Raw genomic sequence first — 56411 nt, forward strand, 5'->3', positions numbered from 1 at the left:
CAACACCTCGCGCCCCGCCGCGGCGTCGACCGGGACGACCTGAACGTCTGGCAGCAGGCGAGCGACGAGCACGCGATCGTCCAGGCGCTCAAGGGCCTCTACCCGGCCAAGTGGATCGGCTCCGGCGCCAGCAAGGGTGGGATGACGCAGGTCTGCCACGAGCGCTTCTACCCCGGTGACCTGGACGCGGTCGTCGCGTACGTCGCCCCGAACGACGCCGACCACCGCGACGACAGCGTCTACGAGAAGCTCTTCCAGACCGTCGGCACGCCCGATTGCCGGGCCGCCCTGAACGCCGTACGGCGCGAAATGCTGGTGCGGCGGGACGCCGTGCTGCCGCGCTTCGAGGCCACGTCCGAGGAGCAGGGCCTCGCCCTCGAGTACCTCGGATCGGCCGACCGCGCCTTCGAGTTCTCGGTGCTCGACCAGGTGTGGAACTTCTGGCAGAGCGGTACGCACACCGACTGCCCGGCCGTCCCCGGCGCCCGGAAGGCGACCGACGACGAACTCTACACGTGGTCGCTGGACCACGGCCTGAGCATCTGCTCGGACCAGGGCGACGGCGCCGAGGACAGCGGCCCGCACTGCCGGCAGGCGGCGGCCCAGCTGGGCTGGGCCGACCCGAAGTCCAAGCACCTGCGCGACGTCCGCGCGTATCCGGACAGCTACCAGCCCGACTCGGTGCTGCCCGCAGACATGCGCACCTCGTACAACGGCCGCACCACCAAGGACGTCGACCGCTGGGTGTCCACCCGGAGCGAGCGGATGATGTTCGTGTACGGGCAGAGCGACCCGTGGAGCGCCGAGCGGCTCAAGTCCGGCAAGCACGACTCGCACCTCTACGTCGCGCCGGACACCAACCACGGCGCGCTCATCCCCAAGCTGACGCCCGCCGAGCGGGCGCGGGCCGAGGCCACCGTCAAGCGGTGGCGGGCCAGTAGCAGCCGGATCCTTCGAGGGGCGCCGGACCGGGCCGGGACTTTCGGCCCGGTCCGGCACCGCCCCCGTCACCGGCCGAGCGCCGCCCGCATCATCTTCTGGGCGACCGGGGCCGCCGTGCCGTTGCCGCTGACCTCCGAGCGCTCCGCGCCCGAGTCCTCCACGACGACCGCGACCGCCACCTCCTTGCCGGCCGTCCCGTCCTTCGCGTACGACGTGAACCAGGCGTACGGCGTCTTGCTGTTGTCGACGCCGTGCTGCGCGGTGCCCGTCTTGCCGCCCACCTCGGCGCCGCCGATCCGCGCGTTCGTGCCCGTGCCGTCCTCGACGACCGTGACCATCGCGCTCCGCAGCTGCTCGGCGGTGGAGGACGAGACGACCCGCTCGCCGCCCGCGTCCCCGAAGTCCTCCAGGGTGTCGCCGTCCGCGTCCGTCACCTCGGAGACCATGTGCGGTGACGCGAGCTCACCGCCGTTGGCGAGGGCCGCCGAGACCATGGCCATCTGGAGCGGGGTGGCCGTCACGTCGAACTGGCCGATGCCCGTCAGCGCCGTCTGCGCCTCGTCGATGCCGGACGGGTACACGCTCTCCGACGCCCGGACCGGCACGTCCAGCTTCTCGGTGTTGAAGCCGAACTTCTCCGCCATCGCCTTCACCTCGTCCTGGCCGAGGTCGACGGCCAGCTTCGCGAAGACGTTGTTGCAGGAGTACCTGAGCGCGGTGCGCAGCGTGGCGTCCTCGCAGGGCGCGGACGCGTTCTCGTTCGGGAGGACCGTCCGCGTGCCGGGCAGCGTGTACGGGTCCGGGCTGTCCGTCCGCTCGTCGACCGACCCGTACCGCCCGTTCTCCAGCGCCGCCGCGGCGACCACCAGCTTGAACGTCGAGCCCGGCGGCAACGGCTGCCGCAGCGCCCGGTTGACCATCGGCTTGTCCTCGTCGCCGGTCAGCCGCTGCCAGGCGTCGCCGTCCGCGGTACCGCTGATCTCCGACGGATCGTACGAAGGCGTGGAGACCATGCCCAGGATCCGCCCGGTCCGCGGGTCCACCGCGACGGCCGCGCCCTTCTTGTCGCCCAGCGCCTCGTACGCCGCCTTCTGCACGGCGGGGTCGATGGTCGTCACGACGTCACCGGGGTCGCTCCGCTTGCGGGTGAGGAGGTCGGCCGGGTTCTTCAGGCGGGGGTCGCTCCCGTCGAGGACGTCGCTGTAGATGCCTTCGAGCTGGGTGGCTCCGTACGCCTGTGAGCTGTAACCGGTGACGGCCGCGTAGAGCTCGCCGTCCGTGTAGCTCCGTTCGTACGCGAGGTCGCCTCCCTCCGTCTCCTTCGATCCGGTGACCGGCGAGCCGGCCACGATGATGTTCCCGAGCGGCTGCGCGTACTGCGCGATGACGTTCCGCCGGTTGTGCTTGTCGTCCGCGAGGGCCTGGCCCTGGTACGCCTGCACCCAGGTGACGCGCACCAGCAGGGCGAGCACCATCAGCAGGCAGAAGACCGAGGCGTGCCTGATCGTTTTGTTCATCCCGTACGGAGACGAACGGAACAGACGGTCACGTTCCCCGGTGGGGTGTTTCTCAGGGAATCCTCATCCGGGCCGCCCGGCGGCTCAGCGCGGTGTGATGAAGCCCGACTCGTACGCCGCGATCACCGCCTGCGTCCGGTCGCGCGCGCCCGTCTTCGCCAGCACGGCCGCCACATGGCTCTTCGCCGTCGCCGGGCCGACCCGCAGCCGCCCCGCGATCTCCGCGTTCGTCAGGCCCGTCGCCATCAGCCGCAGCACCTCCGCCTCGCGCTCGGTCAGCCGCGCCGCCCAGGGCGGCGCGGCGGGCTGCCGCCTGGCGTGTTCGGCGGCCAGCGTGCGCACGGCGGACGGGAAGAGGAGCGAGTCGCTGCGGGCGACCAGCCGGACCGCCTGGACCAGGTCCTCGGCGGCGGCGCGCTTGAGCAGGAACCCCGCGGCGCCGGCGCGCAGCGCGTCGTACACGTACGAGTCGTTCTCGAAGGTGGTGACGACGACGATGCGCGGTGGCGCGTCCATCGTGGCGAGGATCTGCTCGGTGGCGCGGATGCCGTCGATGTCCGGCATCCGCACGTCCATCAGCGCCACGTCGGGCCGCGTCCCACGCACCACCGACACGGCCTCGGCGCCCGTCGCCGCCTCACCGACGACCTCCAGGTCCGGCTCGGCGTCGAGGATGACGCGCAGGGCGGTGCGGACCATGCGCTCGTCGTCGGCGAGCACGAGCCTGACCGGCGCGTTCATCGGTTCCCTCCCGCGCCGCCGACGGGCAGGCGGGCCGTGAGCCGCCACACGTCGCCGTGCGGGCCCGCCTCGGCGTGGCCGCCGAGCAGAGCGGCCCGTTCGGCCGTGCCGGGCAGGCCCCGGCCGCCGCCGGGCCGTACCACCGGGGCCCTGCCGGGCAGCGGGTTCTCCATCACGATCTCCAACTCCTCGCCGCGCAGGGCGATCCGTAGCGACACCGGGGCGGCGCCGCCGTGCCGAAGGGCGTTGCTCAGCCCTTCCTGGACGATGCGGTACGCCTCGCGGGAGACCGGTTCGGGGACCCGGGCGACCGGATCGCCGTCCTGCGTGTACGCGACCTTCACACCGCTGTGGGCCAGCAGGTCGCCCAGGACGTCCAGCGTGGGCCCCGGCAGGTCGCCGCCGACGTCCTCCCCCTGGCGCAACAGGCCGAGGACGGCGTCCAGTTCGCCCACCGTGCGCCGCGTGGTCTCCTCGATCGCCGTCAGCGCCTCCCGTACGAACTCCACATCGCTGTCCAGCACCCTGCGCGCCGCGCCCGCCTGGAGCGTGACCGCGCTCAGCGCGTGCCCCACCGAGTCGTGCAGCTCGCGGGCCAGCCGGTTGCGTACGGCGAGATCCGCGGCCCGCCGCTCCGCCGCCGCGAGCCGGTCGGCCGGTGTCGGCCCGAGCAGCACCGGGGCGCAGCGGGCCAGCAGCTCACCGGCCAGCGCCGCGCACGCCGCCAGGGCCACCAGCGTCGCGGCCCCGGCGACCGGGGCGAGCGCCAGAGCCCAGGTGCGGCCGAGGACTTCGGGCAGCCCGGCGGGGACGCCGCGCAGCGAGGTGAGCAGCGGCAGGACGATCAGCGCGCCCGCGAACGGCGGCACCGCCAGCGACATGCCGCTGATGATGCCGCCGAGCCCGAGGTGCAGCGTGAACCAGCCCGCGGTCCGCACCCGCTCCGGCCCGGGCCGGGCGGGTCCGTCGGCCAGTCGCTCCCGGGGCACCCCGCACAACGCCCGTACGGCGCCTGCCGACAGGGGCCTCACCAGGGGGAAGAACGCGGTGAGGGCGGCTATCGGCAGCGCGATGCCGAAGGCGGCGAACTGCAGGGACGCCGAGGTGAAGACGTTCTCGTTGCCGATGAACGGGCCGACGAGGACGCTGCCGAGGAGGAAGTACGGCATCGACAGCGCGCCACCGAGGATCAGATGGATCCACCGCAGCCGGGCCCGTGCCCCGAACAGGTGTCTCACGCGTGGCGCCCGCGCCGTCGCAGGAAGGAGGCGCCCGTGGCGAGGACGAGCAGGCCGGCGATCATCTGGCCAGCGTAGGTCAGCAGCATCAGCGCGGTGGCCTGTTCGGCTCCGTCCGTCACGGGCAGCGCCGAGGCGACGAGCAGCCAGCCGCCCCAGCAGCCGAGCGCGCCCGAGCCGGTCCAGGCGAGTGCCAGTGCTGTCCGCAGGGCCAGGCTCCGGCCGCGGCGCAGGGCGAGCGCCAGTACGGCGGCGGCGGTGACGGCCGCGAACAGGACGTAGGTCCCTTCGAGGAGGTAGAAGTCCGGCGTACGCCCATCGGCCCGGGCCTCGCTGAGACCCGTGGCCGAGCCCGCGGCCCACATCAGGTGCGGGACGCCGGCGAGCGCCGCGAGTACGGACGCGATCACGCCGGCCGCCCTCAGCCGGGGGCCGGCGGCGGAGTCCGGCAGGTCCCGGACCGTGCCCTGCCACAGACGGCCCCAGCGCTCGCGGGCGTACAGCGCGAAGAGAGTGCCCAGCGCGAGGCCCTGGACGATGAAGCCGGTGTAGACGACGTCGAAGACCCAGGCGTCCAGGAACGGTTCGCCGCCGCCCGGCGCGCTCCGCGTATCCGTGAACGCCCTCGCCAGCAGCTGGAGCGGGAACCCGGTCACGATCGGCGTCAGCAGCCCGGTCGCCGCCCACATGGGCAGGGCGAGCAGCCAGGCGGGGACGCGCCGGCCCCACTCCTGGGTGAGCAGCAGGGCCAGTACGACGACGCTGGCGTCCATCAGGAGCGTGACGCTGTTGGCGGCCGCCGTCGGGCCGGGGTGGTCGAGGAGCGTGCTGCCTTCGGGGATGCCGATGCCGCTGCCGGCGATCCAGGCGGTCTTGAGCACCATGTAGGGGACGCAGGAGACGACGGCGGCGGCGCGCAGCACGGCGCGCAGCCGGCCGGCGGGGGCGGGGCGAAGGCCCTGGGGCGTGAAGACGGACGCGGTTTCTGTCATGGCACCCACGCTCCCGGGCCGGCCGCCGCCCTGCCTCCCGCCCAGCGGTGATCCGCCTCCCCCGTCCGGGGGAGGGCCACCGGCCGGTGAGGGCGAGGAGGCTCGTCGCCGGCGGCTTCGCGCAGGAGCCCGGCCGGGGCCGCTCAGAGCCTCCGGGTGGCGAGCGTGAGGCGGTCCCGGGCGTCGAACAGCGCGTCCTTGACCGTCTGTTCGTGTGCCGGGGTGAGGCGGGCGACGGGCACCGAGCAGCTGATGGCGTCGCGGGCGGGGGTCCGGTAGGGGATCGCGACACCGAAGCAGCGCAGGCCCAGCGTGTTCTCCTCGCGGTCCACCGCGTAGCCCTGCTCGCGGACGAGACGCAGCTCGTCGATGAGCTTCTCGCGGTCGGTGATGGTGTGCTCGGTCAGCGCGGGCAGGGTCTCCGGCAGCAGCTTGCGGACCTGCTCGTCGGTGTGCGTGGCGAGCAGTGCCTTGCCGAGGGAGGTCGAGTGCGCGGGCAGCCGCCGCCCGACGCGGGTGAAGGGGCGCAGGTAGTGCTGGGACTGACGGGTCGCGAGGTACACGACGTTCGTACCGTCGAGGCGGGCCAGGTGGATCGTCTCCGTCGTGTCGTCGGAGAGCCGGTCGAGGGTGGGGCGGGCGGAGGCCACGACCTCGTCGCCGTCGATGTACGACGTACCGACGAGCAGGGCCCGCACGCCGATGCCGTACCGCGTGCCGGTCGCGTCCGTCTCCACCCAGCCGAGCTCGACGAGCGTGCGCAGCAGCATGTAGAGGCTGGACTTGGGGTACCCCACCGCCTCCTGGACGGCGGCGAGCGAGTGCATGCCGGGGCGGCCGGCGAAATATTCGAGCAACTCCACGGTCCGCACCGCGGATTTGACCTGCGCACCACCTGTATCGGCAGTCGACATCGCGTCTTGCCCCTCCTTGACCACACAGAACGCCCGTTATTAGAGTCCCAGCATATTCAGAATCAGGAACTCTGTTCAGAATACCGAACAGCTGGAAGGACGCCACGGTGGCAGCAACACCAGTCTGGAGTGTCGACCCCCGAACCGGGAACCCGCGCGAGCAGGTCGCGGTGGAGGCCACGGCCCAGGACGTCGACCGCGCGGTACGGGCCGCGCACGCCGCTCGCCCGGCCCTCGCCGACCGCGCGGTACGGGCCGCCCTGCTCCGTACCGCGGCCGGCCTCCTCGACGAGGCGGAGCGGCACGTCGTCGAGGCCGCCGACGCGGAGACCGCGCTCGGCCCGGTCCGGCTGACCGGCGAACTCGCCCGTACGACCGCCCAGCTCAGGGCGTTCGCGGACGTCGTCGACGAGGGCGCGTTCCTCGACATCAGGATCGACCACGAGGACGGCGCCAGGACGCCGCCCTGGCCCGACCTGCGCCGCTACAAGATCCCGCTGGGCGTCGTCGCCGTCTACGCCGCCAGCAACTTCCCGCTCGCCTTCTCGGTGCCCGGCGGCGACACCGCGAGCGCGCTCGCCGCGGGCTGCCCGGTCGTCGTCAAGGCGCACCCCGACCACCCCGCCACCTCCGAGCTCTGCGTGTCCGTGCTGCGCAGGGCGGCGGCCCAGGTGGGCCTGCCGGAAGACGTGGTGATCCTGCTCCATGGCTTCGACGCGGGCGTCGAGCTGGTCAAGCACCCGCTGGTGGCGGCCGCGGGCTTCACCGGTTCGGTGCGCGGCGGCCGGGCGCTCTTCGACGCCGCGGCGGCCCGCCCCGCCCCGATCCCCTTCCACGGCGAACTCGGCTCCCTCAACCCGGTCGTGGTCACTCCGGCGGCCGTCGAGGAGCGGGCCGAGCAGATCGGCGCCGGGCTCGCGGGCTCCCTGACGCTGGGATCGGGGCAGTTCTGCACCAAGCCCGGTTTCGTCCTGGCCCCGGCCGGTGAGGCCGGCGACCGGATGCTGAAGTCCCTGGCCGAGGCCGTCGGCGGCGCCGGTCCCGGCGTGATGCTCGACCACCGGATGCGGGACGCGTTCGTCTCCGGCGTACGGGAACGGGCCGCGCTGCCGGACACCGAGGCCCCGGTGGCCCCGGGCGAGGGCGGCGAGCACGCGGTGAGCGCGGGGTTCCTGACCGTACCGGCGCGGCGGCTGGCCGCCCAAGGCGCGCACGACCTGCTCCTGGAGGAGTGCTTCGGGCCGGTCACCGTCGTCGCGCGCTACGACGACCCCGCCGAGATCACCGCCGTGCTCTCCCGGCTGCCCGGCAACCTCACCGCCACCCTCCAGCTGTCCACGCAGGAGCTGGCGGGTGACGGGGACACCGGGCCGGGCCTGCTCGCGGAACTGACCCCGCTCGCCGGCCGCGTGCTGGTCAACGGGTGGCCGACGGGGGTCGCGGTCGCCCCCGCCCAGCACCACGGCGGCCCGTACCCGGCGACGACGTCCACGTCCACGTCGGTGGGTGCGACGGCCGTGGAGCGCTGGCTGCGGCCGGTCACCTACCAGTCGACGCCGCAGGCGCTGCTCCCGCCGGAGCTGCGCGACGACAACCCGCAGGGGCTGCCGCGGCGGGTGGACGGACGGCTGGAGTAACCGGGGCTCCGCCCCGGACACCCTGCGGGTGTGTCCTCGACCGCCCGCCGCCCGACGGGCCGGCGACTGTCCAGGAGCGGCGGTGCCGAGCCCGTCCGGCGATCGAGGACCGGGTCCCGGGGCGGATCTCGGCGGGCAGCCCGCCGAGGTCCTCACCCGGGCGCCGGAACAGGCGTGGATGAGCCGCCTCGCCGACAGCGGGAGCCACGCGTGAGCGTCGCTCGGGGGTGTCCGCCACGCATACGTGATGGACGGGGAGTCGGTGAGGCAGCAGAGTGGGGGGCATGGAGCCCCTCACTCTCACCGAAGCCGTAGGCGCCGAGTTCGCGCCGGAGACGACGTACCTCGACACCTCCACCTGCGGGCTGCTGCCCCGTCGCGGTGTCGAGGCCGTCAGGGCCGCGGCCGAGCTGAACGCGACCGGCAGCCCCGACGGCGGGAGCGGCTTCGACACCGTGGCCGCCGCCCGCGCGTCCTTCGCACGGCTCGTCAGCGTTCCCGGCGAGCGGGTCGCCCTCGGCAGTGCGGTGGCCGTCCATGTCGGGATGATCGCGGCCTCACTTCCCGCCGGAGCCGAAATCCTGTGCGCCGAGGGCGATTTCGCCTCGGTGGTGAATCCGTTCGCGGTCCGCGGGGACCTCAAGATGCGGTACGCGCCGCTGGACACCCTGGCCGAGTCGGTGCGCCCGGAGACCACCCTGGTGGCCTTCTCCGCGGTGCAGTCCGCCGACGGACGCGTCGCCGACCTGGCCGCCGTACGGGCCGCCGCCGCCGTCCACGGCGCCCGCACCCTCGTCGACGCGACCCAGGCGGCGGGCTGGCTGCCCTTCGACGCGGGGGGCTTCGACTACACCGTCACCGGTGCCTACAAGTACCTGATGGCGCCGCGCGGCGTGTCGTTCCTCACCGTCGCCGAAGAGGCGCAGGAGGCCCTCACGCCGTTCCACGCGGGGTGGATGGCCGGCGAGGACATCTGGAGCAGTACGTACGGCCCCGTCGCGGAACTCGCCCGCAGCGCCCGCCGGTTCGACGAGCCGCCGCCCTCCCTGCCGTACGTCGGCGCCGAGCAGTCCCTCGCGCTCCTGGAGGAGATCGGCGTCGAGAGCGTACGGGCCCACACCACCGCGCTCGCCGCCCGCTTCCGGGAGGGGCTCGTCTCCCTCGGCCACGCGCCGGTTCCCGCCGACTCCGTGGTCGTCGCCACGCCGGGGCTAGCCCACCGGCTCGACGCGCTGACGGAGGCGGACATCGTCGCCTCCGTGCGCGCGGGGTACCTGCGCGCGTCCTTCCACCTCTACAACACCGACGCCGATGTGGACCGGGCGCTGGACGTGCTCGCCGGCTGAAGCGCCGCCGGGGTGCTGCCCCGGGACCCGGTGCCCGGCACCGGATCCCGGACGTCGGCACTCAGGCCCCGCTCCCCGGGCCCCGCTCCCCGGACGGGGCGAAGCCGCCAGGAGCGGAGTCCGTCGCGCACGCCTGCGCCGCGGACCGCACCTCCTCGCGCGCCTGCGGGCAGCGGCCGGCCCCCACGCCGCCCAGCAGCCGCAGCAGTTCCCTGCGCCCGGGCTCGTCGAACCCGGCCGGTGTGGCCTCCTCCAGCTGCTGCCGGCTCTGCTCCACCCGTGTCCTCGGGCCGCAGCGCCGGCCGGCCGCCCCGACGAGGGCGGCCCGCCGGTCCGCGGGGCCGGGCGGCGGCGCACGGAGCCCGACGGGCGGCGAGAAGGGATACACCCGCTGTCCGGCTGTCCGGCGCCGACCGTCCGAGGCGCCGGGGCCACCCGCGACACCTGGAGCAAGCGCGAGGCGGGCGGGACCGGTTCCACCGAACCGGTCCCGCCCGCCCGTCCCGGGGGCTCGCGCCGCCCGGCCTCCCGCTTACTTCACCGGCGTGAAGTCCCTCGCCCCGATGAATTCCGGCCGCGGCACGGGCGCCGCGAACGGCTCGACCGCCGTGTTCTCCACGCTGTTGAAGACGATGAAGACATTGCTGCGCGCGTACGGCGTGATGTTGTCGCCCGAGCCGTGCATGCAGTTGCAGTCGAACCAGGTCGCCGAACCGGCCTTGCCCGTGAAGAGCCTGATGCCGTGCCGGTCCGCCATGCGCGTCAGCGCGGCGTCCGACGGCGTGCCGGCGTCCTGCATCTGCAGCGACTTCTTGTAGTTGTCCTTGGGCGTCTCGCCCGCGCAGCCCAGGAACTCCTTGTGCGACCCCGGCATGATCATCAGACCGCCGTTGGTGTCGTAGTTCTCGGTCAGCGCGATCGAGACGGACACGGTGCGCATGTTCGGCAGACCGTCCTCGGCGTGCCAGGTCTCGAAGTCCGAGTGCCAGTAGAAGCCCGAGGCCCCGAAGCCCGGCTTGACGTTGATCCGCGACTGGTGGACGTACACGTCCGAGCCGAGGATCTGGCGGGCCCGGCCGACCACCCGGGGGTCGCGCACCAGCTGCGCGAAGACCTCACTGATGCGGTGCACCTCGAAGACCGACCGTACGTCCTGGGACGTGGGCTCGATGATCGAGCGCTCGTCCGCCCGCACCTGCGGGTCGGCGACCAGCCGGTCCAGCTCGGCCCGGTAGAGCGACACCTCGTCCGGGGTGATGAGCTGGTCGACGGTGAGGAAACCGTCCCGCTCGAAACCCATGAGTTCGGCGGGCTCGATGGGTCCCGGCGCGCCGGGCGCGGACCAGACGACCGGGTCCTGGCGGGGGGTGGTCACCTCGGCGGCGCCGCGCGTCGGGTAGAGGTCGGCGCGGGGGGTCTCGGTGCGCGGGGTCAGTACGTCGGTCATGGTTCAGACCTCCTCGGTCAGCAGCGGGTAGACACCGTTCTCGTCGTGGTCCTCCCGTCCGGTGACGGGAGGGTTGAAGACGCACACGCAGCGGAAGTCGGTCTTGGGACGCATGGTGTGGCGCTCGTGGCCGTCCAGCAGGTACATCGTGCCCGGCGTGATCCAGTGGGTCTCGCCGGTCTCGTCGTTGGTGAGTTCGGCCTCGCCCTCCGTGCACAGGACGGCCTCGATGTGGTTCGCGTACCACATCGACGTCTCCGTACCCGCGTACAGCACGGTCTCGTGGAGCGAGAAGCCGACCTTCTCCTTGGCGAGCACGATGCGCTTGCTCTCCCAGGTGCCGGAAGCGGCCTTCACATGGCGGTCGGTGCCTTCAATGTCCTTGAACGATCGGACGATCACGGTGAGTCGAGCCCTTCTGTGGTACTGCGATGAAACGGTCGGGCCGTCGGGCGGCCTCGTGGTCGGGCGGCCTCGTGGTCAGGCGGTCTCGCGGACGGAGCGGGCCAGGACGCGCAACCCCTCGTCCAGTTCGTCGGGGGAGATGGTGAGCGCCGGCAGCAGCTTCACGACCTCGCTCTGGGGACCCGAGGTCTCCAGCAGCATGCCGAGCTCGAAGGCGCGGCGGCAGATCGCCGTGGCGCGCTCCTTGTCGGCGAACTCCAGTCCCCAGACCAGGCCCCGGCCCCGGAAGGAGGCCCCGGCCCCGTCGTTCTCGTCGACGATGGCCAGCAGCGCGCGCTCGACCTGCTCGCCGCGGGCGATGGTCTGCTTCTCCATCTGGCCGTCGGCCCAGTAGGCGTTGAGCGCGGCGGTGGCGGTGACGAACGCGGGGTTGTTGCCGCGGAAGGTGCCGTTGTGCTCGCCCGGCTCCCAGATGTCCAGTTCGGGCTTGAACAGGCACAGCGACATCGGCAGGCCGTAACCGCTGATGGACTTCGACAGGGTGACGATGTCCGGCGTGATGCCGGCCTCCTCGAAGGAGAAGAAGCCGCCGGTGCGGCCGCATCCCATCTGGATGTCGTCGACGATCAGCAGCATGTCCTGGCGGTGGCACAGATCCTGGAGCGCGCGCAGCCACTCGGCGCGGGCGACGTTGATGCCGCCCTCGCCCTGCACCGTCTCGACGATCACCGCGGCGGGCTTGTTGAGGCCGGACCCCTGGTCCTCCAGCAGCCGCTCGAACCACAGGAAGTCCTCGACGGTGCCGTCGAAGTAGTTGTCGAACGGCATAGGGGTGCCGTGTACGAGCGGGATGCCGGCGCCGGCCCGCTTGAACGCGTTGCCGGTGACGGCGAGCGAACCCAGCGACATGCCGTGGAAGGCGTTGGTGAAGGACACGACCGACTCGCGGCCCTTGACCTTGCGGGCCAGCTTCAGCGCGGCCTCGACGGCGTTGGTACCGGTCGGGCCCGGGAACATCACCTTGTACGGCAGGTCGCGCGGCCGCAGCACCACGTTCTGGAAGGTGTCCAGGAAGGCGCGCTTCGCGGTCGTCGCCATGTCGAGGCCGTGGGTGATGCCGTCGCGCTCGATGTAGTCGATCAGCGCCCGTTTCAGTACCGGGTTGTTGTGACCGTAGTTGAGTGACCCGGCGCCGGCGAAGAAGTCGAGGTAGGTGTGGCCGTCCTCGTCGTGGAGGTGGCTGCCCTGCGCGCGGTCGAAGACGGCCGGCCAGCCGCGGCAGTAGCTGCGTACCTCGGATTCCAGGGTCTCGAAGACGCTCAGGGCGGGAGGGGTGATGGTCACAGCGGTCTCCTGGGAGAGAAGAAGGGGAGAGAAGTCGGGAAGGGCGGATCAGGCAGCGAGAGGGCCGATGCGGTACAGCACCTCGGGCAGGTGCGTGTCCTCGGGGAACAGCCTGTCGTCGAAGAGCACTTCGCGTTCCAGGGGCGCCCCGCGGCGCTCGGCGTACGAGGTGAACAGCCGGTTGGAGGCGGTGTTGTCCGGGGTCACGGTCGTCTCGATCACCTTCACCCCCTGGTGCGTGGCGACCTTCTCGGTCAGCGCCTCCAGGAGCGCGCCGGCCAGCCCGCGGCCGCGGTGGGCGTGGTCGACGGCGACCTGCCAGACGACGAGGGTCTCGGGGCGCTCGGGGCGTACGTAGCCCGTGATGAACGCGATCGGCTCGCCCCCGGGGACGTCCCGGGCCACGACCGAAGTCGCCGCGAAGTCGCGGCACCACAGCAGATAGCTGTACGAGGAGTTGAGGTCCAGGACCTTGGAGTCGCGGGCGATGCGCCAGATCGCGGCTCCGTCCTCGACTCGCGGAGCTTCGATCTGCAGGAATTCGCTTCGGGTCCGTGCAAGGTCTTCTTGTGCGGCGGTCATGCGGATGCAATTTACCCAGCGAATTCAAAAAATGCATCGCGAGTGGGGGTTGGGTGGAAGAGGGATCTGTGTTATCGCACGGGCGCGCACTTCGCGCGAGCAGACTGCGAATCCGGGCGATTTGATGGGAAATTACCGGGCAAATCACCCATGATGTGGGGTCGATCACATCCCTGAAACCACCCGATCTTTACTTGAAACCTCCACGTTTAGGGTCGGTGCAAGCGGGCATAAGAAAACGGGAAGCTGCGCTGATAAAGGCAGCTTCCCGTTATCGGGAGTTCATTTAATTCGGGGAATCTATTCGCCGGGCCAGGTTTCCGTAACGACCTTTCGGGCAGCTTCGAAGTCGACCTGCCTTCCCGATTCGCTCAGTGCCGCGCCCAGCGCGCCGAGCGACGACTGGACCACGCCCCGTGTGGCATCGATGCCGTAGTGATTGACTCGGATCATCTCCTTGGACAGCGCACCGCCGCCCGCGATCAACGGCAGCGACGGGTCGGCGGCCAGCGCCTTCGCGACCACCTCGGACGCGTCCACCCCGGCGGGGACGCGCAGCGTCGTGGCCACCGGCGCGGCGTCGCGTGCCGCGTGGACGTACGGCTCCAGGCCGCCGCCCAGCGCGATCGCACCCGCGCGCGTGGCCGAAGCCGCGGCGCGGTGCCTGGCCATCAGCACGTCGAGACCTTCCGCCTCGATACGCTCCACGCACGCCTCCAGCGCCAGCATCTCCAGCTGCGCGGGCGCGTGCAGCAGCGCCTTGCGGCCGCCGTCGATCCACCGCTCCTTCCAGTCCAGGAGGGAGAGGTACGAACGGCGCGGAGCGGCCGGATTGGCGGCCATCCGCTCCCAGGCGCGCTCGCTCACCGACACTGCCGAGACGCCGGCCGGGCCGCCCATCGCCTTCTGCGCGCCGATCACGCACAGGTCCACGCCCCACGCGTCGGGCAGCAGCGGCTCGGCGCCCACCGAGGCGACCGCGTCGAGCATGAAGAGGGCGCCGTGGGCCCGTACGACCTCACCGATTTCCGCGACCGGGTTCGTGTTGCCGGTCGCGGCCTCCGCGTGCACCAGCGAGACGAAGTCGATCTCCGGGTGCTCGTCGAGCGCCTGCCCGATCTGCTCGGCGGTGACCGCCGTGTGGAACGGGACGGCCAGGTCGAAGACCGCCGCGCCGCAGTCGCGCAGCCAGTTCCCGAAGGTCTGCCCGTACGGCCCGGTCACCACGTTCAGCGCGGCCGAGCCGGGACGGGCGCCGCCGCGGATGCAGCCTTCGAGGGGAAGCAGCGCCTCGCCCTGCATGATGACCACGTCCTGCTCGGTGGAGAGCAGCGAGGCGACCCGGCGTTCGATGGCCGCGAAGTGCGCGGCGGTCAGCGGGGCCAGGTCCAGAAGCGGATGTGTCACGGCGGAGCTCTCTTCGGATCAGTGTTCGGTCTCTCCGGGCCGAGCGTAGTCGCCCCCTCGTAGAGTGCTGCGCATGAGTGATCACACGGTGCTGCGGGTGAGGGGACGGGTGCTCGCGGGGCCCGACGACGTACGGGACGGACTGTGGGCCGTGGACGGCAGGATCACGTACGAACGGCCCGCCGGCGTACGTGACGCGCAGGTCGTCGAGGGATGGGCGCTGCCCGGTCTGGTCGACGCGCACTGCCACGTAGGGCTCGACCGGCACGGCCCGGTCGACGAGGCCACCAGCGAGAAGCAGGCGATCACCGACCGGGAGGCGGGCACGCTGCTGATCCGCGACGCCGGGTCGCCGTCCGACACCCGCTGGATCGACGACCGCGCCGACCTCCCGAAGATCATCAGGGCGGGCCGGCACATCGCCCGTACCCGTCGCTACATCCGTGACTTCGCCCATGAGATCGAGCCCGGAGACCTCGTCGCGTACGTCGCGCGGGAGGCCCGGCGCGGCGACGGCTGGGTCAAGCTCGTCGGCGACTGGATCGACCGGGAGACCGGGGACCTGGGCGCGTGCTGGCCGCGCGGCGAGGTCGAGGCGGCCATCGCCGAGGCGCACCGGCTCGGCGCCCGGGTCACCGCGCACTGCTTCGCCGAGGACTCGCTGCGCGACCTCGTCGAGGCGGGCATCGACTGCGTCGAGCACGCCACGGGCCTGACCGAGGACACCATTCCGCTCTTCGCCGAACGCGGTGTCGCGATCGTGCCGACCCTGGTCAACATCGCGACGTTCCCGCATCTCGCGGACGGCGGTGAGGCGAAGTTCCCGCGCTGGTCGGCGCACATGCGGCAGTTGTACGAGCGCCGGTACGACACGGTGCGCGCGGCGTACGACGCGGGCGTGCCCGTCTTCGTCGGCACGGACGCGGGCGGCTCGCTGGCCCACGGCCTGGTGGCGGACGAGGTCGCCGAACTCGTGAAGGCGGGCATCCCGGCCCTGGACGCGCTGTCGGCGACGGCGTGGGGGGCGCGCGAGTGGCTCGGGCGCCCCTTGCTGGAGGAGGGTGCCCCCGCCGACCTGGTGGTGTACGACGAGGACCCGCGCGCGGACGTGCGCGTACTGGCGGCGCCGCGGCGGATCATCCTGAACGGGCGGATCGTCGGTTGACGGGAGCTGACGGGAACGGGCGCGAACGTCCGTGCCCGGAGACCCGGCGGATTCGAATGCGGGCTCGGAAGACCCCCTTTGGAGTGAACTGACTCCAGGTAGCTGACCGTTCACTCGAAGTGCGTAAGGATTCCCGTGTCTCAGCCGCCGGCGCCCGCGTGTCCCCGTGGAGTGCGCCGGGCGGCGCCGTGTCACTTGTGGGGGTTCCACCACCTTGAACAGCACCATCTTCAGCATGCCCGCACGCCGGTCCGCAGCCGCCGCGGCGGCCCTCGCGCTGACCGCGGGTCCCGCCGCCCTGCTCGCCGCCGCTCCGGCGGCGCACGCCACCGAGGGCGGCGGCGAGGGGAAGGCGAGCGCCGTCGTGCTCCGTACCGGGCTCGACGTGTCCCTGCTCAACAAGAGCGTCAATGTGCCGCTCACGACCACCCTCAACGAGGTGAACGCCCCGGCGAGCGCGGAGAAGACCGCGCTGACGGTCCGGCTGGACGGCGTGGAACAGGGCAGGCCGGTCAGCGTACTGCGCGCCGACGTGGCCACGGCGAAGGCGGCGGCCGACGCGCACAGGGCCGAGGGCTACACCAACCTCGCGCACGCCAGGGTGCATGTGCCGGGGCTGCCGCTGCTCTCGCTCATCGAGGTCGAGAAGGTCACGTCGAAGGCGCTGTGCGAGGCGGGCAGGCAGCCCGTGGCCGAGTCGAACGTGCTCGGTGCGGTGACCGTGCTCGGCAGGAAGGTCACGCTGTCGGCGGGCGGGCCGACGCGGGTCGACGTGCCTGCCGTGGGCGTGGTGACGCTCGACCTGTCGAAGACGCACACCACCTCGCGCACGGCCGCGGCCACGGCGCTCGAACTGAAGGTGTCGGTGAATCCGCTGAAGCTGAACGTCGCCGAGGTCGAGGGCACGGTAACGCTGGCGGGAGCGACGTGCGAGTCACCGAAGCCGCCCAAGGCTCCGGTGGCGGTGGAGAGTCCGGCGGAGGAGAAGCCGGCGGCGGAGAAGCCCGCGGAGAAGCCGAAGGAGGCTCCGGCCCCGGACGTGAAGCCCCAGACGGCGGCCGAGGCGAACCTCGCCGAGACCGGCGGCGACTCCACGACGCCGTACCTGGCGGGCGGCGCGGGCCTGCTGCTGGCGGCCGGCGCCGGCGCCCTGGCGGTGGCCCGCACCCGCCGCGCCCGTAACCGGGCCTGACGGCCGGGGCCTTCGCCCCTGACCTCTGACCCCTGACCCCGGGCCCCTGCCTGTCCTCTCGCCCCCGGCCCCCGCTTCCCGGGCCCCGCCCGCCGAACGGGCTGAAAGCCGCCGCACACGGCGGTGCCGAGCCCGCCCGGCGGGCGGGGGCGTGTCCGCGGGGCGTCGGGGCCGGGGCAGGGGCCGGTCGGGTCAGTGCGCGACCAGCGTCAGCGCCTGGTCCAGCGCCTGGAGGAACCGGCCGGTCGTGGCCCGGTCGCGCACCGCGAGCCGCAGCCACTGCGGCCCGAGCCCCGGGAACGTGTCCCCCCGCCGCACCGCGAAGCCCAGCCCCCGCAGGCGCAGCCGTACCTCGTCGGCCCGTTCCATCCGTACGAGGACGAAGGGGCCCTCGGCCGCCTCCACCACCCGCACCTCCTCGAACTCCGCCAGACCGGCCAGCAGATGCGTCCGGTCGGCGGCCACCTGCCGCGCCGCCCGCGTCGCCTCCGCGAGCGCTGCCGGCGCCACGCACGCCTCCGCGGCGGTCAGCGCCGGCGTCGACACCGGCCACAGCGGCTGCGCCCGCTCCAGCGCCGCGACCGTCTCCGGGTCGGCCAGGACGTATCCGATGCGCAGTCCGGCGAGGCCCCACGTCTTGGTGAGGCTGCGCAGCACCACCAGGCCGGGTACGTCCGTACGCCCCGCCAGCGCCTGCGGCTCGCCCGGCACCGCGTCCATGAACGCCTCGTCGACCACCAGCGTCCGTCCCGGACGCGCGAGCCGGGCGACGGCCTCCGCCGGGTGGAGCACGGACGTGGGGTTGGTCGGGTTGCCGATCACCACCAGGTCGGCGTCCTCGGGGACGGCCGCCGGATCCAGCCGGAAGCCGTCCTCCTCGCGCAGCAGCACCCGCCCGACCTCGTGCCCCGCGTCACGCAGCGCCGCCTCCGGCTCCGTGAACTGCGGGTGCACGACGACGGGCCGGCGCACCGCGAGCGCGCGAGCGAGCAGCACGAACGCCTCCGCGGCGCCCGCCGTCAGCAGCACCCGCTCCACCGGCAGCCCGTGCCGCCGCGCCACCGCCGCGCGCGCGGCCCGTCCGTCCGGGTAGGCCGCGAGTGTGTCCAGGGACGCGGCGACGCGGGCCTTGAGCCAGGCCGGGGGAGTGTCCGCCCGTACGTTGACCGCGAGGTCGGTCAGATCACCCCCGCGGACCTCGGCGTCCCCGTGGTGACGCAGGTCGTGAGTGGTGTCAGTGGGCGTGCGCATGGTGGTGCCCGTGCCCGTGTCCGTGGCCGTGTCCGTCGTCGTCGGGGTGGAAGTGCGGCTGCTGCGGCGCCCCCACCTTGTCCTCGAAGCCGGGCAGGGCGATGCGGTAGACGCAGGAGTCGCAGTTCATGCGCAGGTCGCCCTTGACGGCTTCCTGGTAACGCTCCATCACGAGGTCCATCAACTCCTCGGTGGGGCCGATCACATCGGCCGAACGCACCCCGGTCTCCGGGTGCGCCCCGGCCCAGTCCCGCGTCTGCTGCCGCACCCGGTCCGGCAGGATCCCGGTGAAGAGGAAGTACGGCAGGACCACGATGTGCTTGGCCCCCAGCTTCGTGCAGCGGTCGAGTCCGCTCGGCACGTCGGGCGCGGCGAGTGAGACGAACGCGGTTTCCACCCCCGCGTACCCGCGTCCCTCCCAGAACAGTCGCGCCGCCTTGTGCACCTCGGCATTGGCGTCCGGGTCGGTGGAGCCGCGCCCCACGAGCAACACGGTCACCTCGGAGCGGTCCAGGTCACCGAGCACCTCGTCGACCCGCCGCTCCAGCACGGCCAGCAGGCCCGGGTGCGGACCGAGCGGGCGGCCGTAGGTGTACGAGATCCCGGGGTGGCGCTCCTTCTCGCGGGTCAGCGCCGCCGGTATGTCGCCCTTGGCGTGCCCCGCGGAGACCAGCATCAGGGGAACGGCCGCGAAGCGCGTGACGCCCCGCTCGACCAGACCGGCGACGGCGTCGCCGAGCGGCGGCGGGGACAGCTCGATGAAACCGCCGGCGACGGGCAGTCCGGGGTGACGCCTGCCCAGTTCCTCGACGAAGTCGCGGAACGCTCCGGCTCCGGCGTCGTCGCGGGTGCCGTGGCCGGCGATGAGCAGTGCGGGCGCGGTGGTCACGCTTTCTCCTTGGTGAGGGGGGTGTAGAGCAGGGCGTTCAGCGCGGCCGCTGCGACCGCCGAACCACCCTTCTCCGAAACATTGCTGACGGCCGGCAGTCCGCTCTCGCGCAGCGCCGCCTTGGACTCGGCCGCCCCGACGAAGCCGACGGGCAGCCCGATGACGAGCGCGGGCTCGGCGTCCAGGAGCAGCAGCTCCTCCAGTGCGGTGGGCGCACAGCCGATCACCCACAGGGCGCCGGGCCCGACCTGCTCGTACGCCAGTCTGATCGCGTGGGCGCTGCGGGTCAGGTCCGGGCCCGCCTTCGCCTCCTTCAACCGGCACACGGTCTCGCGCCGGGTGATCCCCGCCGCGACCATCTCCACGTCCACGACGACCGGCGCACCGGCGTGCAGCGCGGCGTGCGCGGTCTCCAGCGTGCGCTCGTCGCAGACCAGGTCGGTGGCGTACTCCAGATCCGCCGCGGAGTGGATGACCCGCTCCACGACGGCCCGCGTCAGCGGCGCGAAGTGCGACGTGTCGAGGCGCGAGCGCAGGCGCCGGAAGGACTCCCGCTCGATGGGGTGGACGATCCTGTCCGTGGTCTTCGTGGTGTTCGTCGTCATCACGAACCCTCCGTCTGCCAGCGGTAGCCGCGCGGCGTCACCATGCGGCCCGCGATCTCGCGGGCGGCGGTGTTGCCGACGACCACGACGGTCATCATGTCGACGGTCGCCGGGTCGAGCGCGGCGAGCGTGGTGAGGCGGCTCGTGCCGTCCGGGCGCGAGGCGTTGCGTACGACACCGACGGGCGTCGTGGGTTCGCGGTGCTCCGCGAGGATCGACAGCGCCTTGGGGAGCTGCCAGTCACGGCCCCGGCTGCGGGGGTTGTAGAACGTCACGACGATGTCGGCCTCCGCCGCGGCCCGTACGCGCCGCTCGATGACCTCCCAGGGCGTGTGCAGGTCGGAGAGGCTGATCGAGACGTGGTCGTGGCCGAGCGGGGCGCCCAGGATCGCGGCGGCGGCGAGCGCCGCCGTCACCCCCGGTACGCCGACGACGTCGATGTCGTCGCTCGCCTCGGCCAGCGCGGGCGACGCCATGGCGTACACGCCCGCGTCCCCCGACCCGATCAGCGCGACCGCGTGCCCGGCGCGGGCCTCGGCGACGGCGGTACGGGCCCGCTCCTCCTCGGCGCCCAGCCCCGACTCCAGGACGCGCGTCCCCGGCCGCAGCAGGTCGCGGATCTGGTCGACGTACTGGTCGAGCCCGACGAGCACCGAGGCCCGCCGGATCTCCTCACGGGCGCGCGGCGTCAGCAGATCGCGGGCGCCGGGCCCGAGCCCGACGACCGCGAGCCGTCCGCGCGGCCGTCTGCGCACGACGGCGCAGGTGGCCATCGCCGCCCGCCCCTCGGGGGCCGACTTCCGCTTCGGTACGAGGAGTTCGCCCCCGCCGGCGAGCGCCGCGGCCTCCGCCACGGAGGGCGTCCCGACGGCGGCGAGCGGAGCCCCCGAGGGGTTCGGCACGTCGATACGGGCCAGCTCCTCGGCGGCGTACGTCTCCAGCGGCACCCCGAGCCGGGCCGCCGCCTCCACGATCCCGGCCTCGTCGGCCTTGGCGTCGACGGTCGCGAGCGCGGCGACGGACCGCACCGAGAGCCCGGCGTCCGCCAGCGTCTCCTCGACGAGCCCGGACACCTCGTCGGCGGAGGCGCCCCTGCTGGCTCCCACGCCGACCACCAGGGACGGTGGCCGCAGCACGACCTCCCGGTCCCCGATGCCGACGAGCCGGTCGGTGACGCGCAGCACGGCGGGCCCCCGCTCTTCCGCGGGCCCGGCAGCGGCCGAGGCCGCCTCCGCGAGGACGCCGGCCGCGACGGTCGCGGCCATGGCGCCGGGCAGCCCTCCCACGGGCACGGCGGCGGCAGCGGCCGCCTCGGCCATGCCCACCTCCGCCCCGGCTCCGGCGAACTCCGCGCCGTCGGCCCGCTCTGCGTCCCCGGCCCCGGTGAGCCCCGCGTCGTCGGCGCCCGGCGTCCGGCCGTCACCCGCCGCCGCGTCCGCCGGCGCCACATTCGCCGGCAGCGGCGGCAGCGGCCACACCGCGTCCGCCGCCAGCGTGACCGGTTCGCCGTCCAGGACCGCCCGGGTCACGGCGGCCGTGGCGCCCTCGACGGGCCAGCCCAGCGTGTCCAGGCCCGGCACGTCCGTGGCGTCCGTCGCCGTCGTGATCACCGGGGCGCAGCCCAGCACCCCCGACACGGCGAGCGCCAGTTCGTTCGCGCCGCCGCCGTGGCCGCCCAGGAGCGACACCGCGTGGCGCTGCGCCTCGTCGACGCAGACGACACCCGGGTCGGACGCCTTGTCCGCGAGGAGCGGGGCGACCAGCCGGACGACCGCGCCCGTCGCGAGGAAGCACACCAACTGCTCGCACTCCGCGAAGGCGCGCCCGACCGCCTCCCGCACCGGGCCGTCGTACACCTGCGTACGGCCGGGCCAGGCCGCGGCCAGCCGGTCGCGGGCCACGGCGCCTGCCGCCGTGGCGGAGATGAGGCCGATCACTGAACTGCTCCTTCACTTGCCGGTTCCGCGGGGCGGTGGCCCCACAGCAGAAAGACAGGGTTGGCGGCCGCGAGCCGGGTCACGTCCCCGGGCAGCGGCGCGAGCCGCGACGACTGCAGCAGTACGCCCTCGGGTTCGAACCCGGCGGACGCGAGCGCCGCCCGTACCGCCGGCACCCGGTCGAGCGCCGCCAGCGCGACCACGACCGTGCGCCGGGCCCGCCGCGCGCACGCCGCGACGATGGCGGGCAGCTCGCCGCCGCCGCCGCCGACGAACACCGCGTCGGGATCGGGCAGCCGGGACAGCACCGTCGGCGCCGCGCCGTGCACGGTCTGCACGTCGACCCCGTGCGCGGCGGCGTTCGCCCGGACGCGCTCCACACCGTCGGAGGTCTTCTCCACGGCCACCGCGGCCGCCCCCAGCCGCGCGCACTCCACCGCCACGGACCCCGATCCCGCCCCGACGTCCCACACCAGGTCGCCCAGGCGCGGGCCGAGCCGGGCGAGCGCCAGCGCCCGTACCTCGAACTTCGTGATCATCGAGTCGCGGTGTTCGAACGCGGCCTCGGGCAGCGCCCACCGGCCGGGCCCGCCGCCCCGCCCCGCGACCGTCCGCTGCGCCGGCGCCAGCGCCCGCGACTCGTCCAGGCACACGACGACGCTGACCGCCGCCGGCCAGTCGCGCGCCGCCGCCTCGCCGGGGGAGAGGCGCTCGACGCTCTCGCCCCCGGCGGGATCGCCGAGCGCGGACGCGACGACGAGGGTGCGCGGAATGCCGGTACGGGCCAGGGCGGCGCCCAGCTCGGCGGGCCCGGCGCCGGGCCCGGTCAGGACGGCCGTCTTGGGGTGCGCACGGCACACGTTCACGGCGGTCCGCAGCTCCCGCCCGTGCGCGCTGACGACGACCGCGTCGTCCCACGGCAGCCCGAGCCGCGCGAACGCGACCGCGACGGAGGGCGTCCCCGGGCGTACGTCCAGCGCGTCCGCCCCGAACCGCTCGGCCAGCGCCCGTACGATCCCGAAGAAACCGGGATCCCCGGAGGCCAGCACCACGACCCCGGCGTCCGCGCGGTCCGCCCGCCCGGCCAGGTGCTCCGCGACCGCGTCCAGCGCGGGCGCGAGCGGCCCGAGCACCACCCGGGTCACGCCGTCGGGCAGTCCGGCGGCGTCCAGATGGCGCCGGCCCCCGACGACGAGCCCGGCGGCGTCCAGCGCCGTACGGGCGTCGGGGGCCAGGGGCGCGCCCGTTCCCGTACCGACAACAGTGATCATGACCCGGACTTCTCCGCGCTCACTCCACTCACGTCCGCGGACTTCTGCGCAGCGCGCAGCGCCGCCCGCGCGGTGCGGTCGGCCCGCCGGAACCCGTGGAAGTGACCGGGGTGGTAGAGGTGCGAGCGCGTACCGGACGCGGAGAGCGCCGGGCCCACCAGGAAGAGCGTGTGCTTCCAGAGCTTGTGCTCCTTCACGGTCTCCTCCAGCGTGGCGACGGTGCACCGCAGCACCAACTCCTCCGGCCAGGTGACCTGGTACGCGATGACGACCGGCGTGTCCGTCGGATAGCCGCCCTCCAGCAGCTCCGCCGTCAGCTGCCCGGACCGGGCGGCCGACAGGAAGACCGCCATCGTCGTGCCGTGCCGCGCGAACTCCCGCACCTCCTCACCGGGCGGCATCGGCGTCTTGCCGCCGCCCAGACGGGTCAGGATCACGGACTGCGCGACCTCGGGGATCGTCAGCTCGCGCTGCGCGATCGCGGCGACCGCCGAGAACGACGAGACGCCCGGCACGATCTCGACGTCCAGGCCGAGTTCCGCACACCGGTCGACCTGCTCCTGCGTACCGCCCCACAGGGCGGGGTCGCCGGAGTGCACGCGGGCCACCTTCAGCCCGTCCCGCAGCGCCCGCTCGTACACCGCGACGACGTCCTCCAGGGACATCGCGGCGGAGTCGAGGATCTCGGCGCCCTCACGCGCGTGCTCCAGGATCTCGGCCTGTACGAGGCTCGCCGCCCAGATCACGACGTCGGCGTCGGCGATGGCGCGCGCGGCACGGAAGGTCAGCAGGTCGGCGGCACCGGGCCCGGCGCCGACGAAGGTCACCTTGCCGGTGGGGGCATCGGCCATGAGTGGGGGTCCTCTCGGGATTTACGGGGTTCAGGGGAGTCAGGGGGTGAAGACGGGCGCGATCACGGATGGGCGCGGCAGGGGCAGGCAATCGAGCGGCAGGAGGTCAATCGACCGGCAAGAGCGCATGACGGTGTTCGTCGCGCCCGGCGCGGGCGAGGGGCGCGTGCCCCGGGCCGGGCCGACGGCAGCGGCGGCGACGGCCGGTCACCGCCCGGCGGACGGAACCGCGACCGGCGCGGCCCTCGTCCGGCCGGTGGCGGGCCTCGCGCACCGGGCTCACAACTTGCCCCCGCGACCGCCGTCACGCCGCGCGGGCGCGATGAGCGTGGAGAGGTACGGCAGAGCCCCGTCCTCCTCCAGCTCGGCGGCGGGCCGGATCGATTCCCCGGGCAGCCCGAGCGCCGATCCCCACACCGCGTCCTCGGTACGTCCCGTCTCGCGCAGCGCGGTCGCCACCTCGCCCGCGAGCCGGCCGAACTTGTACGCCACGACCGTCCCGGGCCCCTCCAGGGCCTCCTTGAGCACGGCGGCCCCGGCGGTCACGGGAACGAGCGTCAGCGGCTCGGTCCCCTCCGTCAGCACGGCCCCGCTGCGGGCGGCCAGATCCTGCATGGCGGTGATGCCCGGCACGGTCACCACGTCGGTCCCCGGCACCAGGCCGCTGATCGTCTGCGCGAGATACGTGAACGTCGAGTAGACGTTGGGGTCACCGATCGTCGCGAACGCCACCGAGCCGTGCGCCCGCAGCAGTTCGGCGACCCGCGCCCCGGCCGCGTCCCAGGCGGCCTCGCGCCGCGACCGGTCCTCGCGCTCGTTGAGCGCGAAGACGACCCGGACGACCTTCGCCGCATCGACGTAATGCAGCACGGTCGCCTCGGCACGCCCGCGTTCGCCGCTGTCCATCACGGGAACGACCACGACAGCCGCGTCCCGCAGGGCATTGACGCCCTTCACGGTCACCAGCTCGGGATCGCCGGGCCCGACACCGACACCGGTCAGTTTCGTGCTCGTCCCGCTCGTCCCGCTCATTCCGCACACCTCTCGACGAATCTCTTGGCCATGCCCGGCTCGGCGGCCCAGTGGGTGTGCAGGTAACTCGCGTGCACACCCTGTTGTACGAACCCTTCGACCCGCCGCTCGGGCAGGTGCATCCCCCAGGCGGGGGCCGGACCCGCCGCGGGCTCGATCACCGTCCGGTGGAACTCGTGTCCCCGCAGCCGGGTCCCGACGGCGGCCAGCGAGCTCTCGGAGACCGCGACCGCCTCGCGGTACCCCAGCGTCAGCCGCTGCGACATCCGCGCCTCTCCGTCGAGAACGCCGCACATGGGCTGTCCGTCGAGGGACCGCGAGAGGTAGAGCAGCCCGGCGCACTCGGCGGCGACGGGCGCCCCGGACGAGGCCAGTCCGGCAACGGCCCTGCGCAACGGCTCGTTACCGGACAGCTCAGGTGCGTACACCTCGGGAAACCCGCCGCCGATGACGAGACCGCGCGTCCCCTCGGGCAGCCGCTCGTCCCGGAGCGGGTCGAACGGCACGACCTCGGCGCCGGCGGCGCGGAGCAGTTCGCCGTGTTCGGCGTACGAGAAGGTGAACGCGGCCCCGGACGCGACGGCGACCACCGGCCGCCCGCCCGTCGGCCGCCCGCTCGCCTGCCGCCCGCCCGCCGCGCCCGCGACCTCCTCCGCCGCGTCCCACGCGTCCACGCCGAGCTGCGGCGCGCTGCGCGCCAGGGCCAGCAACGCGTCCAGGTCACAGCCCGCCCGCACCTGCTCCGCCAGCGCCGCGACCGCGTCGACCGCCTCCGCCCGCCGCTCGGCCACCGGCACCAGACCGAGGTGGCGCGAGGGCGTCCGCACCTGCTGGGCCCGCCGCAGCGCGCCCAGCACCGGCACCCCCGACTCGTCCAGCGCCTCCCGCAGCAACTCCTCGTGCCGCGCGGACCCCACCTTGTTCAGGATCACGCCCCCGATCCGCACCTCCGGATCCCAGGACGCGAACCCGTGCACCAGCGCCGCCACCGACCGCGACTGCGACGAGGCGTCGACGACGAGCACCACCGGAGCCCGCAGCACCTTCGCGATCTGCGCGGTGGACGCCAGTTCGCCCTGCCCGGAAGCACCGTCGTACATCCCCATCACGCCCTCGACGACGGCGACGTCGCACCCGGCCGCACCGTGCGCGAAGAGCGGCGCGATCAGCTCCGTACCGCACAGGTACGCGTCGAGGTTCCGCCCCGGCCGGCCGGTGGCCAGCGCGTGGTACCCGGGGTCGATGTAGTCGGGCCCCACCTTGTGCGGCGACACGGCGAGCCCGGCCGCCGCGAAGGCGGCCATCAGCCCGGTCGCGACCGTGGTCTTCCCACTGCCCGACGACGGAGCGGCGACGACGAGACGTGCTACCACTCGATGCCCCGCTGCCCCTTCTGGCCCGCGTCCATCGGGTGCTTGACCTTCGACATGTCCGTCACCAGGTCGGCGGCCTCGACGAGCTTCTCCGGGGCGTTGCGCCCGGTGATCACGACGTGCTGGGTCCCGGGCCGGTCGCGCAGCACCTCGACCACCTCGTCGGTGTCCACCCAGCCCCAGTGCATCGGGTACGCGAACTCGTCGAGCACGTAGAGCTTGTACGTCTCGGCGGCCAGGTCCCGCTTGACCTGCTCCCACCCCTCGCGCGCCGCCGCCTCGTTGTCGAGCTGCGCGTCGCGCTGGACCCAGGACCAGCCCTCGCCCATCTTGTGCCAGGCGACGGACCCGCCCTCGCCACTGGCGCCCAGCACCTTCAGCGCGTTCTCCTCGCCGACCTTCCACTTCGCCGACTTGACGAACTGGAACACCCCGATCGGCCACCCCTGGTTCCAGGCGCGCAGCGCCAGCCCGAAGGCGGCGGTCGACTTGCCCTTGCCCACCCCCGTGTGCACGACGACGAGCGGCCGGTTGCGCCGCTGGCGCGTGGTGAGACCGTCGTCCGGCACGACGCTCGGCTGTCCCTGTGGCATCAGGCTGCCCTCCTGCTGTTCGTTCCCTGTACGTTCTTGACGAGCCCGGCGATGCTGTCGGCCCGCAGTTCGTCGAGCGTGACGGCCGTGCCGCCCAGATCCCGCGCCAGCTCACCGGCCAGCCCGAGCCGCACCGGCCCGGACTCGCAGTCGACGACCACCGAGGCGACGCCCTCCACCTCGTGCAGCCGGGCCGCGCGCGCCGCCAGAGCCAGCGGCTCGGGGCCGCCCGTCGCCCGTCCGTCGGTCACGACCACCAGCAGCGGACGCCGCGAGGGATCCCGCAACCGCTCCACCCGCAGCACGTCGTGTGCCTTCAGCAGCCCCGCGGACAGCGGCGTACGCCCACCGGTCGGCAGCGTCTCCAGCCGGACGGCGGCCGCGTCGACGGACGAGGTGGGCGGAAGCACCAGCTCCGCGTCCTTCCCCCGGAACGTCACCATCCCGACCTTGTCCCGCCGCTGGTAGGCGTCGAGCAGCAGCGACAGCACGGCGCCCTTCACCGCGCTCATCCGCTGCCGGGCCGCCATCGACCCGGAGGCGTCCACGACGAACAGCACGAGGTTCCCCTCGCGCCCCTCCCGCGTCGCCTGCCGCAGATCGTCCCGCCGTACGACCAGCCCGCGCCCACTGCGCCCGCGCGCCCGCTGGTGCGGCGCGGCGGCCTGCACGGTCGCCGCCAGGTGCAGTTTGGTGAGCGCCCCTTGCGGCCGCCGGGCCCCGGTCGTACGACCGTGCTCGGTGCGCGCACGGGACCGGCGCCCGGCCGCCCCCTCGCCCAGCCCCGGCACGCTCAGCGTCTTCGTACGGAACGGCTCCCCGGCCCGCGCGGCCGCCTGCTCGCCGCCGGACCCGGCAGGAGCCGGCTGCCCCTCGCCGGCCTCCGGCTCGGCCTCACCGGGCTGGCCCTGGTCCGGCGCGTCGGACGAATTGTCGCCGTCGCCGTCGCCGTCGCCGTCGCCGTCGCCGTCGCCCTGAGGCGGCTGCCCGCCCCCGCCGGGCCCGTCCGGATCCGGATCGTCGTCGTCCGGCCCGCTGTTCTGCTCCAGCGTGTCGTCGAGCTTGTCCTCGTCCAGACCCGGCGCGTCGAAGGGATTGCGCCGCCGCCGGTGCGGCAGCGCGAGCAGCGCGGCCTGCCGTACGTCCTCGGCGAGCACGTCGGTGCGCCCCGCCCAGGCCGCCAGCGCGGTCGCCGTACGGGCCATCACGATGTCCGCCCGCATCCCGTCGACCTCGAAGGCCGCACAGGTGGCGGCGATCTGCCGCAACGCGCCGTCACCGAGCCGCACTTCGGGCAGCAGCGCCCGCGCGGCCACGATCCGGGCGCGCAGCGCGGCCTCCTCGCCGGCCCACCGCGCGGCGAAGGCGGCGGGATCGTCGTCGTACGCGAGCCTGCGCCGTACGACCTCCACCCGCTGATCGGTCTCCCGGGAGGCGGACACCTCCACGGTCAGCCCGAACCGGTCCAGCAACTGCGGCCGCAGTTCGCCCTCTTCGGGGTTCATGGTCCCGACGAGCAGGAAGCGCGCGGCGTGCCGTACGGACACCCCTTCCCGCTCGACGTACGACGCGCCCATGGCGGCGGCGTCCAGCAGCAGGTCGACCAAGTGGTCGTGCAGCAGGTTCACTTCATCGACGTACAGGATCCCGCGATGGGCGTCGGCGAGCAGGCCCGGCTCGAACGCCTTCACGCCCTCGGCCAGCGCCCGCTCGATGTCGAGCGCGCCGACCAGCCGGTCCTCGGAGGCGCCGACGGGCAGCTCGACCGTCCGCGCCGGGCGCGACACACCGCCCCCCGCCTCGTGCGGCCCGTCCGGGCACGCCGGGTCGGGGGACCCGGGGTCGCAGGAGAACCTGCACCCGGCGACCACGGCCACCTCCGGCATCAGCGCCGCCAGGGCGCGCACGGCGGTCGACTTGGCGGTGCCCTTCTCGCCGCGCACGAGCACACCGCCGACGGCGGGCGAGACGGCGTTCAGCAGCAGGCCGAGCCGCAGGTCGTCCTGCCCGACGATCGCGGTGAAGGGGTACGGCGTACTCACGAGGAAACCTCCGCATCAAGCTGGTTCAGGGCATCGGGAACGCACTCCGGCCCGCTCACGCGTCACCTTCCAGGTCGCCTTCGAGCTCCAGGTAGGTGGCGCGCAACCGGTCCAGGGTTTCCTGGTCCGGCTCCGCCCACAGTCCCCGTTCGGCGGCCTCCAGCAACCGCTCCGTGATGCCCCTGAGCGCCCACGGGTTGGACTTCTTCATGAAGTCCCGGTTCTCCGGGTCGAAGACGTACTCGCTCGACAACTTCTCGTACATCCAGTCGTCGACCACGCCCGCGGTCGCGTCGTACCCGAAGAGGTAGTCCACCGTGGCGGCCATCTCGAAGGCCCCCTTGTAGCCGTGCCTGCGCATGGCCGCCATCCAGCGGGGGTTGACCACGCGCGCCCGGAACACCCGGTGCGTCTCCTCGCCCAGCGTCCGGGTCTTCACCTGGTCGGGGGTCGCGCTGTCGCCCACGTACGCCTCGGGCGACTCACCCGTCAGGTGCCGCACCATGGCGACCATGCCGCCGTGGTACTGGAAGTAGTCGTCCGCGTCGACCAGGTCGTGCTCGCGCGTGTCGACGTTCTTCGCGGCCACCGCGATCCGCCGGAACGCCGTCTCCATGTCGCCGCGCGCGGCCTTCCCCTCCAGGCCGCGCCCGTACGCGTATCCGCCCCACACCGCGTACACCTCGGCCAGGTCCGCGTCCGAGCGCCAGTTCCGCGCGTCGATCAGCGGCAGCAGACCGGCCCCGTACGCCCCGGGCTTGGAGCCGAAGATGCGGGCCGTCGCGCGCCGCCGGTCGCCGTGCTCGGCGGTGTCCTCGTCGGCGTGCGCGCGTACGAAGTTGCGGTCGGAGGGCTCGTCCAGCTCGGCGACGGCCCGTACCGCGTCGTCGATGAGCCCCACCACGTGCGGGAACGCGTCGCGGAAGAAGCCGGAGATCCGCACCGTCACGTCGATGCGCGGCCGCCCCAGCTCGTCCAGCGGCACGATCTCGAAGCCGGTCACGCGCCGCGACGCGTCGTCCCACACCGGACGGCAGCCCAGCAGCGCCAGGATCTCCGCGATGTCGTCGCCCTGGGTGCGCATCGCCGACGTGCCCCAGACCGTCAGGCCCACCGACTTCGGGTAGTCGCCGGTGTCCGTCAGGTACCGCGCGACCAGCGAGTCGGCGAGCGCCTGCCCGACCTCCCACGACAGCCGCGACGGGATCGCCTTCGGGTCGACGGAGTAGAAGTTGCGCCCGGTCGGCAGCACGTTGACCAGACCGCGCGTCGGCGACCCGGAAGGCCCGGCCGGCACGTAACCGCCGTCCAGCGCGTGCAGGATGTTGCCGATCTCGTCCGTCGTACGGGCCAGCCTCGGCACGACCTCGTCGCACGCGAACCGCAGCACGGCCACCGCGTCCGGCAGTTCGGTGCCCAGCACCTCGGTCACCAGGCCGGCGACCTCCGCCGCGTCCCAGCGCCGGTCCTCCATGCCCTCCGCGAGCCGCCGGCACAGCTGCTCCAGCAGGTCGATCGCGTCGGCGCCGGTCCGGGCCGGACCGTCGACCAGCGCGGTCAGCCCGTCCGCCACCTTGACCGCCGCGCCCGGCTCGCCCAGCAGCTCCTTCTCGGCCAGCCCGAAGTGCTCGGCCAGGCAGGCGCGCAGCCCCGGCAGCGCGTTGGCCTTGCCGCCCCACACCTGCGAGGCGCGCAGCACGGCCAGCACCAGGTTGACCCGGGCCTCGGCCTCCGGGCCGCCGCCCAGCACGTGCAGGCCGTCGCGGATCTGCACGTCCTTGATCTCACACAGGTAGCCGTCGATGTGCATGACGAACTCGTCGAAGTCGTCGTCGTCCGGCTGCTCGTCGAGATGCAGGTCGTGGTGGAGCTGCGCCGCCGTCACCAGCGTCCAGATCTGCGCCCGTACGGCGGGGGCCTTCGCCGGGTCGAGGTCGCTCACCAGCGCGTACTCGTCCAGCAGCTGCTCCAGCTTCGCCAGGTCGCCGTACGTGTCCGCCCGCGCCATCGGCGGCACCAGGTGGTCCACGACGGTCGCGTGCCCGCGCCGCTTGGCCTGCGTGCCCTCGCCCGGGTCGTTCACGATGAACGGGTAGACCAGCGGCAGCTCACCCAGCACCGCGTCGGGCCCGCAGCCCGCCGACAGGCCGAGGCCCTTGCCCGGCAGCCACTCCATCGTGCCGTGCTTGCCCATGTGCACGATCGCGTCCGCGCCGAAGCTGTTCTCCAGCCAGCGGTACGCCGCCATGTAGTGGTGCGACGGCGGCATGTCCGGGTCGTGGTAGATCGCGATCGGGTTCTCGCCGAAGCCGCGCGGCGGCTGGATCATCACGACGACGTTGCCGAACTGGAGCGACGCGAGCACGATCTCGTCCCCGTCGACGTACAGCTGCCCGGGCGCCTCGCCCCAGTGCTCCAGCATCCCGTCGCGCAGTTCCGGCTCCAGCTTGTCGAACCACGCCCGGTAGTCCGCGAGGGGTACGCGCGCGGGCGCCGCCGCCAGCTGCTCCTCGGTCAGCCACTCCACGTCGTGGCCACCGGCGTTGATGAGCCGGTGGATCAGCTCGTCGCCGTTGTCCGGGTGGCCCTCGACGGCGTACCCCGCGTCGCGCAGCGCGTCGAGCACCCGGATCGCGGAGGCGGGCGTGTCGAGGCCCACCGCGTTGCCGACGCGCGAGTGCTTCGTCGGGTACGCCGTGAAGACGAGCGCGAGGCGCTTGTCCTTGTTCGGCTTGTGGGACAGCCTGGCGTGGCGTACGGCGATGCCGGCGACGCGCGCGGCGCGCTCGGGATCGGCGACGTACACGGGAACGTCCCCCTCGCCCTGCTCCTTGAAGGAGAAGGGCACGGTGACGAGCCGCCCGTCGAACTCCGGGATGGCCACCTGCATCGCCGCGTCCATCGGCGACAGCGCCGCGTCCGACGCCTCCCAGGCGGCGCGCGACGACGTAAGGCACAGCCCTTGCAGGACGGGCACGTCGAGGTCGGCGAGCGCGCCGATGTCCCACGCCTCGTCGTCACCGCCGGCCGAGGCGTCGCTCGCGCGCGTGCCGCCCGCCGCGAGGACCGTCGCGACCAGCGCGTCGGCCCTGCCGAGCTCCCGGTACAGCTCGGGGTCGGCGCTGCGCAGCGAACCGCAGTACACGGGGAGGGCGTTGGCGCCCTTCGCCTCGATCTGGTCGCACAGCACGTCGACGAAGGACGTGTTCCCGGACAGCTCGTGGGCGCGGTAGAAGAGCACACCGACCGTCGGGCGCCCCTCGTCGTACGCACGCGAGCCGTCGCCGTGGACACCCCACTCGGGCATCTTCTGCGGCTCGGCGAAGCCCACGCCCGTCAGCAGCACGGTGTCGGACAGGAACCTGGCCAGCTCGACGAGGTTCCCGGGCCCGCCCTCGACGAGGTAGCGCAGCGCCTCGGCGACGACACCCGCCGGTACGGACGACTCGGCCATCAGTTCCGCGTCGGGCACGGTCTCACCGCCCAGCAGGACGGTCGGTATCCCGGACGCCTTCAGGACGGCAAGCCCGTCCTCCCAGGCGCGCTTGCCGCCGAGCAGCCGCACGACGGCGACGGAGGCGCCCTCGATCAGCGCGGGCAGTTCGGTGGCCGCGTCGATACGGGTCGGGTTGCCGATGCGGTACGGGGCGCCGGAGGCACGGGCCGCCAGCAGGTCCGTATCGGCGGTGGACAACAACAGCACGGTGCTCTCGGCGTTCTCGGCGTTCTCGGTGTGTTCAGTGCTCATGCGGGCGCTCCAGGTGCGATGAAGGGAAGTCCTGAGGGCGCGCCCGACTCGATGAGCCGCATCAGCGCGTCCGTATCCGCGTGTTCTTCGATCAGGTCGCCGAGGCGGTCGAGCTGCTCCTCGCGCAGTGCCCCGAACGAGGTGTCCGGCGCCGGCACGAAGCGACGCCCCGCGGCAGCCGCGACCTCGCGCAGGAAGGCGCGCCGGAACGCGTCGCTCTCCAGCGAGCCGTGCCAGTGGGTGCCCCAGACCGCCCCCACCCGGCAGCCGTCCAAGAAGGGAGCACCGCCCCCTACTTCCGCGACCCCGTGGTGGATCTCGTACCCCTCCACGGGCTCGCCGAGAGCCGTCCCGACCGGCCGCGCCAGTGTCTTCCCGACGGCGAACCGCACCCGGACCGGCAGCAGCCCGAGCCCGTCCACCGTTCCGGCCTTCGACTCGACGTCGTCCTCGATGCGCTCGCCCAGCAGCTGGAAGCCGCCACAGATGCCCAGCACGGGACGGCCTTCCGCCGCCCGCCGCGCCAGCGCGCCGGCCAGCCCGCGCTCGCGCAGCCACTCCAGGGCCCTCACGGTCCCGCGCGTGCCCGGCACGATCACCAGGTCGGCGTCGACGAGCTCCTCCGCCCGGTCCACGAACCGGACGACGACCCCCGGTTCCGCGGCGAGTGCGTCGACATCCGTGAAGTTCGACATCAGCGGCACGGCGCACACGGCGACCCGCAGCACGTCCTCCCCGACCGGCGGCGCGACGACCGACTCCCGCACGGCTCCCCGCAACGAGACCCGCAGCCCGTCCTCCTCGTCGATACCGAGGCCGTGCGCGAAGGGCAGCACGCCGTACGTACGCCGCCCGGTCAGCCCCTCCAGCATGTCCAGCCCGGGTTCGAGCAGCGAGACGTCACCGCGGAACTTGTTGACCAGGTAGCCCGCCACCAGCTCCTGGTCCTCCCGGCCGAGCAGCGCGGTCGTACCGAAGAAGGAAGCGAAGACCCCGCCCCGGTCGATGTCGCCGACGACGACCACCGGGAAGCGGGCGGCTCGCGCGATGCCCATGTTCACGATGTCGGTACGCCGCAGATTGATCTCGGCCGGACTGCCCGCCCCCTCGCAGATCACGGCGTCATACGTGCCCCGCAACTCGCGCAGACAGTCCGTCACGGTGCCGAGCAGCGCTTCCCGGTGCCCCCCGTGCGGCACTTTCCCGGGGGCCACGGCGCCTGATTGCTGCCGCGCCGCGGGCCCGGGCCCCCCGAAGAACCCGCGCGCGCTCATCTCGCCCACCGGCTTGCCCAGCAGCACCACCTGACTGCTGCGGTCACTGCCGGGCTTGAGCAGCACGGGGTTCATGAGCGCCGTCGGCTCCACCCGCGCCGCCTGCGCCTGCATGGCCTGCGCCCGCCCGATCTCCGCGCCTTCGCGCGTCACGAACGAGTTCAGCGACATGTTCTGCGCCTTGAACGGCGCGACCTTCACACCCTTGCGTACGAGCCACCGGCAGATCCCGGCCGTCACGACGCTCTTGCCGGCGTCGGACGTGGTCCCCGCGACGAGCAGACCGCCCCCCAGTGAACCGCTCATGCGTGTCCCTTTCCTGTGCGTGTGCCACCGCGCGCGCCGCGTCGCAGCGCACCGAGCACCAGCCGCCCTCCGACGGCCGCCGCCAGTGCGAGCGCCCCGACACGGCGCGACAGCCGCGCCGCCCGCTCGATGTCCGGTACGCCGACGGGCCGCCCGGCGGCGTTGAGCACGGGCCGGTGTTCGACCCGGCCCGCGTACGAGAGCGTTCCGCCGAGCCGCACGCCGAGCGCGCCGGCGAAGGCGGCCTCCACGGGGCCCGCGTTGGGGCTCGGGTGCTTGGCCGCGTCCGTACGCCAGGCCCGCACCGCACCGCGCGGATCGCCGCCCGCCACGACCGCGAGGGCGGCCGTCAGCCGGGCGCCGGGCCAGCCGGCCACGTCGTCGAGGCGGGCCGAGGCCCAGCCGTAGCGCAGGTATCTGGCCGATCTGTGCCCCACCATGGCGTCGAGCGTGTTGACGGCGCGGAAGGCCACGAGCCCCGGCACCCCGCCCAGGGCGCCCCACACCAGCGCGCCCACGACCGCGTCCGAGGTGTTCTCGGCGACGGACTCGACGACGGCGCGGGCGATCTGCTGTGCGTCCAGCGCCTGCGGGTCGCGCCCGCACAGGTGGGGGAGGCGTTCGCGGGCGACCTCGACGTCCCCGGCCTCCAGGGCGCTGCCCACGGCGCGCGCCTCGCGGCCCAGCGACGTACCTCCGACGACGGCCCAGGTGGCGGCGGCGGTCAGCGCGACGGCGGCGGCGGGGGAGCGGCGTACGGCACGGGAGGCCAGCACGGCGGCGCCCGCCGCGCCTCCGGCGCACACCAGGGTGTGCACCGCGCCCCACCCGCGGTGGTCACGCCACAGCAGGGACTCGACGGCACCCGCGGCCCGTCCGAACGCGGCGACCGGGTGCCCGCGGCGGGGATCACCGAGGACGAGGTCGCCGATCAGGCCGGCGGTGGCGCCGTACGCGAAGATGCGATCGGCACGCATGGCTCAGCAGGCCGATGCGCCTCGAAGCGCACGCGTCGTACGCACGGGAATGTCAGGACTGACAGGAACGACTGAACGGCAGCCGGGCATGGCGGTATGTCCTCACTCAGGGTCCGCGCCCTGGTTCGACGTGACCGGCGGTGAGAGTTCCTGGCTCCCGGGGACTTCTTCGTCTTCCCCGGTCACAGTGGCGGGACCGCGCCGGATTCGCACCGGACTTCCTCTCGTGCCGCCGTATTCGGCTCGGGCAGTCCACCACGCTCCGCGAACGTCGTCAACTTGCTGTTGACCTGCGACGGGGGAGTGTGCCGAGGCACACAGGAACCGCCCCGCCGATGGCCGGTAAAGGCCGGTGGCGGGGCGGTTCCGGGAGACTGCGGTCGTCGTGTCAGACGACGATCAGGTAGATCCCGTACGCCACGGCCGCCGCGCACAGCGCGAAGCAGGCGTAGGCGCCGGTGCGAACCATGACGGCGGAGCCGCCGCCCTGCGCGGAGGCGCTCTCCTGCTTGGAGAGGCCCACGATGCCGAGGGTGAACAGGCCCACCAGGGACACGGTGACCACGAGGCTCACGCCGAATACGGAGCCGAGAGCTGCCCAGTCGATGTTCATGCGATCTGTCCTCTGTCCTTACACCGGGGCCGGGCTGGCCGGCTCCGCGGAGCTGCCGGCCGGGGCCGGGATGGTCGTCTTGAGTTCCTCGGCGGCCAGGGAGGCGACGGCGCCGGCCGTGGGCGGCACGCTGACGGCGGCCATGGCCGTGGTGACCACACCGGCGGACTCGCCGGACTCGTCGTCGGTGACGTTGGTGTGGTCGACCGGCTTGCGGCGCGACAGGGCCCAGATGACGGCGGAGCCGCCGACGAGCAGGAAGGCCACCACGGCGATGCCCCAGGTGCCCTGCCCGGTGAGGAATTCGGCGCCCGCGGCGACCAGTCCCGCGGCCGGCAGCGTCAGACCCCAGGCGACGAACATCCGGGTGGCGGTGGACCAGCGGACCACGCCGCCCTTGCGGCCGAGGCCCGCGCCCATCACGGCACCGGAGCAGACCTGGGTGGTGGAGAGGGAGAAGCCGAGGTGCGAGGAGGCCAGGATGACGGTCGCGGCGCTGGTCTGGGCGGAGAAGCCCTGCGGCGGACGGAGGTCGGTGAGGCCCTTGCCCATGGTGCGGATGATGCGCCAGCCGCCCAGGTACGTACCGAGCGCGATGGCGACACCGGCGGAGACGATGACCCACATCGGGGGGTTCGAGCCGGGTGCGAGGACGTTGCCGGTGACCAGGGCGAGGGTGATGACACCCATGGTCTTCTGCGCGTCGTTGGTGCCGTGGGCGAGCGAGACGAGACCGGCGGAAGCGATCTGGCCGGCGCGGTAGCCCTTGGCCGTGGCCTTCTCGTCGGCCTTGCTGCCGAGCTTGTACGTCAGCTTGGTGGCCAGCAGCGCGGCGATGCCGGCGACGACCGGCGCGGCGATCGCGGGCAGCAGGACCTTGGTGACGACGACGTCGCCGTTGACGCCGGAGGCGCCGACCGACATCAGGGTGGCGCCGATGAGGCCGCCGAAGAGTGCGTGGGAGGAACTGGACGGCAGGCCGATCAGCCAGGTCAGCAGGTTCCAGAGGATCGCGCCGACCAGCGCCGCGAAGATCACTTCGGTGGTGATGCCGCTCTCGTTGACGAGCCCCCCGGAGATCGTCTTGGCGACCTCCACGGACAGGAACGCGCCGACGAGGTTCAGCACGGCGGACATGGCCACCGCCGTCTTGGGCTTGAGAGCGCCAGTCGAGATGGTGGTCGCCATCGCGTTGGCAGTGTCGTGGAAACCGTTCGTGAAGTCGAACACGAGAGCGGTGACGATCACGATCCCGAGGAGAAGCGTGATGTGTTCCATTTACCCAGGCAATCGTTTGAGGTCAGTGGCACGTGGACCGTAGGCAACCTGGGTGAACGGAAGGTGAACTGGGGCGGGCGGTGTGGTGACCCGGAACACATCGCGGCCATTCCGGTTGTGCCGGAACGGCGGAGGCCGGCGGTGACCGGCCGCAAGCGGGGGCCTCCAGCCCCTCGCGAGCCCCTTGAACCCGGCCCGGGAGCCGCCGAAGAGATCCTGGTCACTCGGCAGGCTCCCCTCCGGCTCTCCTGGCTCTCCCGGCCCTCCGGCCCGGCTGGCAGGATCTCCGCATGGCTGAGCAGCGGCAGGACGCGCGCGACGCGCGGGACGCGATCGAACGGGCATGGGACGACCTGGTGGCCACGGCCCGCAGGACAGTGCGGGAAGGGCTGGTGGTCGGCACCTCCGGAAATGTCTCCGTACGGGTCGGGGAGCTGGTCCTCGTCACCCCGAGCGGAGTCCCGTACGACCGGCTGCGGCCGGAGGACGCCGTCGTCGTCGACCTCGGCGGGAACCAGGTCCTCGGCGGCCTCGTCCCGACCAGCGAGCTCCCGATGCACCTCGCGGTCTACCGCACCACCACCGCCGGAGCCGTGGTCCACACCCATGCCGTGCACGCCACGGCCGTCTCCACCCTCGTCGCCGAGCTGCCCCTCGTGCACTACATGGCCGCGGCCCTCGGCGGCCCCGTCCGCACCGCCCCGTACGCCACGTACGGATCGCCGGAGCTGGCCGAGAACATGCTCGAAGCCCTGCGCGGCCGCTCCGGCTGCCTGCTGCGCAACCACGGCACCGTGACCTACGGGGACACCCTCGACCAGGCGTACGACCGCACCGCGCAGCTGGAGTGGATGTGCAGGCTCTGGCTCACCGCGAGCTCGGTGCCGGGGCGCGAACCGTCCCTGCTCTCCGCCGGACAGCTGCGCGAAGTACAGGAGAAGCTGAGCGGCTACGGCCAGCCCGGCTGACCCGACACGCGGCCGTCCGGCCCCGCCCACTGGCCCCGGGTCCCTCCTGTGCGGACACTGGAGCAGTGCGCCCGGCTACAGCGACGGCAGCGGCCGTCACCACACTCCTCGGCGTCGGCGCGGCAGCGGTCGCGGTCGGCCGCTACGCCGGCGACGCCGCACTCAAGGCGTCGCCCGGCAGGCCGCTGCCCCGCGACCCCCGCCTCACCGTGCACGCCACCGCGGCGGGACGGATCACCCTGACCCGCTGCCTGGCGTCGCTGCGCCCCGGCACGTACGGCATCGAGGGGCTCGGCGTCCACGCCGTCGTCGGCCCCGTCCTCGACGACGCGCCGCACACCGCGGACACCGTCGTACGCCGCCTGGAACGCGTCAGCCACGGCACGCTCGGCCCGGGCACCAGGGTGCGGCTCACCCCGCAGGTGTACGTCGGCGATCCGCGCACCGCACTCGGCCTCGACCACACCGACGTGGACGTCCCCGGCGAACTCGGCGCACTGCCCGCCTGGTTCCTGCCGGGCACCCGCGACACCTGGGTGATCACCGTGCACGGCCTCGGCACCACCCGCGCGCACCCCATGAACATCCTGCCCTTCCTGCTGGGCCAGCAGCTTCCCGTCCTCGACCTCGCCTACCGGGGCGACGCCGGTGCCCCCAGGCCGCCGGGCGGTCTCGGCCACCTCGGCGACTCCGAATGGCGCGACGTGGACTCCGCGATCCGCTACGCCGTCCGGCGCGGCGCGGAGCGCGTCATCCTGCACGGCTGGTCCACCGGCGCGGCCATGGCCGCGCACGCCGCGGTGCGCTCCCCGCTCCGAGACCGCGTCAGCGGCGTCGTACTCGACTCCCCGGTCCTCGACTGGAAGGCCACGGTGCGGGCCCTGGCGGCCGCCCGGCACACGCCGGGCGTGCTCCTTCCGCTCGCCGTCAGGGCCGTGCAGGGCAGCACGGGACTGCGCGGCGACCGCCTGCGCGAGGCGACCGGCCCCGGAGGGCTGCGCGTGCCCACACTGATCATCCACGGTCCGGACGACGCCGTGGCCCCGTGGCACTCCTCGCGGGAGCTCGCGCGGCTCCTCCCCGACCTGGCGGTGCTCCACACCGTCCCGCGCGCGCCCCACGCGGCCATGTGGAACGCCGATCCGGCCACCTACGAAGAGACCCTGCGCCGCTTCCTGACCCCTTTGATGTAGTACCTGCCCGTACGCGGCGAGGCCGAGGACCGTCGCGGCGGGAAGAGCGGGCGGGGGAAATGTTCCGGCCGGTCGGCGCCCGTGAACGCGCCTGTGAACAGGCCCATGAGCGGCGAGTTCGATTCCGTTTGGGCTTTCGGGGCGTCAGCGGCGAGACTGCTCCCCGTGACGTCCCGTACACCGCGCGACTCCAGGCTCCGACTTGTCCGCCCGCGACCCCTCGCCGCTGCCCTCCCCCTGGCTTCCCAGGGTGGATCCCAGGCCGTGACGAACCGGCGTACCCGCCCGGCCCCGAGGCCCCCCGAGGGCACCCCGCCCCCCGCGGAACTGGCCCGTCAGGCCAGGGCCGTGCTCGCCGACGCCGTACGGGTCGCACGCTGGGCCTCTCCGTCGCCGCGCGGCGGAAAGTCCCACATCGGGCCCGGCCGGGACGGTGCCCTCTCCGCCGCGGCCGCCCGACAGGCCGCGTCCGAGCTGGGACTGACGCCGGCGCAGGTCCGCGCGGGCTGGGACAGGGCCAGGCTCGCCGGTCTGATCGAACTGCACGGCGACCGCGCCCGCCCGGGCTGGCGGCTGCGCGCCTGGGACCGCGACGACGCGGCCGTCCTGCGCGGCTGGGTCGCGCTCTTCGACGCCTGGTCGATCGTCCACCCCGCCCCGGAGGGCATCACCGGCACGTCCGTCGCCGAGGTCGTGGAAGCCCTCCCCCAGGTGCTCTCCCTCCTCCAGCTCTCGGCCGGCCCCGTTCAGGTGCCGGCGCTGCTCGACCTGCTCGAACAGCGTGTCGTCGAGCTCCGAGAAGAGCGCTGCGAGGTCCCCTACGACTCCCAGCCGCTCCCCGCTCCCGCGGCCCCGGGCGCACCTCTCTCCCTCCTCCTCGACTGGGCCCTGGAGGGCCAGGCGGCCGTCGGCGCCCTGACCCTGGGCCCCGGGCTCGCCACCCTCACCGCGCTCGGCAACTGGGCGGTGTGGGTCAAGCTGGAGCAGATCTGCGTCGCGGCCCAGAGCCCCGCCGGGAACATCGAGCAGTCCGCCGAGGACATGCTGCGCGGCTGCGCACGCCTGACCCCGGGCCCCGCCCGCGCCGAGTACCGCGCCTGGCTCGCCGCCCGTACCGTCTCCAGCGCCGTCACCGAGCTCCTCGAAGCCGCCCGCGGCGAGGACGCGCTGCTGCGCGGACTCGCCTTCGACGCGCTGCGGGTGGTCGGTGCCCCGGCGGAGTCCGGCGTGCGGGCCGCGGCCGACGACGGTTCGCTGCGCCCCTACGCCCTGCTGTGGCTGGCGGAGTACGAGGGCGCCGACCCCGAGGACGTCCACGAGATTCTCACCCGCGAGGAGTCCACCTGGCTCTGGGTGGACACCGCCGCGGCCGTCGCCGACCACGGCGACGTCGAGCTGCTGGTGCGCCATCTCGACGCCGCCGTGCAGTCGACCGTGCCGGCCCTGCTCGACGAGGTCCGCGCCGTCGGCCACCCGCGGACCGTCCAGGTCCTGGTGGCCCTGGCCGCGGCCCACCCGGACCCGGCCCTCGCCAAGGCCATGCGCCGGGCGGCCTTCCAGGTGCACACGGGCGGGGTGTAGCGGGCGGAGCGAAACGGCCGGGGCGTGCCCCCGGGCCTCCGTCGCCCCGGCCGTCGGACGGCGGGAGGGCACGGAGGCCCGGGAGGGCCCGGTCGCGGGACGCAACCCGTGTCCGAAAAGTAGTTGCGCACGACCGTTAGACTGGGTCTATGGCAACTCTCCTTGTGCATTAGACGGCGTCGAAGAAATCCCTCCGCCCGTCCCTTCCGCCGTCCATACCGCCCTGGAGTTTTTCCCTTGATCACCGCCTCCGGCATCGAGCTGCGCGCCGGCGCCCGCCTGCTCATCGAGTCCGCTTCCTTCCGCATCGCCAAGGGCGACCGCATCGGCCTCGTCGGCCGCAACGGCGCGGGCAAGACCACCCTCACCAAGTGCCTCGCGGGTGAGGGCACCCCCGCCGGGGGCACCATCACCCGCTCCGGCGAGGTCGGCTACCTCCCGCAGGACCCCCGCACCGGCGACCTCGACGTCCTCGCCCGCGACCGCATCCTGTCCGCCCGCGACCTCGACTCGGTCCTGCGCAAGATGCGCGAGAACGAGGAGCGCATGTCGAACGGGCAGGGCGCCACCCGCGAAAAGGCGATGAAGAAGTACGAGCGCCTGGAGACGGAGTTCCTCACCAAGGGCGGGTACGCCGCCGAGGCCGAGGCCGCCACCATCGCCGCCGCGCTCGGCCTGCCCGACCGCGTGCTCGGCCAGCCCCTCCACACGCTCTCCGGCGGTCAGCGCCGCCGTGTCGAGCTGGCCCGCATCCTCTTCTCGGACGCCGACATCCTGCTCCTCGACGAGCCGACGAACCACCTCGACGCCGACTCGATCGCCTGGCTCCGGGACTACCTCAAGACGTACCGCGGCGGCTTCATCGTGATCTCCCACGACGTCGAGCTGGTCGAGACGGTCGTCAACAAGGTCTTCTACCTGGACGCCAACCGCTCGCAGATCGACGTCTACAACATGGGCTGGAAGCTGTACCAGCAGCAGCGCGAGGCCGACGAGAAGCGCCGCAAGCGCGAGCGCCAGAACGCCGAGAAGAAGGCCTCCGCCCTCAACTCGCAGGCCGACAAGATGCGCGCCAAGGCCACCAAGACCGTCGCCGCGCAGAACATGGCCAAGCGCGCCGAGCGCCTGCTCTCCGGCCTCGAAGCGGTACGCGTTTCCGACAAGGTCGCCAAGCTGCGGTTCCCGGACCCCGCGCCCTGCGGCAAGACCCCGCTGATGGCGGAGGGCCTGTCCAAGTCGTACGGCTCGCTGGAGATCTTCACCGACGTCAACCTGGCCATCGACAAGGGCTCGCGGGTCGTCATCCTCGGCCTCAACGGCGCGGGCAAGACGACGCTGCTGCGCCTGCTCGGCGGCGCGGAGAAGCCCGACACCGGCGAGGTCATCCCCGGCCACGGCCTCAAGCTCGGCTACTACGCCCAGGAGCACGAGACCCTCGACCCGGAGCGCTCCGTCCTGGAGAACATGCGCTCGGCGGCGCCCGACCTCGACCTCGTCTCGGTCCGCAAGACGCTCGGCTCGTTCCTCTTCACCGGCGACGACGTCGACAAGCCGGCCGGGGTCCTCTCCGGCGGCGAGAAGACCCGTCTCGCGCTGGCGACCCTCGTCGTCTCGTCCGCCAACGTCCTGCTCCTCGACGAGCCGACGAACAACCTCGACCCGGCCAGCCGCGAGGAGATCCTCGGCGCCCTGCGCACCTACAAGGGCGCCGTCATCCTCGTCACCCACGACGAGGGCGCGGTCGACGCGCTGGAGCCGGAGCGGATCATCCTGCTGCCGGACGGCGTGGAGGACCTGTGGGGCCCCGACTACAAGGACCTCGTCGCCCTGGCCTGATCCACTCGGGCTGGATCATTCGGCTTACGGGTGATCCTTCATCTGAGTGAGTGGCTCTCGTGCCGTGGCGTGTCATGCACCGGATTGCGGCCCGTCCCCCGTGGGGCGGGCCCTTTGCGTTCCGCTGATCGTTTACCCGCGCTGACCTGCCCGTTCCCTCCGTCCCCCGTCCGGCCGTACGGCGAGAAGCCATCGGAATTCTCTATTCCACTTGTGGCGTGCGGTTCCTTCCCGGCAAACCTTGTTGTACAGACCTTGCCGAATGGGTGGCCAGGAAGCCCGGAAGGGGTGATCATGAGAGTTCAGAGCGCACTTCCTTGAGGAGGCACGGGTGGCCGAGACTCTGAAGAAGGGCAGCCGGGTAACCGGCGCCGCGCGCGACAAGCTCGCGGCAGACCTGAAGAAGAAGTACGACTCCGGTGCGAGCATCCGGGCGTTGGCCGAAGAGACCGGCCGCTCCTACGGATTCGTACACCGGATGCTCAGCGAGTCCGGAGTCACGCTGCGGGGACGCGGCGGGGCGACGCGAGGCAAGAAGGCCGCTTCGGCCTGACAGCCCCGGGCGGGCCCGGCTCACCGGTTCTTGGGCGGTGACCACCCGGTCGATCGCAGGATCGCCCGGGTGGTTACTGTGCAGTCACTTACTGACCGCACGACTGCCACCCGAACCGGAGGCGCCACATGGCTTCGCTCGACTCTGTGCTCGACAAGGACGGCGTACGACTCACCGTCGAGGACGCCGTTGCCACGGTGACCCTGACCAATGCGGCCAAGCGCAACGCCCAGTCTCCCGCTCTGTGGCGGGCGTTGACGGAAGCCGGACGGTCTCTGCCCGGCAACGTGCGGGTCGTGGTGCTGCGCGGCGAGGGCAAGTCCTTCTCCGCCGGCCTGGACCGGCAGGCGTTCAGCCCCGAGGGGTTCGACGGTGAGCCCTCCTTCCTCGACCTGGCGCGCGGCTCCGACGAAGACCTCGACGCGGTCATCGCCGAGTACCAGGAGGCGTTCACCTGGTGGCGGCGCAGCGACCTGGTGACCGTCGCCGCCGTACAGGGACATGCCATCGGTGCCGGTTTCCAGCTCGCCCTCGCCTGCGACCTGCGGGTCGTCGCCGAGGACGTGCAGTTCGCCATGCGCGAGACCAGCCTCGGCCTCGTCCCCGACCTCACCGGTACGCACCCGCTGCACGGCCTCGTCGGCTATGCCCGCGCCCTGGAGATCTGCGCCACCGGACGCTTCGTCCACGCGGCGGAGGCCGAGCGCATCGGTCTCGCCAATCTGGTGGTGCCGGGCGACGAACTCGACGGCGCCGTACGGGACTTGGCGAGCGCGCTGCTGGCCGCGCCGCGCGACGCCGTGATCGAGACCAAGGCACTGCTCCAGGGCGCGGCCTCGCGCACGTACGAGGAACAGCGCGTCGCGGAGCGCGCCGCCCAGGCCCGCAGGCTCCGCGACCTCGCGGGAATCGGCGACTGAGTCACTCCACGCCGGTCACCAGGACGGCCACGGTGGGCCGGCTGCCCCGGACCGTCGCGACCGCCTCGCGGACCGCCTTGCGCACGGCCAGGGCGACCGCCAGCGCGCGGCGGTCCGCCACCACCACCAGCTCCACGCGTACGTGGCCGTCGGCGAGGTGGACCGGGGGGCCGAGGACGCGGGTCAAGCGCACCACGCCGGGGACGGCCGCGGCGGCCTCCGCGGCCGCCCGGCTCGCGGCCTCCTCCTCCGGGCGGGGCGAGCCGTCACCGTGCGCCCCGCCGCGTTCCCCGCCTTCGCCGCTCGCCTCGTCCTCGTCGTTTCCCTCGTCCGGGGGAGCGGTGGCGACGGGTTCCTGCCCCTCCTCCACCAGCTCCGTCACCCGCAGGTCCACCGCGGTGACCATGAGTCCCAGCCGGGCCGACGCCGCCTCCCGCAGCGCGATGCGCAGCCGCTCCGCCCGCTGCGGCAGCGGCTCGCCCCCGGCCGTGGCCGTGAAGTCCGCCTCGATGCGCAGCGGCCCGGGCGGCAGCGCGCTCGGGGGCGGTGAAACGGCGGGCTCGGCGGCCGTGTCCGGGTCCGCGAGCGCGATCCGCAGAGCCCCCAGACCGACGCCGGCGACCCCCGCCGCCGCCCGCCGCAGAACCGGGCCGGCCGCCTTCTCCGCCAGCCATGCGCCGTCCGCCGCTTCGCCCAGAGGCAGCAGTCTGCCCAGGTCGAGTCGTTGTCGTACTGCCCGCGTCCATCCGTCAGGTGCCATTGCCCCAGCCTGCCGCATCCCCGGCGCGAGATCGGGCAACCGCACCTAATGTGTGCAGTAGGGCCCAGTACCGCCCGGAAGGGGACGAACGGCCATGAGTGGCACCGCGCAGAGCGACCGGCCCGACAACCCCGGCAAGGACGGGCCCGGCTACGAGGGGAACAGGCCCTCGATGACCGAGCGGGGTGGCGGTGACCCGTCCGGCCGGGGGCGCACCACCATCGCCGACGGTGTGGTCGAGAAGATCGCCGGCCTCGCGGCCCGCGACGTACTGGGCGTGCACGCCATGGGCAGCGGTCTCTCCCGCACGTTCGGGGCCGTCCGCGACCGGGTGCCCGGCGGAACCAAGTCCGTCACCCGGGGTGTGAAGGCCGAGGTCGGCGAGGTGCAGACGGCTCTCGACCTGGAGATCGTCGTCGAGTACGGCGTATCGATCACCGATGTCGCCCGCACTGTCCGCCAGAACGTCGTGTCGTCCGTGGAGCGCATGACAGGGCTTGAAGTCGTTGAGGTCAATATCGCGGTCAGTGATGTGAAGCTGCCCGACGAGGCAGAGGACGAGCCGGAGTCACGTCTTCAGTAGAGGGAGCGCAGGATGAACATGGCGGTAGTCGGCCTTGCGGCCGGCATGGCGCTCGGGTTCGCCGGATATTTCGGCGGTTTCGGAGCATTTCTCCTGGTGGCGGCGTTGGGCGCGATCGGCTTCGTAGTGGGCCGGTTCGCCGACGGCGATCTTGAACCGGGCGATCTCTTCCGCGTGCGTGAACGCGGCGACCGGCCGAGGTGACCCCCGCGATGGCCGCCGGTCAGGTCGAGGCCGCCGAGCGTGGTGCGACCCGGATCGCCGACCGGGTCGTCGCGAAGATCGCCGCCCGGGCGGCGCGCGAGGCGCTCGGAGAGGTGCCCGAGGGTGGCAGGGCGCCGTATGCCACGGTGACGGTCCACCACGACACGGCACGGGTGCGCGTCGTCCTCGAACTCGGCTACCCCTCCGACATCGGCGGCCAGTGCGGCGCGGTGCGGCGCCGTGTCGCACAGGGCGTACGGGGGCTGGCGGGGATGGAAGTGTCCGAGGTGGCGGTCCAGGTCGAGCGGCTGCACTCGGCGCAGGCGCTCCATGCGGAACGGGGGAAGGTCCGATGAGCGAACCCGACAGCCGTACGCAGCCGCTCCCCGTCGTCACACGCGCACAGGGGCATCCCGATCCGTCCGGTCCCCCCGGTCCTCCCGGACCCGGCCAGTCCCCGGCCGCCGGGATGCACGGCCCGGTACCGACCCTGGAGCAGGGCGGCGGCGGGAGGTCCGGACGCTTCTGGTCCGCCCGCCGGGTGCCGGCCGCGCTGGTCGCCCTGGCGGTGCTCGCCGGCACCGGTCCGCTGCTGTACGACATCGCGGCGGTACGGGCCGGCCACTCCGCGATGAAGTGGCGCCGCGAACTGGCGGACGGCCTCGCGACACGGCCCCTGGACGACGTGTGGGTGCTGGTCGGCGCGGGCGTCCTCGCGGCGCTCGGCCTGTGGCTGCTGCTTCTCGCCGTCACGCCCGGGCTGCGCGCGATTCTGCCCATGCGGCGTACGTCCGCCGACGTGCGGGCCGGACTCGACCGTCCCGCCGCCGCGACGATGCTGCGGGACCGGGCCATGGAGGTGTCCGGCGTGCAGTCCGCACGGGTACGGGTGGGGCGCTCCAAAGTGCGCGTGCGGGCCGTGTCCCACTTCCGTGAACTCGGCGAGGTACGGGCCGACTTGGACGCGGCGGTCGCGGCCGGCATCCAGCAGCTCGGACTCGCCCGGCAGCCGCGCCTGTCCGTGCGGGTCGGCCGGCCGGCAAGGAAGGGGTGACGAGGCGATGCCCAAGAAGGTCAACCGTGTCCTGCTCGGACTCGTGGGCCTGCTGCTGCTCGCCCTGGGCGGAGCGGTGCTCGCTGCCGGGACCGGTGCGTCCGTACCGTCGTGGTGGCCCTTCGACGGGCCCGACGACGTGCTGCTGAGCGAGGCCGACCGTACGCGGTGGCGGGACGCGGGATGGTGGTGGCCGGCCGTCATCGCGGCCCTCGCGCTGCTGGTCCTCTTCGCGCTGTGGTGGCTGCTCGCCCAGCTGCGCCGTGCCCGGCTCGCCGAAGTGCTGGTTGACAGCGGTGACGGCGAGGGCGCGGTGGTGCGGGGGCGGGCGCTGGAGAACGTGCTGGCGGACGAGGCGCAGACGCTGGACGGAGTGGAACGGGCACGCGTGACGCTGACGGGCCGGCGGCAGGCGCCCCGGGCGCGGGTCGCGCTGCGCCTTCCACCCCACGCGCAGCCGGCCGGGACGCTGTCGGGGTTCACGCAGGGGCCGCTGGCTCACGCGCGCGCTTCGGCGAGGCTGGATTCGCTGCCGGCGGAGGTCCGGCTGCGTGAGGTCAGGCACCGGGCGCGGCGGGTGAGCTGACACGGGCCCCCGGCCGCCGGAAGGACACCCCGGTGTCCTTCCGGCGGCCGGGGACGCGCTCACCGGAGGAGTCAGAAGCCGCGGCGGGCGCCGCCGTCGACCGGGAGCATGATGCCCGTCAGGTACGACGCGGCCGGGGACAGCAGGAACGCGGCAGCCTTGCCGAACTCAACCGGCGTGCCGTAACGGCCCAGCGGGATGCGCGACTCGTTGGCCGCGCGCGCCGCGTCGCTGTCGCCGGACAGGGCGTCCAGCTCGCGCACCCGGTCCGTGTCGATCCGGGCCGGCAGCAGGCCCACCACGCGGATGCCCCGCGGGCCCAGGTCGTCGGCGAGGGACTTCGCGAAGCCGGCCAACCCCGGCCGCAGACCGTTCGAGATGGTGAGGCCGGGGATCGGCTCGTGGACCGAGCCGGAAAGGACGAAGCCGATGACACCGCCCTCGGAGAGCTCGGCCGCCGCCGCGCGGGCCAGCCGTACCGCTCCGAGGAAGACGGAGTCGAAGGCCGCCTGCCACTGCTCGTCCGTGTTGTCGGCGGCGGAGCCCGGCGCCGGGCCGCCGACGCTGATGAGAATGCCGTCGAAGCGCCCGAAGTGCGCGCGGGCGGCCGCGATCAGACGCCCGGCCGCCGCGGGATCGGCGTTGTCCGCGGCGACCGCCACCGCGTTCGGGCCGAGCTCCGCGGCGGCGTCGGCGGCCGTCTTCGCGTCACGGCCGCTCACGACGACCTTCGCGCCTTCCTGGGTGAGCCTGCGCGCGGAGGCGAAGCCGAGCCCGCGACTGGCTCCGGTGACGACGTACACCCGGTCCTTCAGTTCAAGATCCATGGGGTCATCCTGCCGCCTCCGCACCGTCGAGGGCGAGCGCGGACCCCACCAGTCCGATATGACTGAACGCCTGGGGGAAGTTTCCGAGCTGCCGCCCGGAGACCGGGTCGTACTCCTCGGCGAGCAGCCCCACGTCGTTGCGCAGCGTCAGCAGCCGCTCGAAGAGCTCCCGGGACTCCTTCGTCCGGCCCGTCATCCGCAACGCGTCGACCAGCCAGAACGAGCAGGCCAGAAAGGTGCCCTCGTCGCCCGGCAGCCCGTCGACGCTGCGGCCGTCCGTGCTGTAGCGGCGGATGAAGCCGCCGTGGCCGAGCTCGGACTGCACCGCCTCGACCGTCCCGACGACCCGCGGATCGTCCGGCGGCAGGAAGCCGGTCCGGGGGATGAGGAGCGTGGCGGCGTCCAGTTCGGCGGAGCCGTACCACTGCGTGAAGGTGTTGCGCTCGGGGTCGTACCCCTTCTCGCAGACCTCCCGGTGCACCTCGTCGCGCATCGCCCGCCACCGGTCCGCGTCGCCGGGCAGCGTCGGGTCCTCCTCCAGGGCGCGCACGGCGCGGTCGGCCGCGACCCACGCCATCACCTTGGAGTGCACGAAGTGCCGGCGCGGCCCCCTGACCTCCCACAGGCCCTCGTCCGGCTCGCGCCAGTTGGACTCCAGGAAGCCGAGCAGGCTGAGCTGGAGGTTCCACGCCTGCGGCTTGGGGCGCAGGCCCGACGCTCTCGCCAGGTGGAGGGAGTCGATGACCTCGCCGTACACGTCGAGCTGGAGCTGATCGACGGCCGCGTTGCCGGTGCGGACGGGCCTGGACCCCTCGTACCCGCCCAGCCACGGCAGGTCCGTCTCGGGAAGCCGGCGCTCACCGGCGAGCCCGTACATGATCTGCAGGTCGGCCGGGTCGCCCGCGACCGCCCGCAGCAGCCAGTCGCGCCAGGCCCCGGCCTCTTCGGTGTAGCCGGCGGCGACGAGCGCGCCGAGGGTGAGGGTGGAGTCGCGCAGCCAGCAGTAGCGGTAGTCCCAGTTGCGTACGCCGCCGATCTCCTCCGGGAGCGAGGTGGTGGGGGCGGCGACGATGCCGCCGGTCGGGGCGTACGTGAGTGCCTTGAGGGTGATGAGGGAGCGCAGCACGGCTTCGCGGTACGGGCCTTCGTACCGGCAGTGGGCGGCCCACTCCTCCCAGTCGTGGAGGCTGTGCTCCAGGCCCTCGTACGGGTCGATGAATTCGGGCTGCGGCTCGTGCGACGGGTGCCACGTCATGACGAACGCCACCTTCTCGCCCTCGGCGACGGTGAACGACGAGTAGGTGGTGTACTGCTGGCCCCAGGTCTTCACCCGGTCCGTGGCGTCGCAGCGCAGCCAGACGGAGTCGGGACCCGCGATGGCCACCCGGTGGCCGTTCGTGCGGCGCATCCACGGCACGATGTTGCCGTAGTCGAAGCGCAGCCGGAGCGTGGAGCGCATCGACACCGCGCCCGAAAGGCCCTCGACGATCCGTACGACATCGGGGGCCCGGTCGCGCTGCGGCATGAAGTCGGTGACCTTGACCGTGCCGGAGCTGGTCTCCCAGACCGACTCCAGGATGAGGCTGTTCCCCCGGTAGGACCGGCGCGTGCAGGAGCCCCCGCCGGACGGGGCGATGCGCCAGTGCCCGTTCTCCTCGTCACCGAGCAGCGCGGCGAAGCAGGCGGCCGAGTCGAAGCGGGGCAGGCAGAGCCAGTCGATGGAACCGTCTCTGCCGACCAGTGCCGCGGTCTGCAGGTCCCCGATGAGCGCGTAGTCCTCGATGAGTTGGGTCACGCCCACTCGTGTTCCCACGGCGGGACGGCGTTAAGCCGTATCCGGGGGAACGGCGGACGCCGGCTCAGGCGTCGGCGCTGGCCGGCTCGGCCGGTGTCCCCTCGCCGGACCCGCCTGTCCCGCCCGCCCCGCCGGATTCGGCGGCCTGTGCGCGGTCGCGCAGTTCGCGGCGTACGAGAACGACCCAGCCGACCGGCACCGCGGCGGTGAACAGCCACCACTGGACGGCGTACGCCATGTGCGGGCCGATGGAGTCGGCGTCGGGCTCGGGCACGAGCTGCGGCTTCGGACCGGCCGGGACGGGCTCGGTCTGCTCGATGTACCCGCCGAGGACGGGCCGCGAGAGCGTCTTCGCCTGCTGCTCGCTGTTGATCAGCATGACCTGGCGGGGCGGCAGGCCGCTCAGGTCCTTGATGCCGCTGCCCGCCGTCGTCTCGTCGGCCTTGAGGCGCCCGGTGACGGTGACCTCGCCCTTGGGGACGGCCGGGATCTCGGGGAACGCCTGCTGGTCGGCGCCGAAGGGGACCCAGCCGCGGTTGACGAGGACGGCGCGGCCGTCGTCCATGACCAGCGGGGTGAGGACGTGGAAGCCGACCTGGTCGTCGGCGTCGGTCCTGCGGCGCACGACGACTTCGTGCGCGGTGTCGTACGTACCGGTGGCGGTCACCCGGCGCCAGTAGTCGGCGCGCGGAACGTCGTGCCCGGGGGAGGTGATGTCACCGACGGGCAGGGGCTTCGCCCTGAGGTTGCCCGAGATCAGTTCGTTCTGCGCGACCCGGTGCTCGTGACGGTGCAGCTGCCAGAATCCCAGTTCCACCATGGTGGGGATGAGGGCGAGCATCAGGAGGGTGAGGATCACCCACTGCCGGGACAACAGGAAGCGGTACACGTCCTTGACGTTACCTGGCGCGCGGTGCTCCCCGGCGGGTGGGTCACCCGCCGGGGGCGAGCCCCGGATGTGCGCCGCGGCGCCGGACCCGGGCGTCAGACCTTGTCGACGATGCCCACCTTCCCCTCCGCGCGCGCACAGTGCGCGCTGCAGAACCAGCGGCCCTCGGCCTCCACGCCCTGGCCGATGATCTGGACCCGGCAGTGTTCGCAGATCGGCGCCATCCGGTGGATGGCGCAGGAGAAGCAGTCGAAGACGTGCACCGCGCCCTGCGCGTGCACCTCGAAGGACATGCCGTAGTCGTTTCCGCATACCTCGCAACGTGCCATGCGCCACAGGGTGGGACGCCGGGCGGCGACTGGGCGAGCGGTCGGCGGGCGAGTCGCCTGCCAATCACCCGTCTGCCGGGACCTGCCCGTGCCGCGGGGCCTGCCCCTCGGCCGCGACCACGTCCCGCAGCAGCTGGGTGAAGGCGGCCTCGTCGACGACGGGGGTGCCGAACGCCTTGGCCTTGACCGTCTTGGAGGTGGCCGAGTCGGGATCGTTGGTGACGAGCAGACTGGTGAGCCGGGAGACGCTCGTCGCGATGTGCAGCCCCGCCTCGACCGCCCGGTCCTCCAGCAGCTCGCGGTCCACGGACGTGTCACCCGAGAACGCCACCCGCATGCCCTGCCGGAGCAGCTTGCCCGGCTCGTACCGCCCGGGGTTCGGGTAGGGGCAGGCCGGACGCTTGCGCGACGGGCGCCAGCTGCTCGCGCCGCCCGCTCCCCGGTACGACGGCTGGTAGCCGGCCCGGGGGGCCGGGGGCGAGTCCGACCACTCGGTGAGCGGCCGGCATTCGAGCAGCGGCAGCCGCACCCCGTCTCGCGCCGCCGCGCGCAGGCTCGGGCGGAACGCCTCGGCGAGCACGCGTGCGTCGTCGAGGGCGTGGTGCGCCCGCTGCTGTACGACGCCGAAGTGCGCGGCCAGGGACTCCAGCTTGTGGTTGGGCAGGGGGAGCCGGAGCTCCTTGGAGAGCGCGATGGTGCACAGCCGCTGCTGGACGGGCGCGGTGCGCTCGGCGCGCGCGTACTCCCGGGCGATCATCGACCAGTCGAACATCGCGTTGTGCGCGACGAGCACCCGGCCGTCGAGCCGCTCGGACAGCTCGGCCGCGATGTCCGGGAACAGCGGGGCGTCCGCGAGCACGTCGCTGGTCAGCCCGTGGATCCAGACGGGGCCCGGGTCGCGCTCGGGGTTGACCAGCGTGTACCAGTGGTCCTCGACGTCCCCCCGGTAGTCCAGCCGGTAGACGGCAGCGGAGATTATCCGGTCGTCGCGCGCGAGTCCGGTGGTCTCCACGTCGACGACTGCGTACCCCTTCGGGTAGGCGGTCGGCCACGGCGCTGCTGTCGAGTGGTCTTCGAGCATGGTCATTGAGGATACGGGCCCCCGCTGACAGCCCCGGCCGCCCGGGTGCGCGGACCGCCGGTGGGGCGGGTCGGTACGCGTCCGGCGGCGGCGCGGGTGAGACCCTCCCCGGGTGACCGACCTGACGCATGACGAAGTCCACGGCGGGGGCCTCGGCTCCCGGCTGAACTGGCTGCGCGCCGGGGTGCTGGGGGCCAACGACGGCGTCGTCTCCACCGCCGGCATCGTCGTCGGCGTCGCCGGGGCGACCGACGAGCGGTCCGCGCTCCTGACGGCGGGCCTCGCGGGACTGCTGGCCGGGTCGATGTCGATGGCGACGGGGGAGTACGTATCGGTGTCGACGCAGCGCGACTCGGAGGAGGCGGCGCTGGCCGAGGAGAGGCGCGAACTGCGGGAGGAACCGGAGGCGGAGCTGGACGAACTCACCCGGATGCTGGCGGCGCGAGGCCTGTCCGAGGACGTGGCGCGCGAAGCCGCCCAGCAGCTCACCGAACGCGACGCGTTGCGCGCGCACGCGCGCGTGGAACTCGGAATCGACCCCGAGGACCTCACGAACCCCTGGCACGCGGCGGGCGCCAGCTTCATCGCCTTCACGGTGGGCGCGCTGCTCCCCCTCCTGGCGATCGTCCTCCCGCCGGCGTCCTGGCGCCTTCCGGTCACGGTCGTCTCGGTGCTGATCGCCCTGGCCCTGACCGGCTGGGGCAGCGCCAGGCTGGGCGCGGCGCCGTCCCGCCCGGCGGTGCTGCGGAACATGGCGGGCGGCGCGCTGGCGATGGCGGTGACGCACGGGGCGGGGCTGCTGCTGGGGGCGGCGGGGGTCTAGTGGTGGCGGACGAGCCGCTCCGGTGGGAAGAGGGCCGCTCCGCGCACGGTGGTGCCCGGACACGGGCGGACGGTGAGGTTCTCCGGACCCGCGCCGGCCGGAATGACACCGACGCCCGCCGTTTCCCGGGCGAAGCCGAGACCCGGAGTACGCAGCGCGGGGAGGCCGGCGAGCGGTGCCGCCGAGAGGCCGTCGGTCTTCCGGCAGGGGAACAGCATCCGCGGCGGCAGCCCGCGCAAGGGGCCCGGGATCCCTCACCGACGGGCAGCCGTCCCTACCGGGCACGTACAGCCGCCGCAGCGCGGTCGGCGGGGACGGACCGCGCAGCCCGGCAGGATTCCGTACGCGCCTTCGAGGCGGACCTGCTGACAAGCCGTCTCACATACTTGTCGGTAACAACCCCTAGCCGGGCGCTCCGCACCACCTCTATCGTGCGGGCATGCCGAACCTGCCCGATGTCGTGCTGTGGTCGATACCGGCCTTCGTCCTGCTCACCGTCGTCGAGATCGTGAGCTACCGCCTGCATCCCGACGAGGACGCCGCCGGTTACGCCACCAAGGACGCCGTCACCAGCGTCAGCATGGGGCTCGGCAGCATCGCGTTCGACTTCCTCTGGAAGATCCCGATCGTCGCGATCTACACGGCGGTGTACGAACTGACGCCCGCCCGCGTCCCCCTCCTGTGGTGGACGGTCCCGCTGATGCTGCTCGCCCAGGACTTCTTCTACTACTGGTCCCACTGGGGCCACCACGTCGTCCGCATCCTGTGGGCCTGCCACGTCGTCCACCACTCCAGCCGCAAGTTCAACTTCACCACCGCCCTGCGCCAGCCCTGGACGAGTCTCACCGTCTGGCCGTTCCACCTGCCGCTGATCGCGTGCGGCGTGCACCCGGCCGCGCTCGCGTTCTGCTCGTCCGCGAACCTCGTCTACCAGTTCTGGGTGCACACCGAGCGGGTCGGCACGCTGCCGCGTCCCTTCGAGTACGTCCTGAACACGCCGTCCCACCACCGCGTCCACCACGCCTCCCAGGGCGGCTACCTGGACCGGAACTTCGGCGGCATCCTGATCGTCTGGGACCGGCTCTTCGGCTCTTTCGCGGCCGAGACCGAGCGGCCCGTCTACGGCCTGACCAAGAACATCGAGACCTACAACCCGCTGCGCGTCGCGACCCACGAGTACGCCGCCATCGCCCGCGACGTACGGGCGGCGGCCACCTGGCGCGAGCGCGCGGGCCGGGTCTTCGGCGGCCCCGGCTGGCAGCCCCGTCCGGCGGAGCCGGCCGTGACCGGGCAGGCGCGGGAAACCGCTGCGTGAGCGCCGGTACGGGCGTCGCCGGAACGGGTTCCCGCGCGGGCGACGGGGCGGCCCCGGACCGGCGCGCGGTGTGGGCCCGGGGGCTCCTGGCCGCCTTCGCCGGCGCGGTCCTCGCCGACCTCGGCTCGCTCGTCGCCGGGGCGGGCACCGGCCACCTGATCGCCAAGCCGCTGCTGATGCCGCTGCTCGCGGCATACGCGGCCGTGCGCGGCGCACCGCGCACGCTGGTCGTCGCGCTGCTCCTCGGCTGGGGCGGCGACGTGTTCCTGCTGGCCGGGGCCGACCGGGCCTTCATGGCCGGCATGGGCTGCTTCGCCGCCGGACACGTCTGCTACCTCGTGCTGTTCCGGCGCGGCCGTACGTCCAGGGCGCTCGGCGCCGGGTACGCTGTCGCCCTCGTCGCCACCGTCGCCCTCCTGTGGCCGGGCCTCCCCGCCGAACTGCGCGTCCCGGTCGCCGGATACAGCCTGCTGCTCACCCTCATGGCGCTTCGCGCGAGCGGAACCGGCCTGTACGCCGGACTCGGCGGCGCGCTCTTCCTGCTCTCCGACACCCTCATCGCCACCGGCGTCGCCGGATGGCCGCAGCTGCCCGCCCCCGACTTCTGGGTCATGCTCACCTACACGGCCGCGCAGTACCTGCTGGTCACGGGTGTGCTGGGGCGTCAGGAAGCCCCGGCCGCCCCGTCGGCGCACCGGGAAGGCCGCACAAGCGTCTGAGCGCCAGGGGTCCGGACCGCGGGGGACAGCACGAGGCGGGCCGCCCGGTACCGAAGAGGACCGGGCGGCCCGCGCACTCGTGCCGCGTTCCTTACTTCTCGGTCACGGCGTCCAGCGCGTCGGCGATGCCGGCGCCGTAGTAGCCGTTGTAGTCCTTGCCGCCCTCACAGGTGGTGGCCTCGATCCAGTTGCCGGCCGCGTCGTAGACGTGGCTCGGGCAACCCGGGTTGTCGGCCTGCTTCTTGAGCAGGCGCTGGAGCTGCGCGGGGCTGGCCTTCGGGTGCGCACTCTTGAGGAGCGCGGCGACGCCCGCGACGTGCGGGGTGGCCATCGACGTGCCCTGCTTGTAGCCGTACCCGCCGCCCAGGACGGTCGACAGCACCCGGCCGTTGGCGTCCGGCGTGGCCGGGATCTGCCACTTGTCGCCGCCGGGGGCCGCGACGTCGGCGACGCCGTATCCGTAGCTGGAGAAGTACGACTTGACGTTCTTGACGCCCGTCGAGGTGACCGTCACGACACCGGGCAACTGGGTCGGCGCGTCCAGGCACTCGGACGGGTCGATGATCCGGTCAACGGCGGTGGTGTCGTTGGGGCTGGAGTCGTCGAGGATCTCGTCGGCCGACAGGTCGAAGTCCGAGTTGCCCGCCGCCGCGACGTTCAGGGCGCCCTTGCGCTCCGCGTACTTCGTGGCACGCGTCAGGGAGTCCAGCAGGGCCTTCTGGTCCGGGTCGTCCTTGCAGTTGAACATCCACGGGTCGACGTAATAGCTGTTGTTCGTCACGTCGATGTCGTGCTCGGCGGCCCAGACGAAGCCGCAGACGACCGCCTCGGTGAAGAAGAGGCTGGTGCCCGGCTCGCTGACCTTGATGCCCGCCAGCTTCACGCCCGGCGCGACACCGGCGACGCCGAGTCCGTTGCGCGGAGAGGCGATCGTACCGGCGACGTGCGTGCCGTGGTCGCTGCCGTCGGTGTACGGACGCCAGGCGCCCTCCGACGAATCCGCCACGCCGCCCACGCAGTTGGCCGACTGGGACTTGGAGAAGTTCGGCGCGAGATCCGGGTGGGTGTCGTCGACACCGGTGTCGATCACACCGACGGTGACGTCACGGCTGCCGTCGTTGACCTTGGCAGCCTTGTCCGCACCGATGGCGCGGATGTCCCACTGGTTGGCCTCCAGCGGTTCCTGACCGGGTGCCGCCGCCGCGGCGGCCTTCGCCGCCTCGGTCGCGGACAGCTTCTGCGTGGTGCCTTCCTCGGTGATCCCGACCGGCGTGAGCGGGGCGGTGCGGGTCGCGCCCGCCGAGGACACCCCCTTGGCCCTGCGAATCTGCTGGCCGAAGTCCGGATTCTGCGAGTGGACGACGATGACGCCTATCTGGTCGTACGCCTTCACCACGGTGCCGCCGGCCCTGGCTATCGCCCGCTTCACCGAAGCGCTCGCACCGTGACCGCCCTTGGTGTTGACCACGTACGACATCTTCGGCCC

53 protein-coding genes, 1 pseudogene and 1 riboswitch (2 of these 55 running past the window's edge) are annotated in these 56411 nt (G+C 73.2%); of the genes and pseudogenes, 20 read left to right on the forward strand and 34 right to left on the reverse strand.

Translation table 11 applies throughout. The features are described from left to right. Window positions 1-43, forward strand: partial view of a hypothetical protein gene (locus BN1555_RS40535; RefSeq protein ID WP_255306148.1) — the final stretch only. The gene continues 218 nt to the left of window position 1, outside the view; only the last 43 of its 261 coding nucleotides appear in the window; the start codon falls outside the window, past its left edge; its stop codon occupies window positions 41-43. 32 nt (window positions 44-75) lie between these two features. Next, window positions 76-891, forward strand: a pseudogene (locus tag BN1555_RS40540) (aminopeptidase); the annotation flags it as partial. 116 nt (window positions 892-1007) lie between these two features. On the opposite strand, the gene BN1555_RS24750 reads toward BN1555_RS40540, so the two are convergent. From BN1555_RS24750 to BN1555_RS24770, 5 genes are all read right to left on the reverse strand, one after another. Continuing rightward, window positions 1008-2459 (reverse strand): penicillin-binding transpeptidase domain-containing protein, encoded by a 1452-nt coding sequence (locus BN1555_RS24750; RefSeq protein ID WP_093801437.1) that lies wholly within the window; start codon window positions 2457-2459, stop codon window positions 1008-1010. Window positions 2460-2543: 84 nt separating this feature from the next. Continuing rightward, the gene (locus tag BN1555_RS24755) at window positions 2544-3200 is read right to left on the reverse strand and encodes a response regulator transcription factor (RefSeq protein ID WP_093801438.1); all 657 of its coding nucleotides are present in this window, start codon (window positions 3198-3200) and stop codon (window positions 2544-2546) included. Then, window positions 3197-4438 carry a sensor histidine kinase gene (locus BN1555_RS24760; RefSeq protein WP_255306149.1) on the reverse strand — a complete coding sequence of 414 codons (1242 nt, stop codon included), beginning with the start codon at window positions 4436-4438 and terminating at the stop codon, window positions 3197-3199. The genes BN1555_RS24755 and BN1555_RS24760 overlap by 4 nt, the downstream gene beginning before the upstream one ends. Beyond that, window positions 4435-5430 (reverse strand): hypothetical protein, encoded by a 996-nt coding sequence (locus tag BN1555_RS24765; protein ID WP_176710123.1) that lies wholly within the window; start codon window positions 5428-5430, stop codon window positions 4435-4437. Before BN1555_RS24765 ends, BN1555_RS24760 begins: the two co-directional genes overlap by 4 nt. Before the next feature lie 143 nt (window positions 5431-5573). Further along, window positions 5574-6344, reverse strand: a complete 771-nt coding sequence (locus BN1555_RS24770) for an IclR family transcriptional regulator (protein ID WP_093801439.1) — start codon at window positions 6342-6344, stop codon at window positions 5574-5576. Between the two features lie 107 nt (window positions 6345-6451). Here BN1555_RS24770 and BN1555_RS24775 point away from each other — a divergent pair, with 107 nt between their 5' ends. Both BN1555_RS24775 and BN1555_RS24780 read left to right on the forward strand, forming a co-directional pair. Next, entirely contained in the window at window positions 6452-7981 is a 1530-nt protein-coding gene (locus BN1555_RS24775; protein WP_093801440.1) for an aldehyde dehydrogenase (NADP(+)), read from the forward strand. A gap of 284 nt (window positions 7982-8265) precedes the next feature. Next, window positions 8266-9327 (forward strand): aminotransferase class V-fold PLP-dependent enzyme, encoded by a 1062-nt coding sequence (locus tag BN1555_RS24780; RefSeq protein ID WP_093801441.1) that lies wholly within the window; start codon window positions 8266-8268, stop codon window positions 9325-9327. A 61-nt stretch (window positions 9328-9388) separates the two neighbouring features. Here BN1555_RS24780 and BN1555_RS24785 read toward each other — a convergent pair whose 3' ends face one another. From BN1555_RS24785 to BN1555_RS24810, 6 genes are all read right to left on the reverse strand, one after another. Beyond that, window positions 9389-9604: a hypothetical protein gene (locus BN1555_RS24785; protein ID WP_093801442.1), complete on the reverse strand. Its 216-nt coding sequence runs from the start codon at window positions 9602-9604 to the stop codon at window positions 9389-9391. 255 nt (window positions 9605-9859) lie between these two features. After that, window positions 9860-10774, reverse strand: coding sequence for an ectoine hydroxylase (gene thpD / locus BN1555_RS24790; RefSeq protein WP_093801443.1), 915 nt, complete (start codon window positions 10772-10774; stop codon window positions 9860-9862). A gap of 3 nt (window positions 10775-10777) precedes the next feature. Then, entirely contained in the window at window positions 10778-11176 is a 399-nt protein-coding gene (locus tag BN1555_RS24795) for an ectoine synthase (RefSeq protein ID WP_069929355.1), read from the reverse strand. A gap of 78 nt (window positions 11177-11254) precedes the next feature. Beyond that, window positions 11255-12523, reverse strand: coding sequence for a diaminobutyrate--2-oxoglutarate transaminase (ectB, locus tag BN1555_RS24800; protein WP_093801444.1), 1269 nt, complete (start codon window positions 12521-12523; stop codon window positions 11255-11257). 48 nt (window positions 12524-12571) lie between these two features. Then, a complete protein-coding gene (gene ectA / locus BN1555_RS24805) occupies window positions 12572-13105 on the reverse strand; it encodes a diaminobutyrate acetyltransferase (protein ID WP_176710124.1) in 534 nt (177 codons plus the stop codon). A gap of 300 nt (window positions 13106-13405) precedes the next feature. Further along, on the reverse strand, window positions 13406-14512 hold the full coding sequence (locus BN1555_RS24810; protein ID WP_093801445.1) for a pyridoxal-phosphate-dependent aminotransferase family protein: 1107 nt from the start codon (window positions 14510-14512) through the stop codon (window positions 13406-13408). 73 nt (window positions 14513-14585) lie between these two features. Between BN1555_RS24810 and BN1555_RS24815 the strand changes: the two genes are divergently transcribed. Next, the gene (locus BN1555_RS24815; protein ID WP_093801446.1) at window positions 14586-15677 is read left to right on the forward strand and encodes an amidohydrolase family protein; all 1092 of its coding nucleotides are present in this window, start codon (window positions 14586-14588) and stop codon (window positions 15675-15677) included. 235 nt (window positions 15678-15912) lie between these two features. Then, window positions 15913-16869 carry an SCO1860 family LAETG-anchored protein gene (locus tag BN1555_RS24820; protein WP_107081131.1) on the forward strand — a complete coding sequence of 319 codons (957 nt, stop codon included), beginning with the start codon at window positions 15913-15915 and terminating at the stop codon, window positions 16867-16869. Window positions 16870-17061: 192 nt separating this feature from the next. Here BN1555_RS24820 and cobC read toward each other — a convergent pair whose 3' ends face one another. The 15 genes from cobC to BN1555_RS24895 all read right to left on the reverse strand — a co-directional run bounded on the left by cobC (window position 17062) and on the right by BN1555_RS24895 (window position 36909). Continuing rightward, entirely contained in the window at window positions 17062-18120 is a 1059-nt protein-coding gene (cobC, locus tag BN1555_RS24825; protein WP_093801448.1) for an Rv2231c family histidinol phosphate aminotransferase CobC, read from the reverse strand. Beyond that, on the reverse strand, window positions 18104-19009 hold the full coding sequence (locus BN1555_RS24830; protein WP_093801449.1) for a sirohydrochlorin chelatase: 906 nt from the start codon (window positions 19007-19009) through the stop codon (window positions 18104-18106). Before BN1555_RS24830 ends, cobC begins: the two co-directional genes overlap by 17 nt. Continuing rightward, a complete protein-coding gene (locus BN1555_RS24835) occupies window positions 19006-19614 on the reverse strand; it encodes a precorrin-8X methylmutase (protein WP_093801450.1) in 609 nt (202 codons plus the stop codon). Before BN1555_RS24835 ends, BN1555_RS24830 begins: the two co-directional genes overlap by 4 nt. Continuing rightward, a complete protein-coding gene (cobJ, locus tag BN1555_RS24840; RefSeq protein ID WP_093801451.1) occupies window positions 19614-21551 on the reverse strand; it encodes a precorrin-3B C(17)-methyltransferase in 1938 nt (645 codons plus the stop codon). Before cobJ ends, BN1555_RS24835 begins: the two co-directional genes overlap by 1 nt. Beyond that, window positions 21548-22822 (reverse strand): precorrin-6y C5,15-methyltransferase (decarboxylating) subunit CbiE, encoded by a 1275-nt coding sequence (gene cbiE, locus BN1555_RS24845; protein WP_093801452.1) that lies wholly within the window; start codon window positions 22820-22822, stop codon window positions 21548-21550. Before cbiE ends, cobJ begins: the two co-directional genes overlap by 4 nt. Continuing rightward, window positions 22819-23673 carry a precorrin-4 C(11)-methyltransferase gene (gene cobM, locus BN1555_RS24850; RefSeq protein ID WP_093801453.1) on the reverse strand — a complete coding sequence of 285 codons (855 nt, stop codon included), beginning with the start codon at window positions 23671-23673 and terminating at the stop codon, window positions 22819-22821. The genes cbiE and cobM overlap by 4 nt, the downstream gene beginning before the upstream one ends. A 279-nt stretch (window positions 23674-23952) precedes the next feature. After that, on the reverse strand, window positions 23953-24705 hold the full coding sequence (gene cobI / locus BN1555_RS24855; RefSeq protein WP_093801454.1) for a precorrin-2 C(20)-methyltransferase: 753 nt from the start codon (window positions 24703-24705) through the stop codon (window positions 23953-23955). Then, window positions 24702-26078: a cobyrinic acid a,c-diamide synthase CobB gene (locus tag BN1555_RS24860; RefSeq protein WP_093801455.1), complete on the reverse strand. Its 1377-nt coding sequence runs from the start codon at window positions 26076-26078 to the stop codon at window positions 24702-24704. Before BN1555_RS24860 ends, cobI begins: the two co-directional genes overlap by 4 nt. After that, window positions 26072-26671 carry a cob(I)yrinic acid a,c-diamide adenosyltransferase gene (cobO, locus tag BN1555_RS24865; protein ID WP_093801456.1) on the reverse strand — a complete coding sequence of 200 codons (600 nt, stop codon included), beginning with the start codon at window positions 26669-26671 and terminating at the stop codon, window positions 26072-26074. The genes BN1555_RS24860 and cobO overlap by 7 nt, the downstream gene beginning before the upstream one ends. Beyond that, window positions 26671-28713 carry a putative cobaltochelatase gene (locus tag BN1555_RS24870; protein ID WP_093801457.1) on the reverse strand — a complete coding sequence of 681 codons (2043 nt, stop codon included), beginning with the start codon at window positions 28711-28713 and terminating at the stop codon, window positions 26671-26673. Before BN1555_RS24870 ends, cobO begins: the two co-directional genes overlap by 1 nt. Window positions 28714-28768: 55 nt before the next feature. Next, the gene (gene cobN, locus BN1555_RS24875; RefSeq protein ID WP_093801458.1) at window positions 28769-32461 is read right to left on the reverse strand and encodes a cobaltochelatase subunit CobN; all 3693 of its coding nucleotides are present in this window, start codon (window positions 32459-32461) and stop codon (window positions 28769-28771) included. Further along, on the reverse strand, window positions 32458-34029 hold the full coding sequence (locus tag BN1555_RS24880) for a cobyric acid synthase (RefSeq protein ID WP_093803623.1): 1572 nt from the start codon (window positions 34027-34029) through the stop codon (window positions 32458-32460). The genes cobN and BN1555_RS24880 overlap by 4 nt, the downstream gene beginning before the upstream one ends. Window positions 34030-34037: 8 nt before the next feature. Beyond that, window positions 34038-35018, reverse strand: a complete 981-nt coding sequence (locus tag BN1555_RS24885) for a cobalamin biosynthesis protein (protein WP_093801459.1) — start codon at window positions 35016-35018, stop codon at window positions 34038-34040. A gap of 123 nt (window positions 35019-35141) precedes the next feature. After that, window positions 35142-35291, reverse strand: a riboswitch (cobalamin riboswitch). A gap of 115 nt (window positions 35292-35406) precedes the next feature. Then, window positions 35407-35631: a hypothetical protein gene (locus BN1555_RS24890; RefSeq protein WP_093801460.1), complete on the reverse strand. Its 225-nt coding sequence runs from the start codon at window positions 35629-35631 to the stop codon at window positions 35407-35409. A gap of 18 nt (window positions 35632-35649) precedes the next feature. After that, entirely contained in the window at window positions 35650-36909 is a 1260-nt protein-coding gene (locus tag BN1555_RS24895) for an inorganic phosphate transporter (protein ID WP_093801461.1), read from the reverse strand. Window positions 36910-37199: 290 nt separating this feature from the next. On the opposite strand from BN1555_RS24895, the gene BN1555_RS24900 reads away from it, so the two are divergent. From BN1555_RS24900 to BN1555_RS24925, 6 genes are all read left to right on the forward strand, one after another. Next, a complete protein-coding gene (locus BN1555_RS24900; RefSeq protein WP_093801462.1) occupies window positions 37200-37877 on the forward strand; it encodes a class II aldolase/adducin family protein in 678 nt (225 codons plus the stop codon). A gap of 65 nt (window positions 37878-37942) precedes the next feature. Then, window positions 37943-39070, forward strand: a complete 1128-nt coding sequence (locus tag BN1555_RS24905; protein ID WP_093801463.1) for an alpha/beta hydrolase family protein — start codon at window positions 37943-37945, stop codon at window positions 39068-39070. Between the two features lie 264 nt (window positions 39071-39334). Beyond that, a complete protein-coding gene (locus BN1555_RS24910) occupies window positions 39335-40651 on the forward strand; it encodes a hypothetical protein (protein WP_093801464.1) in 1317 nt (438 codons plus the stop codon). Window positions 40652-40888: 237 nt separating this feature from the next. Next, a complete protein-coding gene (locus BN1555_RS24915; RefSeq protein ID WP_093801465.1) occupies window positions 40889-42487 on the forward strand; it encodes an ABC-F family ATP-binding cassette domain-containing protein in 1599 nt (532 codons plus the stop codon). A gap of 331 nt (window positions 42488-42818) precedes the next feature. Continuing rightward, window positions 42819-43040 carry a helix-turn-helix domain-containing protein gene (locus tag BN1555_RS24920; RefSeq protein WP_006123601.1) on the forward strand — a complete coding sequence of 74 codons (222 nt, stop codon included), beginning with the start codon at window positions 42819-42821 and terminating at the stop codon, window positions 43038-43040. A gap of 128 nt (window positions 43041-43168) precedes the next feature. Then, entirely contained in the window at window positions 43169-43960 is a 792-nt protein-coding gene (locus BN1555_RS24925) for an enoyl-CoA hydratase/isomerase family protein (protein ID WP_093801466.1), read from the forward strand. Window position 43961: 1 nt separating this feature from the next. On the opposite strand, the gene BN1555_RS24930 is transcribed toward BN1555_RS24925, so the two are convergent. Continuing rightward, window positions 43962-44720: a hypothetical protein gene (locus tag BN1555_RS24930; RefSeq protein ID WP_176710125.1), complete on the reverse strand. Its 759-nt coding sequence runs from the start codon at window positions 44718-44720 to the stop codon at window positions 43962-43964. Between the two features lie 94 nt (window positions 44721-44814). On the opposite strand from BN1555_RS24930, the gene BN1555_RS24935 reads away from it, so the two are divergent. From BN1555_RS24935 to amaP, 5 genes are read left to right on the forward strand one after another with little or no spacing between them, the layout of a single operon-like run. Beyond that, on the forward strand, window positions 44815-45303 hold the full coding sequence (locus BN1555_RS24935; RefSeq protein ID WP_093801468.1) for an Asp23/Gls24 family envelope stress response protein: 489 nt from the start codon (window positions 44815-44817) through the stop codon (window positions 45301-45303). A gap of 12 nt (window positions 45304-45315) precedes the next feature. Then, on the forward strand, window positions 45316-45507 hold the full coding sequence (locus BN1555_RS24940) for a hypothetical protein (RefSeq protein ID WP_093801469.1): 192 nt from the start codon (window positions 45316-45318) through the stop codon (window positions 45505-45507). Between the two features lie 8 nt (window positions 45508-45515). Then, window positions 45516-45863: an Asp23/Gls24 family envelope stress response protein gene (locus BN1555_RS24945; RefSeq protein WP_093801470.1), complete on the forward strand. Its 348-nt coding sequence runs from the start codon at window positions 45516-45518 to the stop codon at window positions 45861-45863. Next, complete coding sequence (locus BN1555_RS24950) at window positions 45860-46561, forward strand: DUF6286 domain-containing protein (protein ID WP_093801471.1); 702 nt, start codon at window positions 45860-45862, stop codon at window positions 46559-46561. Before BN1555_RS24945 ends, BN1555_RS24950 begins: the two co-directional genes overlap by 4 nt. 7 nt (window positions 46562-46568) lie before the next feature. After that, window positions 46569-47147, forward strand: a complete 579-nt coding sequence (gene amaP, locus BN1555_RS24955; RefSeq protein ID WP_093801472.1) for an alkaline shock response membrane anchor protein AmaP — start codon at window positions 46569-46571, stop codon at window positions 47145-47147. A gap of 71 nt (window positions 47148-47218) precedes the next feature. Here amaP and BN1555_RS24960 read toward each other — a convergent pair whose 3' ends face one another. From BN1555_RS24960 to BN1555_RS24980, 5 genes are all read right to left on the reverse strand, one after another. After that, complete coding sequence (locus BN1555_RS24960; RefSeq protein WP_093801473.1) at window positions 47219-47974, reverse strand: SDR family oxidoreductase; 756 nt, start codon at window positions 47972-47974, stop codon at window positions 47219-47221. Window positions 47975-47978: 4 nt separating this feature from the next. Continuing rightward, window positions 47979-49769 (reverse strand): glycoside hydrolase family 15 protein, encoded by a 1791-nt coding sequence (locus BN1555_RS24965; RefSeq protein ID WP_093801474.1) that lies wholly within the window; start codon window positions 49767-49769, stop codon window positions 47979-47981. 64 nt (window positions 49770-49833) lie between these two features. Continuing rightward, window positions 49834-50658 (reverse strand): SURF1 family cytochrome oxidase biogenesis protein, encoded by an 825-nt coding sequence (locus tag BN1555_RS24970; protein ID WP_093801475.1) that lies wholly within the window; start codon window positions 50656-50658, stop codon window positions 49834-49836. A 95-nt stretch (window positions 50659-50753) separates the two neighbouring features. After that, a complete protein-coding gene (locus BN1555_RS24975) occupies window positions 50754-50987 on the reverse strand; it encodes a hypothetical protein (RefSeq protein ID WP_093801476.1) in 234 nt (77 codons plus the stop codon). 64 nt (window positions 50988-51051) lie between these two features. Beyond that, window positions 51052-52074 carry a DEDDh family exonuclease gene (locus BN1555_RS24980; RefSeq protein WP_093801477.1) on the reverse strand — a complete coding sequence of 341 codons (1023 nt, stop codon included), beginning with the start codon at window positions 52072-52074 and terminating at the stop codon, window positions 51052-51054. Window positions 52075-52180: 106 nt separating this feature from the next. Between BN1555_RS24980 and BN1555_RS24985 the strand changes: the two genes are divergently transcribed. Beyond that, window positions 52181-52891: a VIT1/CCC1 transporter family protein gene (locus BN1555_RS24985; RefSeq protein WP_093801478.1), complete on the forward strand. Its 711-nt coding sequence runs from the start codon at window positions 52181-52183 to the stop codon at window positions 52889-52891. On the opposite strand, the gene BN1555_RS24990 is transcribed toward BN1555_RS24985, so the two are convergent. Next, on the reverse strand, window positions 52888-53130 hold the full coding sequence (locus tag BN1555_RS24990) for a hypothetical protein (protein WP_141662884.1): 243 nt from the start codon (window positions 53128-53130) through the stop codon (window positions 52888-52890). The genes BN1555_RS24985 and BN1555_RS24990 overlap by 4 nt on opposite strands. 200 nt (window positions 53131-53330) lie before the next feature. On the opposite strand from BN1555_RS24990, the gene BN1555_RS24995 reads away from it, so the two are divergent. Together BN1555_RS24995 and BN1555_RS25000 are read left to right on the forward strand one after the other, a co-directional pair. Further along, window positions 53331-54206: a sterol desaturase family protein gene (locus BN1555_RS24995; protein ID WP_093801480.1), complete on the forward strand. Its 876-nt coding sequence runs from the start codon at window positions 53331-53333 to the stop codon at window positions 54204-54206. A 68-nt stretch (window positions 54207-54274) separates the two neighbouring features. Continuing rightward, on the forward strand, window positions 54275-54925 hold the full coding sequence (locus tag BN1555_RS25000) for a lysoplasmalogenase (RefSeq protein ID WP_093803625.1): 651 nt from the start codon (window positions 54275-54277) through the stop codon (window positions 54923-54925). Window positions 54926-55016: 91 nt separating this feature from the next. Here the strand turns inward: BN1555_RS25000 and BN1555_RS25005 are convergent, their stop codons facing one another. Beyond that, window positions 55017-56411, reverse strand: partial view of a S8 family peptidase gene (locus BN1555_RS25005; protein WP_093801481.1) — the 3' portion only. The gene runs 141 nt beyond the window's last position; the window shows 1395 of its 1536 coding nt (coding positions 142-1536); its start codon lies off the right edge, out of view; it ends in the stop codon at window positions 55017-55019.

Origin of the sequence: Streptomyces sp. Wb2n-11, from assembly GCF_001049855.1 — a bacterium.
GTDB lineage: Bacteria > Actinomycetota > Actinomycetes > Streptomycetales > Streptomycetaceae > Streptomyces > Streptomyces altiplanensis.

Coding starts and splice junctions, on each gene's coding strand:
- BN1555_RS24750 (WP_093801437.1), bottom strand. CDS start 2,459: ATGAACAAAACGATCAGGCACGCCTCGGTCTTCTGCCTGCTGATGGTG.
- BN1555_RS24755 (WP_093801438.1), bottom strand. CDS start 3,200: ATGAACGCGCCGGTCAGGCTCGTGCTCGCCGACGACGAGCGCATGGTC.
- BN1555_RS24765 (WP_176710123.1), bottom strand. CDS start 5,430: ATGACAGAAACCGCGTCCGTCTTCACGCCCCAGGGCCTTCGCCCCGCC.
- BN1555_RS24770 (WP_093801439.1), bottom strand. CDS start 6,344: ATGTCGACTGCCGATACAGGTGGTGCGCAGGTCAAATCCGCGGTGCGG.
- BN1555_RS24780 (WP_093801441.1), top strand. CDS start 8,266: ATGGAGCCCCTCACTCTCACCGAAGCCGTAGGCGCCGAGTTCGCGCCG.
- thpD (WP_093801443.1), bottom strand. CDS start 10,774: ATGACCGACGTACTGACCCCGCGCACCGAGACCCCCCGCGCCGACCTC.
- ectA (WP_176710124.1), bottom strand. CDS start 13,105: ATGACCGCCGCACAAGAAGACCTTGCACGGACCCGAAGCGAATTCCTG.
- BN1555_RS24815 (WP_093801446.1), top strand. CDS start 14,586: ATGAGTGATCACACGGTGCTGCGGGTGAGGGGACGGGTGCTCGCGGGG.
- BN1555_RS24820 (WP_107081131.1), top strand. CDS start 15,913: ATGCCCGCACGCCGGTCCGCAGCCGCCGCGGCGGCCCTCGCGCTGACC.
- cobC (WP_093801448.1), bottom strand. CDS start 18,120: ATGCGCACGCCCACTGACACCACTCACGACCTGCGTCACCACGGGGAC.
- BN1555_RS24835 (WP_093801450.1), bottom strand. CDS start 19,614: ATGACGACGAACACCACGAAGACCACGGACAGGATCGTCCACCCCATC.
- cbiE (WP_093801452.1), bottom strand. CDS start 22,822: ATGATCACTGTTGTCGGTACGGGAACGGGCGCGCCCCTGGCCCCCGAC.
- cobM (WP_093801453.1), bottom strand. CDS start 23,673: ATGGCCGATGCCCCCACCGGCAAGGTGACCTTCGTCGGCGCCGGGCCC.
- cobI (WP_093801454.1), bottom strand. CDS start 24,705: ATGAGCGGGACGAGCGGGACGAGCACGAAACTGACCGGTGTCGGTGTC.
- cobO (WP_093801456.1), bottom strand. CDS start 26,671: ATGCCACAGGGACAGCCGAGCGTCGTGCCGGACGACGGTCTCACCACG.
- cobN (WP_093801458.1), bottom strand. CDS start 32,461: ATGAGCACTGAACACACCGAGAACGCCGAGAACGCCGAGAGCACCGTG.
- BN1555_RS24885 (WP_093801459.1), bottom strand. CDS start 35,018: ATGCGTGCCGATCGCATCTTCGCGTACGGCGCCACCGCCGGCCTGATC.
- BN1555_RS24890 (WP_093801460.1), bottom strand. CDS start 35,631: ATGAACATCGACTGGGCAGCTCTCGGCTCCGTATTCGGCGTGAGCCTC.
- BN1555_RS24895 (WP_093801461.1), bottom strand. CDS start 36,909: ATGGAACACATCACGCTTCTCCTCGGGATCGTGATCGTCACCGCTCTC.
- BN1555_RS24900 (WP_093801462.1), top strand. CDS start 37,200: ATGGCTGAGCAGCGGCAGGACGCGCGCGACGCGCGGGACGCGATCGAA.
- BN1555_RS24925 (WP_093801466.1), top strand. CDS start 43,169: ATGGCTTCGCTCGACTCTGTGCTCGACAAGGACGGCGTACGACTCACC.
- BN1555_RS24930 (WP_176710125.1), bottom strand. CDS start 44,720: ATGGCACCTGACGGATGGACGCGGGCAGTACGACAACGACTCGACCTG.
- BN1555_RS24935 (WP_093801468.1), top strand. CDS start 44,815: ATGAGTGGCACCGCGCAGAGCGACCGGCCCGACAACCCCGGCAAGGAC.
- BN1555_RS24940 (WP_093801469.1), top strand. CDS start 45,316: ATGAACATGGCGGTAGTCGGCCTTGCGGCCGGCATGGCGCTCGGGTTC.
- BN1555_RS24945 (WP_093801470.1), top strand. CDS start 45,516: ATGGCCGCCGGTCAGGTCGAGGCCGCCGAGCGTGGTGCGACCCGGATC.
- BN1555_RS24950 (WP_093801471.1), top strand. CDS start 45,860: ATGAGCGAACCCGACAGCCGTACGCAGCCGCTCCCCGTCGTCACACGC.
- amaP (WP_093801472.1), top strand. CDS start 46,569: ATGCCCAAGAAGGTCAACCGTGTCCTGCTCGGACTCGTGGGCCTGCTG.
- BN1555_RS24960 (WP_093801473.1), bottom strand. CDS start 47,974: ATGGATCTTGAACTGAAGGACCGGGTGTACGTCGTCACCGGAGCCAGT.
- BN1555_RS24975 (WP_093801476.1), bottom strand. CDS start 50,987: ATGGCACGTTGCGAGGTATGCGGAAACGACTACGGCATGTCCTTCGAG.
- BN1555_RS24980 (WP_093801477.1), bottom strand. CDS start 52,074: ATGACCATGCTCGAAGACCACTCGACAGCAGCGCCGTGGCCGACCGCC.
- BN1555_RS24995 (WP_093801480.1), top strand. CDS start 53,331: ATGCCGAACCTGCCCGATGTCGTGCTGTGGTCGATACCGGCCTTCGTC.